Genomic DNA, 54,003 nt, shown 5'->3' with positions numbered 1-54,003 from the left:
TGACCAGGACCTGCGCCCTCGGGGACGGAACACGCCCCGCCCCGCCGGCACTCATGCCCGGTCCCGCACCGGCTCCCGCACCGCTGGTTCCCGCACCGGCGTCGGGTACGCCGCCGTCGGGCATTGCGGTGTTGGTGCCGGTGGTGTGGTTGGTGAGGAGCCAGGTGGCGGTGATGTCGGCGCGGAGCTGGGCGAGGGTCCGGGTTTCGTGGGGGCCTTGGAGGGCGCGGGCGGCGGCGGTGGTCCGTTCCCAGATCCCGGCCGCGGTGTCGGCGGGGAGGTGGGCGGAGAGCCAGGCCATGCCGTCGCGGTCCGGGAGGTATTCGACGCGCCGGTCCTGGGCGCGTTGGGTGTGGCGTTCTTCGATGCTGACGGGGTGGTGGCGTTCGCGCCAGGTGCGGGCTTTGGTCCGGAACCGGGACGGGACGAGGTCCCCGGCCGGGCAGCCGCGGGCGGGGTTGGGTGCGTCGGGGTCCAGGAAGTGCGCTTCCAGGGCCGCTGCCCCGGCGGGGTCCAGGCCGTCGGTTTCGTCGACGATGATCCGGGCGTGCTGCCAGGAGATCGTCCCGGACTGCAGCGCGGCCAGGGTCAGGGGCATGCCTGTGGCCAGCGCCTGGGATTCGGAGAGGAGGGCGCCGGCGGTGCGTTCGCTGACGGTCAGGACGCAGGCGACCTCGGCGATCAGGGCGAGCTCTTGGGCGGTGGATTCCTGCGGTGAGGCGGCCGGAGGCGCCAGGGCCCTGGCTGCCTGGACGTAGTCCGCGGCGAGCCTCGCTTTCAGCGCGGCGGTCCGGGCTTCCAGCCGGGCGATTTCGGCGAGGCCGTCCAGGCAACCGTCGGCCAGACTCCGCAGCGGGTCGGTGCTTTCCGCGCCGGAGCCGGCGGGGGAATCAAAGTCCTGCGTGGCGGCGGCAAGCGCGGCGACGGAGCCGGCAACGGCTTCCACGGCCGCCCTGCTGCCGGCACTCCAGGCTGTCCTTCGATCCATACCCTCAGCATCGCAGGAGGCACCGACAATTTAGTGCCGCTGCTTGAGTTGCTTGAGTTGGTGCGCGCCTCTGGGCAGACACCGGACCGGCGCCCGGAGAAGGCTTGGGCAGAGCCCCGCGCCCCTCCGGGCGGTGCCGTCCGGTTCCCGCCAGGGCAGCCTAGGGGAGGCGGATGGGCTTGAGTTCCTCGAAGCGGTCACCGGGGCCGGGGTTCTCCGCCGGGGATGAGCCGCCCAACTGATTCATTACCCCCCAGACGGCGTTGAGTCCCGTGGTCACGGCTCCGTCGGCCCACCCTCCGGTCCAGGAAACGTCGTCGCCTGCAAGGAAGATGCCGCGGTGTTCCGGCAGGTGACCTTCCTGCATGAAGTGGGTGTAGAGCCGTTCCTGGTAGCGGTAGTGGCCGGGGAGGTTGTCGCTGAAGGCGCCCATGAAGTTAGGATCGTCCTCCCATGAAACGGTGACGGGATCGCCGATGATGTGCGAGGCAATGTCCACCGTAGGGTAGATCTGTTTGAGGGAGTGGAGCATGAGCCGGACCCGCTCATCGGCGTCCAGGGGGAGCCACTTGAGGGCGTCGTCGTTCCAGGTGTAGGACAGGCAGATCAGCGCTGGCTCGTCCGGGCCGTTCTCCAGGAGGTAGGTTCCGCGGGTAAGTCTGTCCGTGAGTGTGGTGCTCATGACCTGGCGTCCGGATTCGGGGTCGATGTCCTTCCAGAACGGCCGGTCCACGACCACGAAGGTCTTGGACGACTGCATGTAGTGGCTGCGTTCGATCGCAGTCCAGAGCTTGTGGCTGAACAGCGATTCGTCGACGTCGATGCGCGCCGAGAGCAGCCAGCTTTGGCACGTGGCGATGACTGCCGGGTATTCGGTAGTTCGTCCCCATCGGTCCGTGACGGCGATGCCACCGGGGGCGCCGCCGTCGTTCTTCACGCGCGCGACGGCGGCAACGGCCCCACGGGGGTGGCCCCCGTGCAAGGACGCCAGGCTGGTGCCTGCCGGCCAACGTGCCAGGCTTTCGGGAGTGTGGTTCCATAGCCGCTCCGGGAGGAGCTGGGCGCCGCCGATGATCCGGTGCTGCTCGGCGTCGGCGTCCACGTAGACCACGCGGAGGATTTCGAGGAAGGAATCCGGGAAGTTGGTGTCCCAGCCGCCGGTGCCGAAGCCGACCTGGCCGAAGGCCTCGCGGTATTCGAACGGCAGCCTGGAGAATGCTTTGGAGGTGGCGAGGTAGCCGGAGAAGGAGACATCGTCGAACTTCGGGACCAACTCGTTCCAGAGCTTCTTGATGGTGGCCAGGTCGCGGTTCCGGATGGATTCCTGCATCGCCGTGAAATGGGCGCGTTCCTCGAGGCAGTCGTCCCAGGCCGCGGCGACGTCGCCGAAGAACTGCGGAAGATCCTCGGCGGTCTCGGCGTAGTGCGCCTGGCCGCCGAGTTCGATGACCGTGCTGCCCGCCGCAGGGGTGAGGGGATTGGGGAAAGGCTGGGTTTCGATCCCCACTTTATCGGCGTAGTGGAAGAAGGACCGTCCCGAGCGGGGGAAGCGCATGCCCCCGAGGTCCGCCACGGGGCCGGACTGCCCAGGCTGGGTCCCGCCGCGGAGGCGCCCGCCGATCCTGGAGGATTCGTAGATGACGGGTTTGAGGCCCATCTTCATGAGCTCGTAGGCGGCAACCAGTCCGGAAAGGCCCGCGCCGATGACGGCCACTTCGGTGCCGTGCATATGTTCCGGCACAGCCCCGAGGCCGGCCGGGTGCGCAAGGAAGTCATCGTAGGGGAACGGGAAATCCGGGTTGAGCATGGTGATGGGAGCGGCTGCGGTTGCGGTCGCGGGTGCAGTCGGAGTGCTTGTGGCTGCGATGGTCACTGGTGTCCTTAGTGGTTTGTTGCGGTGGGTTCGTTGGTCATGAAGCGGGCCAAGTAGTCTGTGTCCCGGCGAGCTTGGGCAAGGACCTCGAGGTCCACGTCGGCGAGGATCAGCTCGTCTTCACCGGACGCCGTCGCCAGGCGCCCCCCATACGGGTCGGCGATGGTGCTCAGCCCTGCGAAGTTTGGGCCGGCGTGGTTTGCGTAGGCGATGAAGAGCTGGCTTTCGAGCGCGCGGGTGGGGACCACCATGGCGGGGATCAGCCGCGTGTCGAACGGTTGCTCGCCGGAGTCGTCCGCGGCTCGCAGCGGGACCGCCGTCGGCACGCACAGCAGCTCGGCGCCCGCCAGGGCGGCGGACCGCACGAACTCCGGGAACTCGACGTCGAAGCAAATGCCCAGGGCGATCTTGACGCCGTTGAAGTGGACGACGCCGGGCGCCTCGCTTCCGGGCGTGAACACGGAGTTCTCGTCGCCGCCGAAGAGGTTCTGCTTGCGGTAGCGGGTCAGTTCCGTGCCGTCGGTGCCGAACAGGGAGGCGCTGATGTAGCGCCTGCCGTCCTCGTGTTCGACGGTAGAGGCCACCAGCGCGATGCCATGTTCGACGGCGATGGCAGCGAGTTTCTCCCGCTGCGCGGCACCGTCGGTGCCGTGGACCAGGGTTGGCGCGTACCCGCTCGTGAACAGCTCCGGGGTGACCAGCAGGTTTGCGCCGCGTTGCCGGGCTTCGTGCGCCCGGGCGGCGATTCGCCGGAGGTTTTCCGCAGCAGAGTTGACCAGGCCGGTGGCCTGCAGGACCGCGACACGCAGACCAGGCTGGCGCAGTTCAGGCTGGCGCGGTGCTGTCATTTTTCCCCGTCCAGGTCTCCACGGCAGAGGCGGGCGACGACTTCGGTGAGCATGTCCACTCCGGCGCAGGCGTCGTCGTCGTGCGTGAACTCGCGCTCATTGTGGGAGATGCCGTCCACGCTGGGGACGAACAGCATGACCGTGGGAACGATGTCCTTCATGTTGATCGAATCGTGGCCGGCCAGGGTGAACACCGGAGTGTTGCTCAGTTCGAGCTTTTCGGCGCATTCCCGGGCCAGTTCGACGCCGGCGGGCTGGTACGGGTTGATGCCCCAGGCATGGGATTCCTCGACGTCGATCGAGATGTTGGTTTCGGCCTCGATGCGGGAGATGCCGGCCCGGAGCAGCGTTTTGGCTGCGGCCAGCACGTCCTCGTCTGCGGTGCGCATGTCCATGACCAGTTCCACCTTGGACGGAACCACCACCGGGGAGTTCGGGTAGACGGTCAGTTGCCCCACTGAAGTGTGCAGCACGGCTCCCGGGAATTGGTCTGCGATCTCGCGCAGCAGGACGACAAGCCGGGATGCGCCAAGGAGGGCGTCCTTGCGGTCGGCGATGACGGCCGAACCGGTGTGTGCTTGCTCGCCATGGACGGTGGCGCTGTACTTGGCTGCGGCCCAGCAGGAGTGGACCAGTCCTATCGTGGTTCCGGAGTCCTCCAGGGAACGGCCTTGTTCGATGTGGATCTCGGCGTAGGCTGCGGCCTGGGGGCCGCTGCCGGTGCCGAGCTGGCCGATGGCGGACAGCGCCTGGCGTACTGTGACGCCATCGACGTCGGTGATGGCGAGGGCGGTCTCGGCCGGCAGCTTTCCGGTGTAGACGGAGCTTCCCATCATGGAAGGCGCGAAGCGGCATCCCTCTTCGTTGAACCAGTCGACGACGGCCAGGTTGTACTTGGGCTTCTCCCCGGGCACGGTGGACTCGGCCAGGCGCCGGCCGGCGTGCAGGGCGGCAGCCACCCCGTAAGCGCCGTCGTACTTGCCGGCTGTCGGCTGGCTGTCCAGGTGGGATCCAACCAGGACGTAGGGCGCGCCGGGCGTCCACTCCAGGAGCGCGTAGAGGTTGCCCACCTGGTCCGTTTCGGTGCGGAAGCCGTACTGGGCAGCCAAGGAGGTGAACCAGGTGCGGGCCTGTGCGTCCGCAGTGGTTGCTGCCTGCCGGTCCACGCCATGGCCCGGGGTCTCGCCAATGGCGGAAAGGCTGCGGAAGTCGCGGAGGAAGGCCTCGGTGGCGGTGACGCCGGCCTTTATGCCGATCGTGGGGATGCTCATGATGCGGAACCTTCAGTTTCGTTCTGGGGAGTTGACGGGATGACCGGAAGGACATGGCTTGCGGGATTGATGATCGCCAATTCGTGCACGCGTTTGCGGACAGCGAACCACCCGGCGATGAGCGCCGGGACAATGAAGGCGAGCGATGCGACCGTGCATGTCCCCACCGGAAAGTCGAAGACCATGAGGACCATGACGGCGGCAAGGAAGGCCAAAGTGAGGTACGACGTCCAGGGAGCGCCAAGCATGCGGAACGCGGGCCGGATCATGAGCCCCTTCTTGGACAGCTTGTAGAGCTTCAACTGGCACAGCACGATGGTTCCCCAGGTGCACAAGATGGCCAAGGCCGTCGCATTGAGGGCGATCTCGAATGCCATGGCCGGAACCACAGCGTTCAGTCCCACGCCCAGCAAGGTGATGGCCGCCGTGAAGAGGATCCCGCCGTAGGGAACCCCGCCGCGGCTCATCCGTTCCATGAACTTGGGCGCCGTGCCGGTCTGGGCCATGGATCGGTAGATGCGTCCGGTCGAGTACAGGCCCGCGTTCAGGCTGGACAACGCTGCGGTCAGGACCACGAAGTTCATGACATCGCCCGCACCAGGGACCCCGATGGCGGCAAAGAAGGTCACGAACGGTGATTCGCCGGCCTTGTACGCGTTGAAGGGAAGCAGCAGGGCCAGCAGCGCCGAAGACCCGACGTAGAAGATGGCGATCCGGAAAATCACCGCGTTGACGGCCTTGGGCATGACCTTCGCCGGGTTCTTTGTTTCACCGGCAGCAACACCGATCAGGTCGATCCCGGCATAGGCGAACACGATGCCCTGGGCGATGATGACTACCGGCAGGAGCCCGTGCGGCAAAAGGCCGCCGTTTTCGGCGATCAGGGAGAACCCGGGGCTGTGGCCTGCGACGGGGAAGTTGCCGCCGAAGAAGATGCCGCCCACGATCAGGAACGCCACCAAGGCGCCCACTTTGATGATGGCGAACCAGAACTCGAGTTCACCGAAGAGCTTGACCGAAATGAGGTTGACGCCGGTCACGACCGCCAGTGCGGCCAGGGCCAGGACCCACTGAGGGACGGAACTGAAGGCTGTCCAGTAGTGGAAGTAGACCGCGATTGCCGTGATGTCCACGATCGCGGTGAGCGCCCAGGAGATGGCGTAAACCCAGCCCGACACATAAGCAGCCTTTTCGCCAAAGAACTCCCTCGCGTACGAAACGAAGGAGCCCGACGACGGGCGGTGCAGGACGAGCTCGCCGAGGGCCCGCAGGACGAAGAAGGCGAAGACGCCGCAGATTGCATAGACGACGGGAAGGACGGGACCGGCCGAGGCAAGCCGGCCCCCGGCGCCAAGGAACAGCCCGGTGCCGATCGCACCGCCCATGCCGATCATCTGCACCTGCCTGTTGGACAGGCCCTTCTTGTATCCGGACTGTTCGTCGGAGCGGACAGCCGTTGGCCGCTCCTCGACAGGGATGTTGGTGGTCATCGAAAACTCCTGGCCTAAGAAATGTGACTGCCGCCATGAAAACGGCTGACATCGATCGTCCCAAGCAACCGTGGCGCGGCCAATGACAACATCACCTCGAATCGGGGCCAATAAATGTACGAAGGTACAAGCGGCTTTTCCTCTGCGGGAGGCATGATGAAAGAGGACAGTGGAGGTGCCATGACGGACGATGAGAAGTGGCGGGGAGTGGTTGCGGCATTGTCGGAACTGCTCCCTGGCATGGTGGATACATTCATCGCGAGAATCCTCCAGGATCCGGTGTACAGCGAGTCCGGGCTGACCATTGAGGACCTCCGCAGGAGCAGCCACGATTCCTTGGTGGCCATTCTCGGCGTGCTGCAGGACGGGGGAACCACTATGGACGCCCTCGAGTCCATCGCCGCGGAACTGGGCAAGCGTCGCGCAAGGCAAGGACTCCCCTTGGACAGCTTGGTGCGCGCGATCAGATTGGACTTTTCCGTGGTGTGGGATGCGTTGTCCGCGTCCGCGCTGGCCGTGGATCCGGCGCTGCTGGTCAGCAGGACCGAACTCGTCTGGCGCACCGTGGACACCTTTGCCTCACGGGTCCAGGCACGGTACGTGGCCGAACTGGAGGATATCGAGCGGGCCAACGCCGATCTGCAGCACCAGTACCTCTCGCAGCTATTCGCCCCAGCGGAACCGTCGGAATCGGATCTTGCCCGGATCGCTGGAGCCCTGCGCGTCGACGTCGGCGCACGGTTCCTTGTGGCAGCGGTCAGCAGGGAAGACAGCCTGACTGTGCAACGCCGCCTGCGTCACCGGGCCAAAAGGATAGAAGCCTTCTTTACTTTCGACCAAGAGCACCACACCCTGGTCATCCACAAGCGGGGCGGGCAGGGCCACGCGGAGCATAGCAACGCGCTCACGTACGACGAGTCAGTCCTCTTCGATGGGATGGCAGTTGCCGTGGCGCCACTGGCTGAAGGGCTCGGCAGTGTGAGAACCTCGGCTGCCGCGGCCCGGGAAATCATGCGCGATTTGCCCATGGGAAGCGCCGGCGTCTTCACTCTCAGGGACAGGTGGTTGTCCATCACCCGGCACAGATTGTCCCAGCTCGGTTGCGATCCGGGACAGCTCGTGTTTCCCAAGCTGCAGGACTGTGCACCGCAGGAACGGGCACGCATCCTCGAAGCGGCCACTACGTTCCTCGGGACAGGCAGCCTGGTGGAGACGGCCCGCAAGCTCTTTTGCCATCGGAACACGGTGGTGAACCGACTGGCGGCGTTCGAACGGTACACCGGGCTGGACCTCCAGAACCCCACCGATCTGGCATTGGCAGTGTTGGCGCTACACGCCTCTACAGCGGATCCGTGACCTCGATCCGCACGGCACAGGCATCCGCCGCAGCCCTGCGAAGCACGGTTGCGTTGGGGTCGGTAACTGCCAGGAACGCGAGCCTTGTCCGCGACGCGTATTCCTTCAAGGCCTTTTCTTCCAGGACCGCCGCGGACAGCGCGGCGTCTCCGCCCAGGACGAGATATTCAATGCTGTGTCCGGCGAACACAGCTGCGGCATAACCAGCCACGGCTTCCGTCAGCGCGTTGGCCTGATTCTCGCGACGCCGGGCGAAGCGCTGCTGCGAGGATCCACCTGCCGCCGAGCGAGACTGCACGTAACGGGAACCCGATTTGGACGCGGACACCTTGCCGCCGCTGACGACGCCTACCGCGTAGCCGCCCCGGCGCACCAGGATGATTCCGATCCGCCGTTCCTGCGAAGCAAGCGACGCCAAGCGCTCAACCGTGGTAGCGCCCCTGCCGGGCCTTCCATCGACGGGCCATGGGGCTCTCAATAGTGCCGTGGCGCCGTCAGCCCCCTTCAGGAGGGTGCCGCCGTCGTCGGGCTCCTCCTGAACGGAGCCATGGCTCGCGGCGAAGCGCTCCACCCAGCCGGTCAACCGCGGACCGGGGATGAAAGCGGTGCGCCCCGCCCCAGGCGGCCGCTTTTCGTTGGGGCCGGATGGCCGGGTCTCCACGTCGATGTCTCCTTAACTGGAATCATGAGTAGCCTATCCATGTGGAAGATCTCTTTGGTGCCGACGAGGACAACGACGACGACGCCGGCAGCCAGGCGGCGGATTCGGACCGTTCCGGAACGGGACGTGCGGGCACAGGACGTGCCGCGTCGCCACGGAGCCCTTTGGCTGTCCGCATGAGGCCCCGGACGCTCGACGACGTCGTGGGCCAGCAGCATTTGCTGGGCCAAGGATCTCCTTTGCGGCAGCTTGCCGCAGGGGCCGACGCCTCCGGTCCTGCCGGCCCGAGTTCGGTCATCTTGTGGGGACCCCCGGGCACGGGCAAGACGACGCTGGCACACGTCATCGCCCGCGGACCGGGCCGGAAGTTCGTTGAATTGTCCGCTATTACGGCGGGCGTCAAGGATGTCCGGCTTGTGATGGAAAACGCCTTGACCGCCCGGGATCTCTACCGGACCACAACCGTGCTGTTCCTGGACGAGATCCACCGCTTCAACAAAGCGCAACAGGACGCCCTGCTGCCCGGGGTCGAGAAGGGCTGGGTGGTCCTGGTCGCCGCGACCACCGAAAACCCTTCGTTCTCCGTGGTCTCGCCGCTGCTCTCCCGATCCCTGTTGCTCACCCTGAAGCCGCTCACCGACAGCGACATCGAGGCGCTCCTGCAACGGGCCGTTGCCGATGCGCGCGGCCTTGCCGGGGGAGTGGAGCTCACTCCCGAAGCCCTCGATCATTTGGTCCGCTTGTCCGGGGGAGATGCCCGCCGCGCGCTCACCGCGCTCGAGGCCGCGGCCGGCGTGGCCTACGGAGACCGGAACAACGACGGCGGCGACCCTTCCGAAGAGCCGGGGCTCGCGGGTGACGGCGCCCCGGACGCCCCGGTCGTCGTCGAACTCCGGCATACGGAGCGGGCCCTGGATGTCGCCGCGGTCCGATACGACCGCGCTGGAGACCAGCACTATGACGTCGCCAGTGCGTTCATCAAGTCGATCCGCGGCTCAGACGTCGACGCGGCCCTCCACTACCTGGCGCGCATGCTCGAAGCCGGAGAAGACCCGCGCTTCGTGGCCCGCCGGATCGTCATTTCGGCTGCCGAGGACATCGGCATGGCGGATCCGACCGCGCTGCAGACCGCCGTCGCCGCGGCCCAGGCAGTGCAGTTGATCGGCATGCCCGAGGGCCGCATCATCCTCGCCGAAGCCGTGGTGCATTTGGCGACGGCGCCCAAGTCCAACGCCGCCTATATGGGCATCAACAAGGCAATCGCCGATGTGCGTGCGGGGATGGGGAACGGGATTCCGGCGCACTTGCGGGATGCGCACTACCAAGGAGCGAAGGGCCTTGGCCACGGCCAAGGCTACAAGTACGCCCACGATGCCCCGCACGGCGTGGCCACCCAGCAGTACGCTCCGGATGACCTGGTCGGCAGGGACTACTACCAGCCGACGGCAAACGGAGCCGAACGGGATATTGCTCCCAGGCTCGAGCGGCTGCGCAGGATCATCCGGGGCGGGTAGGCGTCATGGTAGGCTAGATGTTTGTCTGGCAAGGCCTGGCGCACAATCCATCAAAATCCAGGTTTTGATGCTGTGCCCTGCGCCCCGTAGCAAAAGGCAGCGGTTGGCCGATGCTCTCCCTCATGGAGGCCAGTAACACTGACACTCCGCAGATATTGGAAGGACACAAGTGGCTAACAACACTCGTGCTCGCCGTACCGCACGCCTTTCGCGTGCACTCGGCATCGCTCTGACTCCTAAGGCCGCCAAGTACATGGAGCGCCGTCCGTACGGCCCCGGTGAGCATGGCCGTGCCCGCAAGAAGCAGGACTCTGACTACGCTGTACGTCTGCGCGAAAAGCAGCGTCTGCGCGCCCAGTACGGCATCCGCGAAGCCCAGATGACCCGTGCCTTCGAAGAAGCACGTCGCACCAAGGGCCTGACCGGTGAAAACCTGATCGAACTGCTCGAAATGCGTCTCGACGCCCTCGTGCTGCGTGCCGGCTTCGCCCGCACCATCGCCCAGGCCCGCCAGCTGGTTGTGCACCGCCACATCCTCGTTGACGGCATCCGCGTGGACCGCCCGTCGTTCCGCGTTGCGGAAGGCCAGCTCATCCACGTTCACAGCCGTAGCGAAGTCATGGCTCCGTTCCAGGTTGCAGCTGCCGGTGCACACGTTCTGAACGTCGTTCCGGCTTACCTGGACGTCAAGATCGACGCCCTGCAGGCACGCCTGGTTCGTCGCCCGAAGCGCTCCGAGGTCCCCGTGACCTGCGAAGAGCAGCTCGTGGTCGAATTCTACGCTCGCTAATTTCCAGCAAGCACATACAAAGAAGCCCGTGGCACGCGCCGCGGGCTTCTTTGTATGTAAGGTACTTGGGGAAGCCACGCCGAGGGTGCCTGTGTAGAGCCACACCGCACACCAATGGCAACGCAACAAATGCTAGGAGATGAGTGTCCATGACTGGTGGCGATATTGCAGGCCTGATCGCAGCCGGAGTTTTCGCGCTCCTTGTGGTGCTGTTGGCTGTGCCGATCCTCAAACTCGGGCGAGTCTTCGATGAAGTCCGCACCTCCATCCGCTCCTTGAGCGACGGAGCAACGCCCCTGATGGACGAAGTCACGGCGACGGTTTCCACCACAAACCAGCAGCTTAAAAAGGTGGATGGCATCACCTCCAACGTTTCCGACGCCTCCGCAAACATCTCTGCTTTGTCCTCACTGGTGGCCGCGACAGTCGGTTCGCCGCTCATCAAGGTGGCAGCGTTCAGCTATGGAGTGCGCTCGGCTTTTGCCGCCCGCCGCAAGCCGGGCAGTGGCCGCCGCAGCCGCTGAATCCGTTCGTAAGTCACGACCTTCGTATGTCAGGAAAACTGTGAAAAGAATTGTCTGGATGGGGATCGGCGTGGCAATCGGAGTCATCGCCTTCCGCAAGATCACCCAAGCGCAGGCCGCTATTGGCCCCGAAGGCCTGAACCGCGCCGTGGCACGACTGGCCGACGGCGTGTACGACTTCGCCGACGCCGTGCGCGCCGGAATGAATGAACGCGAAGTCGACCTCAGGGCCGCGCTCGGCATCTCAGAGTCCGACGCCGGCAGCCAGTAGCAGCCGCGGTACAACTTGCCGCGGTTCGCCCAAGCGGCCGTCAACAAGGCAGAATTAGAAGCTGCGGCAATGGCATATGCCAGAACCGCGCACAAACTCATGTGCAGTGAATTGAGAAGGGTAAGTAATCAGCTAATGAAGTCGCAGGAGATCACCAAACGCTGGGTGGACTTTTTTGTCAGCAAGGGCCATACCGCCGTCCCCTCAGCATCGCTCGTATCCAGCGACCCTTCCCTGCTCTTCACTGTGGCCGGCATGGTTCCGTTCATTCCTTACCTCACCGCCCGCGAGGAACCGCCCTTCGACCGCGCCACGAGCGTCCAGAAGTGCATCCGCACCGGCGACATCGAGGAAGTGGGCAAGACCGCCCGCCACGGGACGTTCTTCCAGATGTGCGGAAACTTCTCTTTCGGGGACTACTTCAAGGAAGACGCCATCAAGTTCGCTTTCGAGCTGCTGACCAAGAGCGTCGACGACGGCGGCTACGGACTGGACGTTGAGCGCCTTTGGGTGACCGTCTACGAAGAAGACGACGAAGCCCAGGACCTGTGGCTCAAGAACACCGGCATCCCGGCTTCGCGGATCCAGAGGATGGGGAAGGCGGACAACTACTGGTCCACCGGGCAGCCGGGTCCTGCCGGCCCGTGCTCGGAAATCTACTACGACCGCGGACCGGCCTATGGCGCCGAAGGCGGTCCCATCGCGGACGAAAACCGCTACGTCGAAATCTGGAACCTCGTGTTCATGCAGTACCAGATCGAGAACGTCCGCTCGAAGGTGGACTTCGACATCGCCGGCGAGCTGCCCAAGAAGAACATCGACACCGGCCTCGGCATGGAGCGCCTCGCGATGATCCTGCAGGGTGTCGAAAACATGTACGAAACGGACCAGGTCCGTCCCGTCATCGACAAGGCCGCAGCCCTGTCCGGCAAGGAGTACACCTCTGCCGAGTCCCCACAAGACCCGCACCACACGGACGACGTCCGGATGCGCGTCGTTGCCGACCACATCCGCTCTGCCCTCATGCTGATCTCCGACGGCGTGTCCCCGTCCAACGAAGGCCGCGGTTACGTCCTGCGTCGGCTCATCCGCCGTGCCGTCCGCGCCATGCGCCTCCTCGGAGTCGAAGAAGCTTGCCTCCCGCAATTGCTTCCGGCTTCCCGCGACGCCATGAAGGGCGTCTACCCCGTCGTTGAAACCGACTTCGACCGCATTAGCCGCATCGCTTATGCCGAAGAACGAGCCTTCCTGCGCACCATCGCTTCCGGCACGGCGCGCCTGGAAGAAGCCGTGGTGCTCTCCAAGGCTGCCGGCAAGCCGCTGTCCGGCGAAGATGCCTTCGCCCTGCACGACACCTACGGGTTCCCGATCGATCTCACCCTTGAAATGGCCGAGGAAGCCGGCTTGAAGGTTGACGAAGCCGAGTTCCGCAGCCTCATGCTCGAACAGCGTCAGCGTGCCCAGGCGGATGCCAAGTCCAAAAAGGGCGGACACGCCGATGTCTCAGCCTTCCAGGAACTCCTGGCCGAGGGCGAGACTGTCTTCACGGGCTACACCGAGCTGGAGGGCGAAGCCCGTGTCCGCGGCATCGTCAGCTCCGGCCGGCGCGTCGCCCACGCATCCACGGGCGACGAAATCGAGCTCGTGCTCAACGAGACGCCGTTTTACGCCGAGGCCGGCGGCCAGTCGGCCGACAAGGGCCTCATCACCGGTGACGGCTTCGTCGTCGAGGTCCTCGACGTCCAGCGCCCCGTGAAGGGCCTGAGCGTCCACAAGGCGATCGTCCGCGAAGGCGAGATCGCCTCGGACGCTTTGGTGCGCGCCGCCGTCGACCGCGAACGCCGCCACGCTGCAGAGCAGGCCCACACGGGCACGCACATCGTGCACGCTGCGCTGCACCAGATCCTCGGCCCGGAAGCCACCCAGCGTGGTTCCTTCAATAAGGCCGGCTACCTGCGCTTCGACTTCGCCTGGGGAGAAGGTCTGAGTGCCGCCACGAAGTCCGAGATCGAAGAGGTTTCGAACATCGCCATCCGCAACAACTTCCGGGTGGACACCAAGGTCATGGGCCTCGCTGAGGCGAAGGCCCTCGGCGCCATGGCCCTCTTCGGCGAGAACTACGGCAGCGAAGTCCGCGTTGTGGAGATCGACGGCGCGTGGTCCCGCGAACTCTGTGGTGGCACGCATGTGGCCAACACTTCCCTCATCGGGAGCCTGTCGCTCCTCGGCGAACAGTCCGTCGGTTCGGGAAACCGCCGCGTGGAAGCCTTCGTCGGCCTCGACGCCTTCCGACACCTCGCCGCCGAGCGCGCCTTGGTCACCGAGCTCACGGAAATGCTCAAAGTCCCGTCGGGCCAGTTGGCAGACCGGATCTCCAGCACCTTGGCCAAGCTCAAGGCTACGGAAAAGGAACTCGACCGCCTCCGCAAGGAGCAGCTGACGGCAGCCGCCGCTAGCCTCGTTGCCACGGCCCGGGATGCCGCAGGCGTCCGGGTAGTGGCGCACGACGCCGGCCAGGTTGGGGGAGCGGACGACCTCCGCAGCCTCGCAATGGACCTGAGGAACCGGCTCGGCTCCGACGCTTCCACTGTTGCCGTGGCCGGTGTCAACAACGACCGTCCCGTCATCATCGTGGCCACCAACGAGGCCGCGCGAGAAGCGGGCGTCAAGGCAGGCGCCCTCGTCCGCGTGGCTGCGGGAATACTCGGCGGTGGCGGCGGCGGCAAGGACGATGTCGCCCAAGGCGGCGGAACCGACGCCGCGAAGATCGCACCGGCCCTTGCGGCCGTTGTGGACGCGATCGCCAAGCGCTGATTTTGGAGGCCATTGCGAGCAACGACGACTACCCCCGGGGCATCAAACTGGGGGTGGACGTCGGCACCGTCCGTGTGGGAGTTGCCATCTGCGATCCGGACGGGATTCTGGCTACGCCGTTCAAGACGGTGAGCCGGGATGCCAAGAAGAATTCCGATATCGGGGTCATTGTCCGGCAGGTCGCGGAGCTCGGCGTCGTCCAGATTTTCGTCGGGCTGCCCCGTACGATGAGGGGCGAGGAACACGCTTCTGCCGTCATGGCCACCGACTACGCGGAGTTGCTCGCAGCCCACTTGCAACGCCGCGGACTCAACGTTCCAGTCAACATGGTGGACGAACGGCTCAGCACCGTGACGGCCCACCGCAATCTCCATGAAGCTGGCATGAGCAGCAAAGATCATCGTAAAGTGGTGGATCAGGTTGCCGCTGCCGGAATTCTGCAGCACGCGATCGACATGCAAAAAGCCAGAGGTGCGGATGTGGGCAGGCGCGTGCAGGCGCCGATGCCACCCCAACACATTGACGGTGCCAGTGCGCCGCTGCCGGCCTCCGGCATTGATCCACACTCTCCAACGAGGGGAAGACAATTGTGAGCCCGGTCAACAACGACCCCTCCAACGACGCATCAGAAGGCCGTACCCGGCCCCTGACTCGTCGTGAAGTCCGTGCCAGGGAACGCTTCCTGGAGACGCAGAACCAGGAGGTATTGCCACCACCTGTGCCTGTCCACTTTGAACCTGTCCCAGTCCCTAAGCCGCAGCCGGCATATGTCCCGGATTACGCACAGGAGGCCGCGGAAGCGACCACGCACGCCGCTGACCTCCACGACGACCGTATCGACGGCGAAACGGACCAGCCCGAAGAGGCTGTGCAGCAGCACGACGCTTCGCATGACTACCTTCTGCACCGCGATGACACAGGGCAACACCCGGACACGGTGCAGCACCCTGACTCAGTGCAACCAGACGTCGAGCACTACGACGTGGCGCACCCCCACGACCTCGTGCCTCCCGCCGTCGACCACGATGCTTTGCACGATGACGCTGTTCACGGCTTCGACGTCGCACACGCTGACGAGTTCCACGAGCTGCAGGCCCATGACGAAGGTTATGCGCACCACGATCCCCAGTTCGACTACGAAGTCCATGACGAGCACGCCGCCCATGACCTCATGGCAGCTGCGACTCCCGCGCCAAAGGTGCCCTCGAAGAAGGTCCGCAGGCGCCGCCGTTTTGTGGCGCTCCTCATCACCCTCACGGTGTTCGTCGCCGCGGTTGCAATTGGGGCACAGTTCCTGAAGCCGTTGCTCGGGATGGACAAGGTCAGCGACTACCCCGGCCCTGGTACCGGCTCGGTCACTGTCACTGTGGCCCCCGGCTCCGGCCCCAAGCTGGTTGCCACCAACCTTCAGAGCCAGCACGTCATTGCCGACGCCGATTCCTTCGTGGCGGCCTTCACTGCGGCCGGTGGTGAACTCTCACCCGGTGATTTCACCTTCAAGACGGAAATGAAGAACTCCGATGCGGTGAATGTGCTCCTCGGCAAGGATTCGTCCAAGGTCATGTATTTCGCTTTGAGTGCAGGATTGCGCATCGGTGAATCCCTTGACGCGATCTCCAAGGGTTCGGGCATACCTCTGTCCGAATTGAAGGCGCTCAGCGACTCACCGGCCCAGTTCGGCGTCCCTGCCCCGGCAAAGAACCTCGAAGGCTTCCTGGCACCGGGGGAGTACCGTTTCCCCCTTGGAACCTCCGCCAAGGACATCCTCCAGAAGCTCGTCACGGCCACCACCGACGAGCTCAAGGCCCAGGGGGTCACGGATCCCACCAAGCAGTACCAGGCCATCACGGTGGCAAGCATCGTGCAGGCTGAAGGTGGCCAGGCCGACTACGGCAACGTGGCCGGCGCCATCTACAACAGGCTCAAGCCGGGCAACACCGAGACGAACGGGCTCATCCAATCCGATGCCACGGTTACCTACGGCCTGGGTACCAAGACCTTCCACCTGACCGATGCCCAGAAGGCTGACAAGGGCAACCCCTACAACACCTACGCCAACGTAGGCCTTCCGGTCGGCCCCATCGGTTCACCCGGCAAGACGGCGATCGATGCCGCCGCGAAGCCGACGGCCAACAACTACCTTTACTGGGTGACCATCAACCTCGACACCAAGGAAACCAAGTTCTCCAGCACGCTGGCGGAACACCTCAAGTACGTTGACCAATACAACGCGTGGTGTGCAGCCAACGCCGGACGGTGCGTGTGAGTAGACGTGCTGCCGTCCTGGGGCACCCCATCAGCCACTCGAAGTCACCAGCGCTCCACCGCGCGGCTTACGCGAAGCTCGGACTCGACATTGAATACTCGGCAATCGATGTAACCGTTGAGCGGCTCCCGGCCTTCATGGCGGACCTTGAGGCTGGCGATGATTGGTGCGGTTTGTCCGTCACCATGCCCCTCAAGACCGCCATGGTGGACGAAGTCGACGAAGTCCGCGGGGCCGGCGCGTACTTGGGTGTCATCAACACGGTTGCATTTGAAGACACCGGGCACGGCGTGCGGCGGGTCGGCCACAACACTGATGTGGCCGGCATCGTTGAAGCCGTGAGGAACGCAGGGGTGACGGAACAGCCGAATTCCGCGGTTCTTGGCGGCGGCGGAACATCCGCGGCGGCTATCGCGGCACTGCGGGAGCTCGGCTCGAAACACGTTGACGTCTTTGTGCGCGACGTCGGACGCGCCGCCGAGGCGAAAGCCGCGGCAGCCGCCGTCGGGCTTTCCATCCACCTCCGGCCGCTGGCCGAAGCCGCTGGAGGCATGGCGGGAGCCGATCTAGTGATCTCGACGCTTCCGCCGCGGGCGGCGGACGGCATCGCGGCGCAGCTCGAGCAGCTTCCCGGCGGTGACAAGGCTTCCGACGGCGTCAAGCTTCCCGACGATGTCTGGGGTGTCCTGCTCGACGTCGCCTACGATCCTTGGCCCAGCCGCATTGCCGAAGCATGGCATTCGCGGGGCGGAGTAGTGGTTCCGGGGCTCGAGATGTTGCTCTATCAAGCCGTGGAGCAAATCCGTTTGTTTTCCGGAGCCGACGTCACCGCCGATGTCATAGATGTGATGTGCGACTCAGTCGGGCTTCCCCGACGGGTCTAGTAAGGGCCTTACATGGCAGGATTGGATATATGTTGCGTTGGTTGACTGCCGGTGAATCCCATGGCCCGGCACTGCTCGGAATTATTGAAGGCGTCCCTGCCGGTGTTGAACTCACCAGCGAGGAAATACGCGACGCCTTGGCGCGTCGCCGTCTCGGCTATGGCCGCGGCGCCCGGATGAAGTTCGAGCAGGACGAAGTGAGCATCCTTGGCGGCGTCAGGCACGGCGTGACGCAGGGCGGCCCCGTCGCGATCCAGATCGGCAACACCGAGTGGCCCAAATGGGAGCAGATCATGTCTGCCGACCCCGTGGACCCCTCGCTTCTCGCAGACCAGGCCCGCAACGCGCCCTTGACCCGTCCGCGGCCCGGCCATGCAGATTTCACTGGCATGCAGAAATACGGATTCCCTGAGGCCCGCCCTGTACTGGAACGCGCCAGCGCCCGGGAAACCGCCACGCGTGTCGCCTTGGGTACGGTGGCTTCGCAATTCCTGAAACAGCTTGGCATCGAGCTCGTGAGCCACACGGTTTCCATCGCGAGCGTGACCGTGCCCGAGGGCCGTCCGCTGCCCCTGCCGTCCGACGTTCTGGCCCTCGATGCCGATCCTTTGCGTTGCTTCGATCGGGAGACCTCGGACGCCATGGTGGCCGAGGTTGACGCAGCACACAAGGAAGGCGAGACCCTCGGCGGCGTCGTCGAAGTTCTGGCCTACGGCCTGCCGCCGGGACTCGGTAGCTACGTGCACTGGGACCGTCGCCTCGATTCCCGCCTGGCTGCTGCCCTGATGGGTATCCAGGCGATCAAGGGCGTCGAAGTCGGCGATGGTTTCCTGACCGCCGCCCGCCGTGGCTCCGCCGCGCACGATGAAATCGTTAAGGACGAGACCGGCCGGATCGTCCGCAAGACCAACCGTGCAGGTGGCATCGAAGGTGGCATGAGCATTGGCGAAGTGCTGCGCGTCCGCGCCGCGATGAAGCCCATCGCCACCGTCCCGCGCGCATTGAAGACCATTGACGTGAGCACGGGTGAGGCCGCCAAGGCGCACCACCAGCGCTCCGACGTCTGTGCCGTTCCGGCGGCGGGTGTCGTGGCCGAAGCCATGGTTGCACTGGTGTTGGCCGAGGCCGTTGCCGAGAAGTTCGGCGGTGACTCGGTCGCCGAGACCGCGCGGAACCTTCGGGGTTACCTGGACAGCATCCCGGCAACCCTGGACTCGGTCGGCCACTAGTGGGCCGCGGTACCCCGGGCGCCGGTTACGGGCCCGCGATCGCTTTGGTCGGGCCGATGGCCGTCGGCAAGTCGGTCATTGGCCAGCAGCTCGCCCAGCAATTGGGCGTGCCGTTCGTGGACACGGACGCAGTCATCGTTGAGCACCACGGCACGATCGCGGATATTTTTGCCGGTCGGGGAGAACATGCTTTCCGGGAGATCGAGGCCAGGACGGTGGCACGCGCCGTTGAAGCCGCGGACATCAACGGCGCGGTGGTTTCGCTGGGTGGTGGCGCAGTGCTCGATTCCGGCACGCAGCAGCTGCTGGGTGCCTGCACCGTGATCTACCTCGAGTGCGATGCGGAGACAGTCGCTGAGCGCATTGCCCGCAACACGGGCAGGCCGCTGCTGGCCGGCGACGCCATGGCCCGCTGGGAGACCCTTTTTGCCGCCCGGCGTCCTGTCTATGAACGCCTTGCAGACATCACCGTCGACGTCCGGTCCGGGACCGTGGCGGAAATCGCCCTCCACGTGGAGGAAAGACTGCGTGAATACGCGGCCTTGAAAGAGGAAGTGCAAAAGTGAGTAACGAAGCAACTGTCATCAAGGTCACTGGCCAGTCCGCCAACGAGAACTACGACGTCGTCGTCGGGCGCGGCCTCCTGGAGACCCTTCCCGCGAAGCTGGGGGAACGCGTCAGGCGGGTCCTCGTCGTCCACCCACGTGCCCTGCGACTCACGGGCGATACGGTCCGTGCTGAACTCGAGGCTGCCGGATTCACCGCCCTCACCGCCGAGATCCCTGACGCCGAAGAAGGCAAGCACATCCAGGTTGCCGCCTTCTGCTGGCAAGTGCTTGGCCAGAACGACTTCACCCGCTCCGACGCCATCGTGGCGGTCGGCGGCGGCGCGGTCACCGACCTCGCCGGCTTCGTCGCCGCCACCTGGCTTCGCGGCGTCAAGGTCATCCACATGCCCACGAGCCTCCTCGGCATGGTGGACGCGTCGGTGGGCGGAAAGACCGGCATCAATACCGCAGAAGGCAAGAACCTGGTGGGTTCCTTCCACCCGCCCGCGGCTGTCCTCGCGGACCTGGACACCCTCCAGACGCTGCCCAAGAATGAGCTGATCTCCGGAATGGCAGAGGTCATCAAATGCGGCTTCATTGCCGATCCCGCCATCCTGGAACTCGTCGAAAACAAGCCGGAGGAAGTCACCGATCCAGGTTCGGCGGTGCTCCGCGAGCTCATTGAACGTGCCATTGCCGTCAAAGCGAAAGTGGTTTCCGAGGACCTCAAGGAATCCGGTCTGCGTGAAATCCTCAACTACGGGCACACGCTCGGCCACGCGATCGAACTCGTGGAACGCTACTCGTGGCGGCACGGCGCAGCGGTTTCGGTCGGCATGATGTTTGCCGCGGAGCTCGCCCGCAGCGTCGGGCGGCTTTCCGACGTCGACGCCGACAGGCACCGCAGCATCCTTGAGGGACTCGGGCTGCCGGTCACCTACCGCCGGGACCGCTGGCAGGGCCTGCTCGACGGCATGCGCCGCGACAAGAAGTCCCGCGGCGACCTCTTGCGTTTCGTGGTGCTCGACGGCGTCGCGAAGCCCGGAATCCTCGACGTGCCGGACACTTCGCTGCTCTTCGCTGCCTACCAGGAGATCGCATCATGACCACCGAGACCTTCAGCAGCATCAGTGATTGGCCCACGGGCGGATTCCCCGGGGTGCGCACCAACCCCGACACGCTCCTGCCGGCCATCGTCAACGAGGAAGCCATGCAGTCGGCGCTGGCTGAGTCCAACGATCCCGCCGACCGCATCATGGCGCTCATGCTCGAAGGCCACCCGGCAGAAGCCGCCGAGTTGTTGGCCGAGGCGCGCTACAACGATCCCGAGTCGTTCAAATTGCGGATCTTCGAAGCCGAACTGCACCGTGCCACCAACCGCTTTGACCGGGCCGTGGAGCTCTTCCGCCGGCTCCTGGGCGAAGTCCACGGAACCGTCAAGGAGCCGGTCGTCCACCAGTATTTGGGCCGGGCCTATTTTGTGGCCGGCAACCACGTCGCCGCGGCGGAGTCGTTCACCAAGGCCTTGGACCTGCGCGTCGCCTTGGCAGCCGACGCTTCGCTGATCTATTCCTCTGCTGTGGCCCTGCAACGCGCCCGGAACGTCCTCGAGTTCGCCTCCTGAGGAACGCGCGGGCAGGCGCGCCGCATTTTGCCGGTAGAATGGACTTTGGATTTTTGATAAATACGCGCTGGCTGCCGTCACGGCATGCCTGCTTGGCATAGTCGGCTGGAGCCAGAAGGCGTAGCTAGAACCAGTGAGAGAAACCAGAGGATACTAGTGGCAACCACAAATGACATCAAGAACGGAACCGTGCTGAAGCTCGAGGGCCAGCTCTGGAACATCATTGAGTTCCAGCACGTCAAGCCGGGCAAGGGCGGCGCGTTCGTGCGCACGAAGATGCGCAACGTCATGTCGGGCAAGGTGGTCGACAAGACCTTCAACGCCGGCCTCAAGATCGAAACTGCCACGGTTGACCGCCGCGATTACCAGTACCTGTACCAGGACGGCGCGGACTTCGTATTCATGGACACCCAGGACTTCGACCAGATCACGGTTTCCGGTGCCACGGTAGGCGACGCCACCAACTTCATGCTGGAAAACCAGATGGTCAACATTGCCATCCACGAAGGCACCCCGCTCTACATCGAGCTGCCCCCGAGCGTTGTCCTTGAGATCACCTACACCGAGCCGGGCCTGCAGGGCGACCGCTCCTCGGCTGGAACCAAGCCGGCTACCCTTGAGACCGGTTACGAGATCCAGGTGCCCCTGTTCGTTGAGAACAACACCAAGGTCAAGGTAGACACTCGCGACGGCAGCTACCTGGGCCGGGTCAACGACTAGTGAGCGCCCGTGGTAAAGCCCGTAGCAGGGCCCTCGAGATACTGTTCGAGGCGGAGCAGCGTTCCGCCTCCGCGTTCGAGGTCTTGAAGGCCCGCCGGGAAATGACCGACCTCGTCATCAACCCGTACACGATGGACATCGTGGAGGGCGTGGTTGCCATGCAGCCCACCATCGACGAGTTCCTCCAGACCTACGCCCAGGGCTGGACCCTGGAGCGGATGCCGGCGGTCGACCGTATCATCCTCCGGATCGGCACCTGGGAACTCCTCTACAACGACGACGTCCCGGACGGCGTGGCCGTCAGCGAAGCGGTGGCACTGGCCAAGGTCATGTCCACCGACGAATCTCCCGCGTTCATCAACGGTCTCCTCGGACGGTTGCAGACGCTGAAGCCTTCCCTTCTCGCGTAAGCGGCATTGAAAGCATGCGAAGGGCCGGTGCCACAGGAAACTGGGCACTGGCCCTTCGTCGTCTCCGCGACTGTGAGCTAAAACGCATCGCCTTGCTTCGGAGCACGCCGGCCGGGCGTCGCCCCTGTGGTAATTTTGAAGAGCAAATGTTCCTTTTTTAATTCCGTCCCGTGAGGCGGGGAAAGGGGAGACGAGCGATGACTGAAGTCACTGCGCCAGTGCCGTCCCGGGTTGTTCTCAACCACGCGGACATCGACCGCGCACTCACTCGTATCGCCCATGAGATCCTCGAAGCCAACAAGGGTTCCCAGGATCTGGTTCTTTTGGGCATCCCACGCCGCGGTTATCCGCTGGCCGTGCGGCTGGCGGAAAAAATCGCCGCTGCTGATCCATCGGTCAATGCCTCGGCAATTGTCGGCCAGCTGGACGTCACCATGTTCCGTGACGATCTTTCCCACCAGCCCGCCAGGCCCCCTTACCCCACCAGGCTGCCGTTGTCCGGCATCGACAACAAGGTTGTTGTCCTTATCGATGACGTCCTGTACTCGGGACGCACCATCAGGGCAGCCCTCGACGCGATCATCGACCTCGGCAGGCCACGCATCGTCCGCCTGGCCGTCCTCGTGGACCGCGGGCACCGCGAACTGCCGATCCGCGCGGACCACGTCGGCAAGAACCTGCCTACGTCCTCCTCGGAAAAGGTCCGGGTCCACCTTGAAGAATTCGATTCCGTGGGCGGTCAGCCGATCAATGAAGTAGTGATCGAGGCAGGCGCATGAAACACCTGCTCTCCACCGAAAACCTCAGCGCCACGAACGCCATCCGGATCCTGGACACAGCCGAAGAGATGGCGGCGGTAGGGGACCGGGAGGTCAAGAAGCTGCCCGCCCTCCGCGGCCGCACCGTGGTCAACCTCTTCTTCGAAGACTCCACCCGCACCCGCATTTCCTTCGAGGCAGCAGCGAAGAGGCTCTCCGCCGACGTCATCAACTTCGCCGCCAAGGGTTCCTCGGTGTCGAAAGGCGAGTCCCTCAAGGACACCGCGCAGACCCTCGCAGCCATGGGGGCCGATGCCGTAGTCATCCGCCACTGGGCTTCCGGGGCGCCGCACCGCCTGGCCGCCACCGACTGGATCGACGCGGCCGTCATCAACGCCGGGGACGGCACCCACGAACACCCCACGCAGGCTCTCCTCGACGCGTTCACGATGCGCCGCCACTGGTCCAAGCTGCACGGCTCGGCCTCGACTGGCGCAGACCTCACGGGCATGCGCGTCGCTATCGCCGGCGACGTCCTGCACTCCCGCGTCGCGCGCTCCAACGTGTGGCTCCTGCGCACCCTGGGTGCGGAAGTAACGCTCGTGGCCCCGCCCACTTTGCTGCCGATCGGCGTCGAACAGTGGCCTTGCAAGGTCAGCTACAACCTCGACGAGACCCTCGAGGCCGGCGTGGACGCCATGATGATGCTGCGCGTCCAAGGTGAGCGCATGAACGCTTCATTCTTCCCGTCCACCCGCGAGTATTCGCGGCGCTGGGGCTTCGACGATGCCCGCCTCCGCGCCCTCGACGAACTCGGGCTCAAGGACACGATCATCATGCACCCCGGGCCCATGAACCGCGGACTTGAAATTTCTTCCGCCGCTGCCGATTCACCGCGTTCCACCGTCCTGGCCCAGGTCCGGAACGGCGTGTCGGTCCGGATGGCTGCCCTGTACCTGCTGCTCTCGGGGGATTCCCGTGAAGCCGCCCCCATGCCGGGCACCGCCCGTTCCGATAAGGAGAGCAACTGATGACCGAGACCGCAACAGGCACCTATTTGATCCGCGGCGCGGCCATCCTGGGTGGAGACGCCGAGGACCTGCTGATCTGCGACGGAATCATCGCTGAGCGCGGCATCGGCCTTTCCGCCGAAGGTGCCACCGTGATCGAGGCCGCCGGCCTCGTGGCACTTCCCGGCATGGTCGACATCCACACCCACTTGCGTGAACCGGGCCGCGAAGACGCGGAAACCGTTGAAACGGGTACCCGCGCCGCAGCCCTTGGCGGTTACACCGCGGTCCACGCCATGGCCAACAGCAACCCGGTGGCGGACACCGCCGGCGTCGTCGAGCAGGTCCACAGCCTGGGCCGTGCCGCCGGCTGGGTGGATGTCCGTCCCGTGGGTGCCGTCACGGTCGGACTCGCCGGCGAGCAGCTCGCCGAACTCGGCGCCATGGCAGACTCCCGCGCCCAGGTCCGGGTCTTCTCCGACGATGGGATCTGCGTCCACGATCCCGTCCTGATGCGCCGGGCCCTCGAGTACGTCAAAGCGTTCGACGGCGTCGTTGCCCAGCACGCGCAGGAACCCCGCCTCACCGCGGGTGCCCAGATGAACGAAGGCGCCGTCTCCGCGGTTCTCGGCCTCGCCGGGTGGCCTGCGGTTGCCGAGGAGAGCATCATCGCCCGGGACGTCCTCCTGGCCCAGCACGTCGGCTCCCGCCTGCACGTCTGCCACGTATCCACCGCCGGATCGGTGGAAATCGTCCGCTGGGCCAAGGAACGGGGGATTAACGTCACCGCCGAGGTCACCCCGCACCACTTGTTGCTCACCGACGAACTGGTCCGCAGCTACGACCCCGTCTACAAGGTCAACCCGCCACTGCGCACCGACGCCGATGTCCAGGCGCTCCGTGCCGGACTCGCCGACGGCACCATCGACGTCGTTGGCACGGACCATGCCCCGCATCCGAGCGAGCACAAAGAGTGCGAGTGGGCCCAGGCGGCCATGGGCATGACGGGACTGGAGACTGCCTTGTCGGTAGTCCAGGAGACCATGATCGAAACCGGGCTCATGACGTGGGCCGACTTCGCCCGAGTCACGTCCACCGTTCCCGCTGCCATCGGCCGCGTGGCGGATCAGGGACGGCCGCTCGAAGCCGGTGAGCCCGCGAACGTCATCCTCGTGGACCCGGCTGCCCGGTGGACGGTGGATCCGCATAAGATGGCGACCATGGGCCGGAACTCACCCTTTGCGGGCAAAGAGCTGCCTGGCGCTGTCGTCGCCACCTTCTTCAAGGGCCACCCGACCGTACTGGACGGCAAGCTCAACACGCCGTACCGCTACGCCGCGGAGCCCGCGGGCGCCGGCAGCAACTGATGGACAACAAACTTGCTTCCTTGCTCCTCGTTGTGGTTCTTGCCGCGGTCGCGGCCGGACTCATTGCGATAGGTTGGCGCGGCAGGCTCAAACGCCAGGCCGGCCTCGCGCAGCTTCCGGAAGTGCCCGAAAGGCTCAGCCCGGCCGGCATTGTGGCTGAAGGCCAGTACGTGGCCACGACGACGGCTGGAGACTGGCTTGACCGGGTCGCCGTTCATGGACTTGGTTTCCGCGGGAACGCGGAAATGAGCGTCCACCGGGAAGGCGTCCTCTTCGACCGGAAGGGGAGCGCGCCATTGTTTGTTCCGGCGGAAGCCGTGACCGATTGCGACAGCGCCGACGGCATGGCAGGCAAGTTCGTAGAGAAGGACGGACTCGTAGTCTTGAGCTGGATGCTCGGAGAACACGAGCTCGACACCGGATTCAGGACAAGGCACGCCGCCGACAAGCAACCGCTCCTCGAAGCACTTCAAGAATTGATCTCTGCAGCCCCCCAGGCAGATGCCGATAGTGGAAAGTAACAAAGTGACGGATAGCAATGCAGTAGCAGGCGCAGTGACAGGCAATACCAACCCAGCAGAGTCCTCCGCGGCGGTGCTGGTCCTCGAAGACGGCCGCACGTTCCGCGGCCGGAGCTACGGCGCCACAGGCGTGGCGCTGGGCGAGGCGGTCTTCGCCACCGGCATGACCGGCTACCAGGAGACCATCACGGACCCCTCGTATGCCCGGCAGCTGGTGGTCCAGACGGCTCCGCATATCGGTAACACCGGCGTGAACAAGGAAGACGCCGAGTCCCGCCGCATCTGGGTGGCCGGCTACGTGGTCCGCGACGCTGCGCGACGCCCCTCGAACTGGCGCTCGGAGCGCAGCCTCGACGCGGAACTCGTTGAACAGGGCATCGTCGGCATCCAGGCCGTGGACACCCGCGCCATCACCCGGCACCTGCGCGAGCACAAGACCATGCGTGCAGGAATCTTCTCCGGCGAGGCAGCCAAGGCCACCGACAAGGAGCTCCTGGACACTGTCCTCGCCAGCGCACCCATGGAAGGTGCCCGCTTGGCCGAAGAAGTGAGCATCGACGAGGCATACGTCGTCGAACCCGCCGACCATGGCTGGGACGGCGAGCCGAAATTCAGCATCGCCGCGATCGACCTAGGCATCAAGGCGATGACCCCGGTCCGCTTCGCCGAACGCGGCGTACGCGTCCACGTCCTGCCGGCCACCGCAACGCTGGATGACGTCAAGGCAGTCAACCCTGACGGTTTCTTCATGTCCAACGGCCCAGGCGACCCTGCCACCGCAGACGCGCAGGTGAAGCTGCTCCGCGCTGTTCTCGATGAGAGGATGCCGTACTTCGGAATCTGCTTCGGCAACCAGATCCTGGGCCGGGCCCTCGGATTCGGTACCTACAAGCTCAAGTACGGCCACCGCGGGATCAACCAGCCGGTAATGGACCGCCGTACGGGCAAAGTCGAGATCACCTCGCAGAACCACGGCTTCGCCGTCGACGCTCCCATGGACGGCGCCACCATGGCTCCGGAAGAGCGCTTTGGCCGCGTGGAGGTCAGCCACGTGAGCCTCAACGACGACGTCGTCGAAGGACTCGCGTGCCTCGACATCCCGGCTTTCTCGGTCCAATACCACCCCGAAGCCGCGGCCGGACCGCACGATGCCGCCTACCTCTTCGACCGCTTCATCGACCTGATGGAGAGCACGAAGAACGGCCAGGACGCCACACAGGCCGCCGACACTCAGACATCGAACTCCGCGAAGAACGAGGACACCAAGTAATGCCAAAGCGTACAGATCTCAAGAGCGTCCTCGTTATCGGTTCCGGCCCGATCGTCATCGGCCAGGCGGCCGAATTCGACTACTCCGGAACCCAGGCCCTGCGGGTGCTCAAAGAGGAGGGCCTGCGCGTCATCCTCGTCAACTCCAACCCGGCCACCATCATGACGGACCCCGAGTTCGCCGATGCCACCTACGTCGAGCCCATCACGCCCGAGGTAGTCGAAAAGATCATCGCCAAGGAGCGCCCGGACGCCATCCTGCCCACCCTGGGCGGACAGACGGCCCTCAACACGGCCATCGCCCTCGACAAGAACGGCGTGCTCGAGAAGTACAACGTCGAACTCATCGGTGCCAACATTGCCGCGATCGAACTCGGCGAGGACCGCGAAAAGTTCAAGGGTGTCGTGGAACGCTGCGGCGCCGAGTCGGCCCGCAGTCACATCATCCACACCATGGACGAAGCACTGACCGCGGCCGAAGACCTCGGCTACCCGATGGTTGTCCGTCCGTCCTTCACCATGGGCGGCCTGGGCTCCGGCCTAGCGTACAACGAGGACGACCTGCGCCGCATCGTAGGCCAGGGCCTGCAGTACAGCCCCACCTCCGAGGTCCTGCTGGAAGAGAGCATCCTCGGCTGGAAAGAGTACGAGCTGGAGATGATGCGCGACAAGAACGACAACGTCGTTGTTGTCTGCTCCATCGAGAACTTCGATCCGGTAGGTGTCCACACGGGCGACTCCATCACCGTTGCACCGGCCCTGACCCTGACTGACCGCGAGTACCAGCGGCTGCGCGATATCTCCATCGCCGTCATCCGCGAAGTCGGCGTCGACACCGGTGGCTGCAACATTCAGTTCGCCATCGAACCGGACACGGGACGCGTCGTCGTCATCGAAATGAACCCGCGTGTTTCGCGTTCCTCTGCGCTGGCCTCCAAGGCCACCGGCTTCGCGATCGCGAAGATCGCCACCAAGCTCTCCCTGGGCTACACCCTGGACGAGATCCCCAACGACATCACGCAGCAAACGCCGGCTTCGTTCGAGCCGACGCTCGACTACGTCGTCGTCAAGGTTCCCCGCTTCGCGTTCGAGAAGTTCCCCGCAGCGGACAACACGCTGACCACCACCATGAAGTCCGTGGGTGAAGCCATGGCCATGGGCCGCAACTTCACGGAGGCCTTGCAGAAGGCCCTTCGCTCCCTCGAGCAGAAGGGCTCGCAGCTGGACTTCAGCCATGTGCCCGAATGGGAAGTTCCGGAGCTCATCGAGAAGTCCAAGCGCCCGACGACGGACCGCCTCCACCAGGTCCAGCGCGCCCTGCTCGGCGGAGCTTCGCTCGAGGACCTCTACGCCGCCACCAAGATCGATCCGTGGTTCCTGGACCAGCTGCAGCTGCTCAACGAGATGTCCCACGAGATCCGCAAGGCCGGCGCCCTGACGGAAGACATGCTCCGCAACGCCAAGCGCCACGGCTTCTCGGATGAGCAGATCGGCTCGTTGACCCACAACCCGGAGGCCGTTGTCCGCGGCGTGCGGCAGGCCCTGGGCATCCGTCCGGTCTACAAGACGGTGGACACCTGCGCCGCCGAATTCGCCGCGTACACCCCGTACCACTACTCGTCATATGACGAAGAGGACGAGGTCGGCTTGCACTCCAAGCCGTCCGTCATCATCCTGGGTTCCGGCCCCAACCGCATCGGCCAGGGCATCGAGTTCGACTACTCCTGCGTCCACGCCTCCATGGCGTTGCGCAAGGCCGGCTACGAAACCGTCATGGTCAACTGCAACCCCGAAACCGTCTCCACGGATTACGACGTCTCCACGCGCCTCTACTTTGAACCGTTGACACTCGAGGACGTCCTCGAAGTCATCGCGGCAGAGGAACGCACGGGCGGCGTCATGGGCGTGTTCGTGCAGCTCGGCGGCCAGACCCCGCTCAAACTCGCACAGCAGCTGGCAGACGCCGGCGTGCCGATCCTTGGCACCTCGCCGGAGGCGATCGACCTCGCCGAGCACCGCGGCATGTTCTCCCGTGTGCTCGACCAAGCTGGACTGATCGCCCCGAAGAACGGCACCGCGGTGTCCTTCGAAGACGCCAAGAAGATCGCCGACGAAATCGGCTACCCGGTCCTCGTCCGTCCGTCCTACGTGCTTGGCGGCCGCGGCATGGAAATCGTCTACGACGAAGCCAACCTCTCGCGCTACATCGCCAACGCCACGGAAATCACCCCGGACCACCCGGTGCTGATCGACCGCTTCCTCGAGGACGCCGTCGAGATCGACGTCGACGCGCTCTTCGACGGCACGGACATGTACCTCGGCGGCATCATGGAGCACATCGAGGAAGCCGGCATCCACTCCGGTGACTCCGCTTGCGTCCTGCCGCCGATCACCCTCGGCAGCAACGTGATCGAACGCGTCCGCACGGCCACCCGGGCCATCGCTGAAGGCGTAGGCGTCCGAGGCCTGATCAACATCCAGTTCGCTCTGGCTTCCGACGTGCTCTACGTGCTGGAAGCCAACCCGCGCGCTTCCCGCACGGTTCCGTTCGTCTCCAAGGCAACGGGCGTGCAAATGGCCAAGGCCGCGGCCCTCATCGGTACGGGCGTCACCATCAACCAGCTCCGCAGCGCCTACAAGATGCTGCCGGAAACGGGCGACGGTTCAACCCTGCCGCTCGACGCTCCCGTCGCGGTGAAGGAAGCCGTGCTGCCGTTCAGCCGCTTCCGGACACCGGAAGGCAAGGTAGTGGACTCGCTGCTCGGCCCTGAGATGCGCTCCACCGGCGAAGTCATGGGCATCGACAAGCACTTCGACACCGCTTTCGCCAAGAGCCAGGCCGCGGCCAACAACGCCCTGCCCACCGAAGGCAAGATCTTCGTTTCTGTCGCCAACCGCGACAAGCGTTCGGTGATCATGGGCGTCAAGCGCCTGTCCGATCTCGGTTTCGAGATCGTCTCCACGGGCGGTACCGCGGATGTCCTGCGCCGCAACGGCATCCAGGCCACCCCGGTCCGCAAGGTTGCCGAAGGCAGCAGCGCCGAAGGCGAAGGCACCATCGCGGACCTCATCATCGCCGGCGAGATCGACATGGTCTTCAACACGCCTTCCGGCGGCGAAGCCCGCAGCGACGGCTACGAACTCCGTGCGGCCGCTACGTCCATAGGCATTCCCTGCATCACCACGGTTGCGGAGTTCAACGCCGCCGTGCAGGCAATCGAGGCGCTGCGCACTTACGAGTGGTCGGTGACGAGCCTGCAGGAGCACGCCGCTGCGCTGTCAGCTTCCCAGGCCGCGGCAGCCGAGGCCGTCAATGCCTGAGTCTGCCGCAGCCGGGGAGCAGCCGGTTCTTAGCTCGGGGCCCCGACAGCCGTTCGGTTCCCGCCTGGCTGCCGCGATGGCCGCCCGCGGCCCCTTGTGCGTCGGCATTGACCCGCACCCGGGGCTCTTGGCGGACTGGGGATTGAACGACGACGTCGCCAGCCTGGAGCGCTTTTCGCTTACTGTCGTGGAGGCTGTGGCGAAGCTCGCTGCCGCGGTCAAGCCGCAGGTGGCGCTCTATGAGCGTCACGGCTCAGCAGGCATGGCGGTCTTGGAACGGACCCTTGCGGCCGCATCCGATGCCGGAGTGTTGAGTATCGCCGACGCCAAACGCGGAGACATCGGCTCCACGATGGCTGCGTACGCCGACGCCTGGCTACGGGATGGCTCCGCCTTGGCAGCAGACTCGGTCACGCTGAGCCCGTACCTTGGCTTCGAGTCGCTGCGACCGGCTCTCGACCTCGCGGCCGAGTCCGGCCGGGGTGTTTTTGTGCTCGCCCTGACCTCCAACCCGGAGGGCAAGTCCGTGCAGCATGTTGGGGGTTCGCAATCGGTGGCCCGGCGGATCGCCGAGGCCGCGGCCGAGGAGAACCGCCGTTATTCCGGCACTCTGGGTTCGGGGGGCAGCGGGTCTGCGGGTCTGGGCTCAGTCGGTCTCGTGGTGGGTGCCACGATCGGCGGGGCACTCGTGGAACTCGGGCTGGACCTCGACGCCGTTCACGGGCCCATCCTGGCGCCCGGGCTGGGCGCGCAAGGAGCCACGCCGGCTGATCTGCGTGCCACTTTCGGCGCGGCCTACCCGGCGGTCCTGGCGACGTCGAGCCGCGGAATCCTCGCAGCTGGTCCAACGATTGCCGGACTGCGTTCCGCCACTGAGGCCACCCGCGACGGCTTGCTGGAAGGTTGAGCCCGATCTTGGTGGGTCCAATGCATTGCGCTCCGCACTGACCACACGATAGCTTCGGGATCAGTCCAATCCGCTACGCACTCGATGCCGGCCAAAGGGGGATGTCAGTGACCTTAAAGGCTCTGTCGCCAGAGGAACGTTCCGATGCCTTGGAAAAGGCAGCGAGAGCCCGGGCACGACGGGCTCTCGCGAAGGAACAGCTCAGGTCGGGCGAACTCAGCATTGCCCGGCTGATCAAGTCGGCGCAGACTGACGAGGCCATCGCGCGCATGCGTGTTTCCGAGCTGATCGAGGCTGTCCCCGGCATTGGCCCGGTCCGGGCAGCGGCCATCATGGCGGAGATTGGGATCGCCGCTTCACGCAGGCTCAGGGGCTTGGGAATTCACCAGTGCCGGTCGCTGATAGATTTTATGGAAGACAAATACGGCGTCTAAACGAATGCAGCGTTTAACAGATGCAGCGTTTAACATATGCAGCGTTTAAGAAGATATGCAGCATATATAGAATCTCCACGAAGGACGATGTGAGCAAGAATCCGGGACTGACCGTCCTCGCAGGCCCCACTGCCGTTGGCAAGGGAACAGTATCCACGTATATCCGGGACAATTACCCCGAGGTCTGGCTGTCAGTTTCAGCCACCACACGCGCGCCGCGGCCGGGGGAGAAGGACGGCGTCCACTACTACTTCAAGTCCGCCGAAGAATTCGACGCACTTGTTGCGGACGGCCAGTTGCTTGAGTGGGCCGTGGTCCACGGAAAGAACCGCTACGGCACGCTGCGCAGCACCGTGGACGCTGCCATCGCCGAAGGCAGGTCCGTTCTGCTGGAGATCGATTTGCAGGGCGCCCGCCAGGTCAAGGCGGCAGTTCCGGACGCCAACTTCGTCTTCCTCGCTCCGCCCAGCTGGGACGAAATGGTCCGCCGCCTGGTGGGGCGCGGCACCGAAACCCCGGAGGAACAGCAGCGACGGCTGGAAACCGCTAAACTGGAACTTGCCGCTGAACCGGAGTTTGACCACACCGTCATCAATGACGACGTACGACGGGCAGCGGCCGAGCTTGTTTCACTCATGGGGCTTACCCCGCATCAGCGCTAAGCGCTAGCACTTGTCAGCCCGTTAGAATTTGGAGAATTCGTGTCCACGAACCTTGAAGGCATCATCAACCCGCCGATCGACGAGCTGCTTGCTGCTGCCGATTCAAAGTACGGCCTGGTGATTTTCGGCGCCAAGCGCGCGCGCCAGATCAACGCGTACTACGCCCAGCTGCATGAGGGCCTCTTCGAGTACGTTGGCCCGCTGGTCGACACCAAGCTGAACGAGAAGTCGCTTTCCATCGCCCTGCGCGAGATCAACGAAGGCCTGCTGGTTTCCACTCCCATCGAGCCCGCAGAGTAAAACAGACTGCCTGTTGACGGAGGTCACGTGCGCATAGTCCTCGGAGTCGGGGGAGGGATCGCAGCCTACAAGGTTGCATCGCTCCTCCGGCTTTTTACTGAGGCCGGACACAAGGTCACGGTCATTCCCACGGAGGCAGCCACCCGGTTTGTCGGCGTGGCTACGTGGGAGGCCCTCTCGGGCAATCCGGTGAGCAACAGCGTCTTTGACGACGTCGAGAAGGTCAATCATGTCCGTCTCGGTCATGAGGCGGATCTCATCGTGGTCGCCCCGGCGACTGCCGACCTGCTGGCCAAGGCAGCAACCGGCCAAGCGGGGGATTTGCTGACCAATACACTCCTCATGGCCCACGGTCCAGTGCTTTTCGCTCCCGCAATGCACACCGAAATGTGGCACAACAAAGCCACCCAGGCGAATGTGGAGACACTGCGCAGCCGGGGCATCACCGTCCTGGAACCCGCGGTGGGCCGGTTGACGGGCGCGGACTCCGGGCCAGGCAGGCTGCCCGAGCCGGAAGCGATCTTCGCAGCCGCTATGGCTTTGGTCGACGCGTCAGCGCCCTCAACCCGGCTTCCAGGCCCGAAACCCCTGGCCGGGCGGACCATCACGATTTCCGCCGGCGGCACCCGGGAAGCCCTGGATCCAGTCCGGTTCCTGGGGAACAGGTCCTCCGGCAAGCAGGGTGTTGCGCTGGCCGCAGCGGCCCTTGACGCAGGCGCCCAGGTCAGGTTCCTCGCTGCCCACATGGAAGTACAGGCGCCCGCGGGCGTCGAACTGATCCAGGTTGAATCCGCATTGGAGCTCCGTGACGCCGCGCTGGAAGCCGCCGTCGGCTCCGACGTCGTGATCATGGCAGCGGCCGTCGCAGATTTCCGCCCCGCCGAAGTTTCAGACACGAAAATCAAGAAGGTCAACGGCAACGATGCCCCCGTGGTGCGCCTCGTGCAGAACCCGGACATCCTGCATGAGCTGGTGGTGCGCCGCGACGCTGAGGCATCCACGCAGTTGATCATCGGGTTTGCAGCCGAAACCGGGGACGAGGACGGCAACGTCCTGGAGCACGCCACCGCCAAGCTCAAACGCAAAGGCTGCGACCTTTTGGTGGTCAACCAGGTCGGCGTCGGGCGCGTGTTCGGCCAGGACCAGAATTCTGTGATCATTCTCTCCGGCCATGGCGCGGCGCCGCAGTCGGCGGCAGGTTCCAAATCCGACGTCGCCGCCGCTGTTATTGACCGCATCAGCACGGAACTGAGCCGCGTACACCCGGCAACGTAGGCCCCGGGTGAGGCTCATTCGTTAGCTGGTCCATCCTTAGCATAGGGACATACGGCGGAAGCCGGCCGCCCCCAACCGAGTAAGGTAGTCGAGTGACTTTACCGCTGCACCATGAATCCCACGGCATCCCGTCCAAGCTCCGGCTCTTCACCTCGGAGTCTGTTACGGAAGGGCACCCGGACAAGATCTGCGACCAGATCAGCGATGCCATCCTCGATGCGCTCCTGGCGGCAGACCCTGAGTCGCGCGTGGCTGTTGAAACCATGGCCACCACCGGCTTGGTGCACGTAGCCGGCGAAGTCACCACTGATGCCTATGTCGAAATCCCGCAGATCGTCCGCGAGACCATCCTCGGCATCGGTTACGACTCGTCCGCCAACGGCTTCGACGGTGCCCGTTGCGGCGTATCTGTCTCCATCGGACAGCAGTCCAACGACATCGCCGGCGGCGTCTTCAATTCGCTCGAAGCCCGCGAAGGGCGCCAGGAGGACGACTACGACCTCCAGGGCGCCGGTGACCAGGGCATCATGTTCGGCTACGCGAGCGATGAGACTCCGTCCTACATGCCGACGCCGATTTGGCTCGCCCATCGGCTCTCCGAGCGTCTCACCGAAGTCCGCAAGAGCGGCGAACTGGCCTACTTGCGCCCTGACGGCAAGACCCAGGTCACGGTCGGGTACGACCGCGACCGTCCGGTTTCCGTTGAAACGGTGGTCATCTCCAGCCAGCACGCCGAAGGGACCCACCTCGATCGCCTGCGCGCCGATCTTGCCTCCCACGTGATCGAGCCCGTCCTGGCCGTGTCCAACCTGGACATCTCCCACGTCGCGAACATCCTGAACCCGGCCGGTGCCTTCGTCATCGGCGGTCCCGTCGGGGACGCCGGGCTGACAGGCCGAAAGATCATCGTTGACACGTACGGCGGCATGGCCCGCCACGGCGGCGGTGCCTTCTCCGGCAAGGATCCGTCGAAGGTGGACCGTTCGGCGGCCTACGCGATGCGTTGGGTAGCGAAGAACGTCGTAGCCGCAGGTTTGGCCAAGCGGGCCGAAATCCAGATCGCCTACGCGATCGGCCAGGCGCGTCCGGTGGGCACCTACGTGGAAACCTTTGGCACCGAGACTGTTGACCCGGCCAAGATCAGCGAAGCGATTGCGGAGATCTTCGACCTCCGTCCGCGCGCCATCATCGACGCCCTCGACCTCAAGCGCCCCATCTACGCAAAGACGGCGGCGCATGGCCACTTCGGCCGCGACGAGCCGGACTTCACGTGGGAACGATTGGACCGCGTGGACGAACTGAAGGAATTCTTCAACGCCTGAACCGGCTCGCCCGTGACAGTCGGTGCCAGCCGGAATCCGATGGGCCAGGGCCGGAATTGTCGGTGGTGCCTGCTTGGATTGCCCCAAGGCATCCGGCACTCCAGGGAGGTGACAAGCATGAGCGATGGTTCGCTGCTTCCGTTTGCCATGGCGTCGTCTTCGCCATCCCATCAGCCGTCCTTGTTGCAAGGGTTCCCTTCTCGCGGGACCGACGTCGGGGGACCACCGCTCGCGGCGAGCGATCCAGTGGCACGGGTCCTGATCGAATCGTCCTTGCCGCACCTGGACAGGCCCTTCGATTACAGCGTCCCGGCCGAGTTGGATGGAACGGCTCTGGCAGGCGTCCGGGTCAAAGTCCGCTTCAGCGGTCAGGAACTCAATGGCTATGTCCTGGAGCGCATGGAATCGTCGGAGGCCGGACATGCCCTGACTCCGCTCCTCAAGGTGGTTTCGGCCGTTCCGGTACTGACTCCGGCGTTGCTGGAGCTTGCCTCCAGCGTCGCGGCCCGCTACGCCGGGACGCTCAGCGATGTCCTCCGCACCGCCATTCCGCCCCGCGTCGCGCGCCTGGAGAAGCAGCTCCTCTCCGGCGAATCCCTCTTGGAGGAGCCAGGGGAAGGCAGCGAGGAGCGCAGCGGGTCCGTAAGGGGCTCCGCTACGCGGGCGCAAGCGGCGTGGGCTTCCTACGCCAACGGGGCGCCTTACCTGCAACACCTCGCCGGGGGTGGCTCACCCCGTGCCGTCTTGACTGCGACACAGGGTTTTGGAGCCGCCGGCTGGCCCGAGCTTGTGGCGTCTGCGGTGGCGGCAGTCCGCTCCTCAGGGCGGGGCGCCGTCATCGTCGTTCCCGACTACCGCGATCTCGACCGGATGGAAGCGGCGCTGCGCACTGTCCTGCCACCAGGAGACCTCGCGCGGTTGACGGCGGACGACGGCCAGACACCGCGGTACCGGAGCTACCTTCGGCTCCTCAGCGGCGCCGCGAAGGTGGCAGTGGGCACCCGCTCCGCTGCGTACGCTCCGGTACAGGACCTGGGGCTGGTGGTGTGCTGGGACGACGGCGACGACCTCCACATCGACCAGCGCGCTCCCTACGCCCACACCCGGGAAATTCTGCTCTTGCGTTCCGAACAGGAATCAGCGGCGTGCCTCATGGCCGCGCATAGCCGCAGCACCGAGCTTCAGCGGCTTGTCGAGGGCGGCTGGGCTGTGCCCGTGGAAGCTCCCCGGCAAGTGGTCCGAGCCAGGACGCCCCGGGTGCTCAACACGGCTGACAGCTTCGAGCAGGAACGCGACCCGCTGGCGAAGATCGCACGATTGCCCGGCGCCGCCTGGCGGGCCGCCAAAGAGGGACTGGAACGCGGACCCGTCCTGGTGCAGGTGGCCCGGGCCGGCTACGCCCCGTCCCTTGTCTGCGAGGATTGCCGCGAAACCGCCAAGTGCAACAACTGCCAGGGACCCCTCGCAATCGCCGGTCAATCGGCCCTTCCGCAGTGCCGCTGGTGCTCCACCCCGGCCCCGGAATGGCGTTGCCGGCATTGCGGCGGAGGCCGACTCCGCAGGGGGGCGGCCGGTGTGCTGAGGACCGCGGAAGAACTGGGCAGGGCTTTTCCAGGCAAGGCAGTCGTGACGTCTTCGGGGGACCAGGTCAAAGCCACGGTATCCGATGCGCGTGCCCTCGTGGTCGCGACTGTGGGCGCTGAACCGGTAGCCAGCGGGGGCTACGCGGCGGCGCTGCTCCTGGACGGCAATTCGCTTCTGCGCAGGGAAAACCTGCGCGCCGGTGAGGACACCGTGCGGCGATGGTTCAACGCGGCGGCCCTCGTACGGCCCGCGAACGAAGGCGGACTCGTAGTCATCACTGCCGACGACACCACCGCGACGGGCGCGTTGTTGCGCTGGGACCCTGCGGGATATGCCTCCCGGGAGCTGGCACTCCGGCAGGAACTCCAGTTGCCGCCAGCAGTCCGGATCGCGTCGGTGACGGGCAAGCGGGCCGACGTCGTGCACTTCACCGAAAGCCTGGCCGAAACCATCCAGCTCCGCACCGCGGGCCCCGCGCCGCTCTCCCTCACTCTGTCTGCGCAGCGTGCAGTAGAACAGGAGCGCGATCCGGACGTCCGGACGCTGCTCTTCATTCCTTATGCCCAAGCGGCTGAGGCCACGCGTTCCATGCGGGCCGTCAAGGCTGCCAGAGCGGCGAAGCGCACCTCAGGGCCGGTGCAACTACGGCTCGACGGCGTCGACGTCCTCTAGCGCCGCTTGCGGCTGCGCATCGCAACGATCTCCTCGGTCACGGCCAGGAGTTGCCTCGCCGATTCGTCCCAATTGAAGTCGGCCGCACGTTGCACAGAGCGGCGCGAGCGCGCCTGCCACAATTCCGCATCTTCAAGGGCCCCGACTGCCGCGGCAAATTCACCCGGCGAATCGGAGTGCACGTAGCTCACGGCGTCCCCGCCGACCTCACGGAAGATGGGAGTGTCGCTGGCGATCACGGGAGTGCCAAGTGCCATCGCTTCGACCAGGGGCAGCCCGTAGCCTTCCGCCTTGGACAAGCTGACCAGGGCCGTGGCCCGGAGCAGGAGGGAATCGTACTCGGCATCCGTGACGCCGTTGTGGAACTCGACCTTCGCGCCCGGCGGGACCAGGGGCTCCAGTTCGGCACGGCGCTGGGGGGTGATCCGGCTGAGCAGATGCAGGGTGAATCCGGGCAATTCGGCCATTCCCTGGATCATGGTCTCCACATTTTTGTAGGGCATGAACGAGCCCATGTAGAGCAGGGACTTCTCGGCTCCGGCTGTGGGATCGCGCGGCGTCTGGCCTGGCTGAGGTGCGTTGCCCACGATCCGGACCGGGCGGTGGGTCAAGTTGAACTTCGCCATGAGCGACTCGGTGGTGTGGCTGATGGTGGCAACAATGTCTGCCCGGTTGAGAAGCAAGCGCTGCGGCCAGTAGGCCTTGTGGTAAAGCCGCCAGAGCAACCGCACCGGTGTGGGCAGGAAGCCCGGAGGGGCTGGGTGCTCATAGTAGATGAGGTCGTGCAGGGTCAGGACCAGCCCGTACTTGCGGCCCCAGGTACCCATGGTCTGCATCGGGCAAACCACGACGTCGGCCCCGAGCTTGTTGACTTCGCGCGCCACGAACAGTTCACGGGGGGACAGCGGGCTGCTGATGTGGACGTAGGGGACATCCGGAAGCAACGCCAACTGACGCTTGTCGCTGATGAGCATGGTGACGTCCGCGATCTTGGATGTCGCCGCTATGAGGCTCGATCCGTAGCGGCTGATCCCGTCATGATGGTCCGTGCGGGTGAAGCGGGCATCTATGACGATTTTCACGCGGGGTGTTCCTCCAGGAAGCTGCGGATGGCGGCGGCGGCCGGAGCCGGCGTCTCGTAGTGGATCAAATGCCCGACGTCGGGAATCACTTCCAGCGCCCCGTCCGGCAGCAGCTCCAACAGCTTGTGCTGGTCCCGGAGCAGGGCGATCTCGTCTTTCTCGCCGGCCAGCAACAACACCGGAAGGTCCAATTGCGCGGCGACCTCGGCCACATGGCTGGACACCGAAGCCCGGAAAGACTCCAGAAGGCTCGCACGGTCGGCGAACGCCGAGAAGTACGCATCGTGCTGGCCATGGACGAAGGCCCGCAGTTCCTTGTCCCGGGTCTTGGCCATCGCGGCGCTCATGACGCGGACAATGAGGCGGCTGCGCAGGACGGCGAGCCCCAGCCGGCGCGGGAGCTTGGCCGAGACCTGATAGTACAGGACTGCCAGCTTGGCCATGAGCCCTTTGGGGCCCTCAAGGGCGGGAGCGGCGATGGGATTGACCAGTATCAGCGGACGGATGGCGCCCGGATTCGCGGCGGCGAAATGGCTGGCGACAATGGATCCGAAGGAGTGCCCCAAGAGAACCGTGTCCGCTCCAAGACCCACGGCCGCCATGAAACCGGTGATGAACTTCCCATAGCGTTCCACGGTGTGGGGGTCTCCGGCGAAAGGCTCCGAGCTGCCAAAACCGGGAAGGTCGGGCATGATGACCCGCATTTCCGGCAGGTGGTCTACGACGCGGAGCAGGCCGTGGTGATCGCCGCGGAAACCGTGGATGACCAGTATGGTCCGGGTATCCGCGGTCACCGTGACCGGTTCGTAGCACCAATACGCGACGTTGCTGCCGTCGAGGTCGATGTCCGAGGCACTCGTCCGGGCGGCCAAGGCCTTGCTGAAGAACTCCCGTGGGGAGGTTGGTGCGGGTTCGGGGGAGTGGTTGGTGTCCACTTGTTCCATTCGGCAGGTCCTAGTTGACGTTGTCCGGGTGTGACCCGGTGCGGTGGTGGCGTTCGAGGGCGGCCAAGCCATCCATGTCATCGGCGTCCAGCTCGAAGCCGAAGACATCGAAGTTCTCCTGGATGCGTGCCGCTGTGCTCGCTTTCGGGATGACGATATTTCCCAGTTGGAGGTGCCAGCGGATGATGATTTGCGCAGTCGTCTTTCCATATTTGTCCGCGAGGGCCCGAACTGCCGGATCCTGAAGGACCTGGCCGCGGCCCAAGGGGCTCCACGCTTCCGTGCGAATGCGCAACTGCTCGTGGAGGGTGCGGAGCCGGGTCTGCTGCAACCAAGGGTGCAGTTCAATCTGGTTCACCGCCGGAACCACTTCGGCTTTTTGCATGAGCGCGTCGAGATGGTCCGGCTGGAAGTTGGAGACGCCGATCGCACGCACCCGGCCTTCGCGGTACAGGGTTTCCATTGCCCGGTAGCTTTCCTGGAACAAACCGCGCCCTGCGCAGGGCCAGTGGATCAGGTACAGATCGACGTAGTCTAGGCCGAGACTGGCCATCGAGGAATCGAAGGCGCGGAGCGTGGAGTCGTAGCCCTGGTCGTCGTTCCAGAGCTTCGTGGTGACAAAGACGTCTTCGCGGGACAGCCCGTGTGTGCCCTCCCCGGAGCCTCCCGTGTTGCTGTCCACGCCGGGCGGGGGAATGACCGCACTGCCGATGCCGCGGCCGACCCCGGTCTCATTTCCATACATGGCGGCTGTATCGAAGTGCCTGTAGCCGGCGCCAAGCGCAGTGGCGACCAAAGACGTGGCATCTGCCGGTGGCACCTTGTAAAGTCCGAACCCCAACTGGTCAATCAAGACACCGTTGTTGAGACTGAGCCTAGGCGAGGGTTTCATAGCCAAGACTCTACCTACCTCGATGCCGGGAATGTTTCAGGGTCGTTCAATTATTCAGGAAGGGCTGCCGAAACTGACCAGACGCTTCGCCGTGGCTTCGTCCAGGATCAGATCGGTCGCCAGCCTCGCTTCCAGCGCTCCGCGCAGCCCGTTGATCTTGGATGCACCCGAGACGACGCAGATGCGGCGGCGGACCTGCCTTAGTTGCTCGTGGCTTGGGCCGGTGGACCGCTCGTTGAGGGTGATGCCGTCGGAAGAGCCGTCGGCGCGGAAGAAGACGGTGGCAACATCGCCGACGACGTCCGAGCCGGCAAGCAGATTCAGGTCTGTTTCGTCGAGGTAGCCGCCGGCGTAGACGTGGCTGGGATAGTCCGAATGCACCGAGCCGACACCGAAGATGGCGATGCTCATCCTGGCTTGGAGATCGAGCACGCGCTGGACGCTGCGCTCATTCCACATGGCGGTCTTCGTGGAAGCGTGGTCGAAGAAAGCGGGTACGGGGAACTGTTCCACCCGCGCACCATAGGCGATGCCGAAACGGCGCATGATGTCGCTCGCGTAGGTGATGCCGGTCGTCTGCATGTTGCCGGCGCCGTTGAGCTGCACGATAGTGCTGCCGTGCGTGATCTTGCGCGTCAGGTGCCTGCTGACCGCGCTGATGGTGGCACCCCAGGCCACTCCGATAATGGCGTTGGAATCGACCAGGGGACCGATGGTCCGTGCGGCCTGCGTCGCCACCCGGTCAAGGGTTTCCGCCTCGTTCAAGGTGTCCAGGACGGGCACCACATGCACATCGACGCCGTAGTGGTTGCGGATCATTCGTTCCAGTTCGGGGGCGGAATCCAGGGGACTGCGGATCTGGATCTGGACCAGTCCCGACTCGCGGGCCGAGGACAGCAACCGGGAGACCGTTGAACGCGAGGTCCGAAGTTCGCGGGCAATGGCGTCCATGGTGAGGTCCTGGAGGTAGTACATCTGTGCTGCCCTGAGGGCCTCTGAATGTCGTGATGGTGGCATCTCAGTTCCGTTCTGCACGTTTGTGCAAATAGCTTGATTTCATTTTCCACTCTTTCGAAGAATAGTTGTGCAAGGTGCGACGTCAAGTGATGCAGCGCACACACCAAAGCCCAAGGGAGCAGTTTTGGGATACACCAGCAATTCCGGTTCCGCAGCAGGATCACCCCGTCGGACCTCGGTTTCGGCACTTCGCGAACGGCCGCAAGCCCAGGTGCTGATCATCGGAGGCGGCATCAACGGCGTCGGCACCTTCCGTGATTTGGCACTGCAGGGCGTGGATGTCGCGCTCGTGGAACGCGGCGATTACTGCCAGGGCGCCAGCGGAGCCTCATCCCACATGATCCACGGCGGCATCCGCTACCTCGAGAACGGGGAATTCCGCCTCGTCCAGGAATCCGTGGTCGAGCGCAACCGGCTTTTGAAGATCGCTCCCCATTACGTCAAGCCCCTGCAGACAACCATCCCCATCTTCAGCACCTTCTCCGGGATACTTTCCGCCCCCACACGCTTCCTCACGCACAAGCAAGGCAAGCCGAAAGAACGCGGTGCCTTCCTCATCAAGCTCGGCTTGAGCATGTACGACTTCTTCTCCCGCGACGGCGGCAGCGTCCCCCGCCATCAGTTCCGTGGCAAGGAGAAGGCCTTGGCTGAGCTGCCGCGATTGCACCCCGGCATCAAATACGCAGCCACCTACTTTGACGCGTCCGTGCACAACCCGGAGCGACTGACCCTCGATGTGCTGCAGGACGGCGAAAAGGCAGGGATTGGGAGCGGCTTGCCGGGCGGCAGCGCCCGTGCCAGCAACTACGTCACCCTTCTCTCGACGGACGCCGAATCAGCCGGCACAGCCGGCGCTGTTTTGCTGCGCGATGAACTCACGGGCGAGGAATTCAGCTTCCAGGCCGACGTGATCGTCAACACCACCGGCGCCTGGGTCGACCTCACCAATGAGGCAATGGGTGCCGTGAGCCGTTTCATGGGAGGAACCAAGGGTTCCCACATTGTCCTGGACCATCCGGAATTGCTCGCAGCATGCGGCGGCCGCGAGATCTTCTTCGAACACACGGACGGGCGGATCGTGCTGATCTACCCGATGGGCGACCGTGTCCTGGTGGGCACCACCGACGTCGAGGCCGACATGGCCCAGGATGCCGTGTGCACCGAAGCCGAGATCGACTACTTCTTCGACCTGGTCGGCCACGTCTTCCCCTCCATCAAGGTCGAGCGCAGCCATATCGTCTACAGCTTCGCCGGCGTCCGGCCGCTTCCGCGCCACGACGACACCCAGCCGGGCTTCGTATCCCGTGACTACCGCATCGAGCGAAGCGAGCGGAAAGCCTCCGGTGCTGCGGCCGCCGGTGACTTGACCGCCGGGGGCGGGAAGGCCGCCGTCGTACTCTCATTGATCGGCGGAAAGTGGACCACTTTCCGGGCCCTCGCCGAACACCTGAGCAACGACGTCCTCCGCGAGCTGGGCATGGAGCGGAAGACCTCGACGGCGAAGCTCGCCATCGGAGGCGGCCTGGGCTTCCCGGACAGCGAAGACGGAGTCCAGGACTGGGTCAAGAAGCACATGGCTCCCGGTCTCAGTGCCGATCGGGTCAGTGGCCTGCTGACCCGCTACGGCACCCGCGCCGAGGACGTCGTCGCCTACCTCGAGGCAGGCGAGGATCGGAAGCTGCGCTCCACGAACGAACTCAGCGTCCGGGAGCTCGAGTTCATGGCCGTCAACGAACAGGTGGGGCACCTTGTGGATGTCCTCATCCGCCGCACCTCGCTGGCCTTCCGGGGCCTCGTGACCGGGGAGCTCCTGAACGAAATCGCCGAGGTCCTCACTGCGCAGCTCGGCTGGGATGCAACGAGGCGTGAAGCCGAAATCCAGCATGCACAGGAGGTGCTTCTGCGTTTTCATGGCGTTACTGTTCACAGCCTCGTCGCATGAACGTAATGTACGTCACATCAGCTTGATTGTTCCGGCCCAGAAGCCCGGACACAAGGGTTGCGGTGTTCCGCTCCGTAAGGGAAGACCGCAACCGGGACGGCGCTAACAGACGCCGGCCCAACGGCCCCAACAAAACCTGCAGGGCTGACAACAGAAGAAAATGAGGAGTCAAAGATGTCTCTCGGAATTGTTTTCCTTTCCGAAGTGTTCGGAACCGGAATGCTTACCCTGCTTGGTTGCGGCGTTGTCGCAAACGTCGCGCTGAAAGGCACGAAGGGTAACAACGGCGGGTTCCTGATGGTGAATTTTGGCTGGGGCATCGCTGTTTTTGCCGGCGTATACGTGGCGGCTATGTCCGGCGCGCACCTGAACCCGGCAGTGACGCTTGGTCTCTTGGTTGACGGCAAGGCCGAGTTCGCCCCAGGGGTGGCCGTGAGCGCGGCATCCACGTTCACCTACTTCGGTGGAGAACTGACCGGCGCCTTCCTCGGCGCCGTCTTCGCGTGGCTCGCCCACAAGCAGCACTTCGACGCCGAGCCGCTGGCAGCCAGCAAACTCGCCGTGTTCTCCACGGGACCGGCTATCCGCTCATACCCTTGGAACCTTGTCACCGAAATCATCGGCACGTTTGTGCTGGTGTTCGTGATCCTGACCTTCGGCGGAACTCCCTCCGGCCTGGGACCGCTCGCGGTGGCATTACTCGTCGTCGGCATCGGCGCTTCCCTTGGCGGCCCGACGGGCTACGCGATCAACCCCGCCCGTGACCTCGGTCCGCGTATCGCGCACGCTATTCTGCCGATCAAGGGCAAGGGCTCCAGCGACTGGGCCTACTCCTGGGTTCCGATTGTCGGCCCGCTCCTGGGTGGAACCATCGCCGGACTCGTCGCCCACTCTGTGCCGATCATGGCAACCATCGCCAAGTAGTACACCGCCCCACACACAGCTCGCATCCGCACATAAGCAACCAGACAAGGACGTCACACAATGTCGCAATACGTCATCGCCATTGACCAGGGAACCACCAGCTCGCGTGCCATCGTGTTCGATCACACGGGCAACATAGTCTCCTCGGGCCAGATGGAGCACGAGCAAATCTTCCCTCAAGCCGGCTGGGTAGAACACAACCCGGTGGAGATCTGGGACAACGTCCGTGAGGTCATTGGCTCGGCGCTCTCCAAAGCGAACCTGACCCGGCACGACATCGCCGCTGTCGGCATCACGAACCAGCGCGAAACCACCGTCGTGTGGGACAAGAACACGGGCGAACCCGTCTACAACGCCATCGTGTGGCAGGACACCCGCACGCAGCCCATCGTCGACGAGCTTGCCAGCGACGGCGGACCGGAACGCTTCAAGCAGAAGGTCGGCCTGCCCTTGGCGACCTACTTCTCCGGTACCAAGATCAAGTGGATCCTGGACAACGTAGAAGGCGCCCGCGCACGGGCCGAGGCGGGGGACCTGCTGTTCGGCAACACTGACTGCTGGGTTCTGTGGAACCTGACAGGCGGTGTGGACGGCGGCGTACACGCCACGGACGTCACCAACGCCTCACGCACCATGTTCATGGACCTGGACACCTTGCAATGGGACCAGGAAATTCTGGACGCGTTCGGTGTTCCGCTGTCGATGATGCCCGCCATCAAGTCCTCCTCCGAGGTCTACGGCACGGTCCACACCTCGCAGCTGCTGCGCGAAGTGCCCGTCGCAGGCATCCTGGGCGACCAGCAGGCGGCAACCTTCGGCCAGGCGGCGTTCCAGGCGGGCGAAGCCAAGAACACCTACGGCACCGGTTGCTTCCTGATCTTCAACACGGGCGAAGAAATCGTCCACTCGAAGAACGGCCTGCTGACCACGCTCGGCTACAAGCTGGGCGACGCCAAACCGCACTACGCACTGGAAGGTTCCATCGCTGTCACGGGCTCACTGATCCAGTGGCTCCGCGACAACCTCGGCCTGATCAGCTCCGCTCCCGAAGTGGAGACACTGGCGGCCGGCGTCGAGGACAACGGCGGCGTCTACATCGTCCCCGCGTTCTCCGGCCTGTTCGCCCCGTACTGGCGCGCAGACGCCCGCGGTGCCATCGTTGGCCTGACCCGTTTTGCCAACAAGGGCCACATCGCCCGCGCGGCCCTGGAGGCCACCGCCTTCCAGACGCGCGAAGTGCTCGACGCCGTCAATGCGGACTCGGGCGTTCCTCTGACCGAGTTGAAGGTCGACGGCGGCATGGTCGCCAATGAGGCGCTCATGCAGTTCCAGGCCGACATCCTGGGCGTGCCCGTGGTCCGTCCGAAGGTCGTGGAGACCACGGCCCTGGGTGCAGCCTACGCGGCCGGACTCGCCGTCGGCTTCTGGAAGGACCTCGGCGAACTCAGCTCAAACTGGGGCGAAGACAAGCGCTGGGAGCCACAGCTTCCGGCCGAAGAGCAGGAGCGGCAGATGCGCCTGTGGAAGAAGGCAGTGACCAAGTCCATGGATTGGGTGGACGAGGACGTTAAGTAGGCCTCGCGTTTACTGTTCGCGCCGCACCTAAGTTAGGGGCCGCCTCGCCTGTTTCGAGGGGGCGGCCCCTGCCCCGCCCGCTTCGCGGTGCCCACCACACCCGGGCGAGGGGCCGCCCCATCGAAACGCGGGTCACTCACCGCGGCGACAGGGCCACCTTCCTCGAAACACGGTCCGCTCACTGTGGTGCGCTAGAGTAGGTTTATGCGTGCGATCCTTCTGCTTAGCTAGCCGCCCGGTATACGTCGATTTAGACCATCGCGAACCGAGCGGCCGCCCCTCCTTGCCGAGGGGCTTTTGTGTGTCCGGGACCTTCCGGGGCCCGGAGCAGGAGGCAAAACCGTCATGGAAGAACAGAAGAGGGCAGCAGTGAGCGTTCAGCCGGAGACAGAAACCGGAGCACAGTCAACAGTGGCAGGCGAGACGCCCGAGGAGGGTGTCTACAGCTTCGCCTCGATGGAGGCCAAGTGGCCGCAGGTCTGGGAAGACCTCAAAGTCTTCACTCCTGTCGACGACGGCTCCCGCGAGCGGCGCTATGTCCTGGACATGTTCCCCTACCCTTCGGGTGACCTCCACATGGGCCACGCCGAGGCTTTCGCAATGGGCGACGTCGTGGCGCGGTACCTCCGTCAGAAGGGTTTCGACGTCCTGCACCCTATCGGCTGGGACTCCTTCGGCCTGCCTGCCGAGAATGCCGCCATTAAGCGCAACGCCCACCCCAGCGAGTGGACCTACGCCAACATCGATACGCAGGCTGCATCGTTCAAGCGTTATGCGATATCTGCAGATTGGTCCCGCCGGCTGCACACTTCGGACCCGGAGTACTACCGCTGGACGCAGTGGCTGTTCAAGCGCTTCTACGAGCGCGGACTGGCCTACCGCAAGGATTCCCCGGTCAACTGGTGCCCGAAGGACCTGACCGTCCTCGCGAACGAACAGGTAGTCAACGGCGCGTGCGAACGCTGCGGGACCCCTGTCACGAAGAAGTCCCTGAACCAGTGGTACTTCAAGATCACCGATTATGCCGACCGTTTGCTCGACGACATGTCCGAGCTCCAGGGACACTGGCCCGAGCGCGTCCTGGCGATGCAGCGCAACTGGATCGGCCGCTCCGAGGGCGCACACGTCCGCTTCGCGATCGAAGCCACCGACGGCCGCGCCGAGCGCGAAGTCACGGTCTTCACCACCCGCCCGGACACCTTGTACGGAGCAACGTTCTTCGTCGTCGCCGCGGATGCGCACCTGGCCTTGGACCTGGTCACGCCCGAACAGCACGACGCACTCATGGCCTACCGCGAAAAGGTCAAGGCCCTGTCGGACATCGAGCGCCAGTCCACTGAGCGCGAGAAGACCGGCGTGTTCACCGGCCGCTACGCCGTCAACCCGCTCAACGGCGAAAAACTGCCTGTGTGGGCAGCCGACTACGTGCTCGCCGACTACGGCACGGGCGCCATTATGGCAGTGCCCGCACACGACCAGCGCGACCTCGACTTCGCCCGCGCGTTTGACCTGCCGGTGCGTCCGGTCCTGAACACCGGCGGGGAAGACCCGGCGGAAACCGGCATCGCGACCGCCGGCGAGGGCACCCTGATGAACTCCGGCGAACTGGACGGTTTGTCCAAGGCCGATGCCATCCCCGCAGCCATCGACATCCTGGAGAAGCTGGGCACGGGGGAGAAGTTCGTCAACTTCCGCCTGCGCGACTGGCTCCTGAGCCGCCAGCGTTTCTGGGGTACTCCGATCCCCATCATCCACTGCGCCGAATGCGGCGAAGTGCCGGTACCGGACGATCAACTGCCCGTCAGGCTGCCAGAAAACCTGCGAGGCGAAGCGCTGTCGCCGAGGGGCACGTCTCCTCTCGCCGCAGCACTGGAATGGGTCAACGTCGAGTGCCCGAACTGCGGACGGGCCGCCCAGCGCGACACGGACACGATGGATACGTTCGTGGACTCGTCCTGGTACTTCCTGCGCTTCGTTTCCCCGCACTACACCGAGGGACCGTTCGATCCTGCCAAGATCAACGACTGGATGCCGGTCGGCCAGTACGTGGGCGGCGTCGAGCACGCCATCCTGCACTTGCTCTACGCCCGCTTCTTCACCAAGGTCATCCACGATATGGGCATGCTCGCCGCGGACGAACCCTTCAGTGCGCTGCTCAACCAGGGGCAGGTCCTCAACGGCGGCAAGGCCATGAGCAAGTCCCTCGGCAACGGCGTGGACCTTGGCGAGCAACTGGACAAGTTCGGTGTCGACGCCGTCCGCCTGACCATGGTCTTCGCGTCCCCGCCAGAGGACGACGTCGACTGGGCAGACGTCTCGCCGTCGGGCTCGGCAAAGTTCCTTGCCCGCGCCTGGCGCCTTGGCCAGGATGTCGCGAGCGAGCCCGGCGTTGATGTCTCCGCTGGTGACCGCAACCTGCGCACCGTCACTCACAGGACCATCACCGACGCCGCCGAGCTGTTGGACAACAACAAGTTCAACGTCGTGGTGGCCAAGCTGATGGAACTGGTCAACGCGACCCGTAAGACCATCGACTCCGGTGCCGGTGGAGCAGACCCTGCCGTCCGTGAAGCGGCCGAAGCCGTGGCAGTCATCCTGAGCCTCTTCGCGCCATACACGGCCGAGGACCTGTGGAACCAGTTGGGGCACCCGGCCTCCGTCGCGAACGCCGGCTGGCCCTCCCACGATCCTTCGCTTCTTGTCCAGGACACCGTGACAGCTGTCGTGCAGGTCCAGGGCAAGGTCCGTGACCGTTTGGACGTCTCGCCGGACATCAGTGAGGACGAGCTGCGGGAGCTCGCCCTCGCCAGCGAAAACGTACAGCGGGCACTCGATGGCCGCGGCATCCGCACGGTGATCGTGCGCGCGCCTAAACTGGTGAACATCGTCCCGGCATAGCCGGGAAACGGCCGTCGGCGCCTGCCGGCGGCCAGCCACCAGCTCCAGGAGGCTCCCTTGACGGACCGCGAACCACCCGCATGGTTGTGGCTCAAGGAACGTTTGGCCCGCCTTCGTCAGTCCACGACGCCGGGGCGCGCCGGAACTGAGCCGGCGCCCGTCGTCGTGCGCACCGCCGTCGTCACCGACTCGGCAGCCGCACTCCCGGCCGAATGGGTCAAGGCGTTCGTTGCCGACGGACGCCTCGCCGTCGTGCCGATGCCCGTCATGGTGGGCGAAGAGATCTACGGCGAGGGGGAAGACGACATCACCCAGACCCTCGCGCTGGCCCTGGCGGCGGGATCGTCCGTAAAGACCTCCCGACCCTCACCCGGTCAGTTCGAACAGGCCTACCTTGCCGCCCGGGACCGCGGTTTCGAAGCCGTCGTCTCCATCCACATTTCCGCAGGGCTGTCCGGCACCACCGATGCCGCCCGGATGGCCGCGCAACGCGTCTCCATCCCCGTCGAAGTCATTGACTCCCGCACCGTGGGAATGGCGCAAGGCATGGGCGTCCAAAGCGCCCTGGTTGCAGCGGCAGACGGCCGTTCAGCCGCCGAAGTCCGTCGCTTTGCCGAGGAGCGATTGAGCCGCACCAAGGTCTACTTCTACGTGCCGAGCCTTGAGCAGCTCCGGCGCGGCGGACGAATCGGCACTGCTGCGTCGTGGCTCGGAACAATGCTGTCTATCAAGCCGATCCTCGCAGTCGACGACGGCAAGATCGTACCGCTCGAGAAGGTGCGCTCGGCTGCCAAGGCCGTTGCCCGGCTTGAAGAAATCGTTGCCGCCGACGTCAATTCCCGGCCCGCAGGACAATCGCGGCTCGCCGTGCATCACTTTGGAAACCTGGCAGAGGCAGAGCGGCTCGCAGCCCGGCTCGGTGAGAACTGCCCCGATTGCCCGCCAGCCCAGATTAGTGCCCTGCCAGCCGTGCTGGCGGCGCACGCCGGACTCGGCGTTTTGGCCGTCGTTGTCGGCGAAAGCAGTACCCCCGGCGCCACGACGCTCCCTGCGCCGAGCCACCCGTAGCCTCGGGCTAGGTGCGCGGGCATACGCCCTGAACGACGGCCTTATTTTGTCGTGGCCTCCTGGCAGAGTGTTTCCATGGAAGCGATCGGATACTTCGACACCCGGCGGGGCCTTGCGTCCCGGGGGCTTTTCGGAGTGTCCCGTCATACCGGTGGTTCGCGTCTTGCCGGTGGTCCGCGTCTTGCCGGGGTTCCGGGCGGGCTGGCGTTGGTGGATCCGCGCGATGGGCGCGGTCGGCAGGCGGCTTTGGACGGGGTCGTGGCGGCACTGAGGTCGCTGGCCGAAGAAGCGGCCGACGACGTCGGAGTCCTGGGTTTCCAGGAGGCTGTCGCGTTCGCGTCAGGGGTGGAGGAACTCTCCCGGACCCTGGATTATCTCCAACTGGCCGCCGCAGCCGGGCTGGACCGGGCCCGGAATGAAGAACCCGCCACCCGGCCGGGCTGGACAACAGGATGGACAACGGGCTGGGCCGCTGATGCGGATGCCGGCCCCGGCGCGGGCTGGACCTCCGGGACCGCGGCGGGCCCCGCGGACGCGCAGGGTGGCGCCTCCGGTTCGGTGCAGGCCGGTGCGGCTTCTTCCATGGGAACGGGAAGCGCCCGGGGCGGGGAGTTCAGGTCCACGGCCGAGCATCTGCGGTCGTTGCTGCGCATCAGTGCCGCCGAGGCCAGACGCCGGCTCGCCCTGGCGAGCGAGCTGCTGCCGGGCCGCGGCCTCACCGGAGAAACGGTCCCTGCCCGGCACGGGGAAACCGCCGCGGCGCTGGCCTCCGGGGTGATCGGGTCCGGTGCGGCCGGGATCATCACGATGGCCGTGGCGAAGGTGCGTCCGCTGTGCAGCCCGGAGAAAGCCGCGGAAATGGAACACGCCCTGGCCCGCACCGCGGAGGAAAACGACCAGGACTTCCTGGCCAGGGTGGCCCGTCGCTGGGTCGAGGCGATCGACCAGGACGGCCCGGAACCGTCCGAGGAATCCCTGCGTCACCACCAGGGAGCGTTTCTGCGCCGCCCCAAGCACGGGCTCCAACACGTGGAGATCTTCGCCACCACCGAGCAATACGAACACCTGCTCACGGTCATGAACACCGCCACCAACCCCCGCACCCGCACACCCCAAGGGACAGCTCAGGCCTGCGCGGATCCGTCCGGCGGTTCGTCCGCCGATCCGTCCGGCGGCTCCTGCGCCGATTCGACCGCCGGGTCCTGCGGCGAGGCACCTGAGAATGCCGGGTCGGACAATCCTGCACCGCTGGACCGGCGTTCGAGGGCGCAGAAGCTCCTGGACGGCCTGGTGGGCGCCTGCCGGCTCGCCCTGGCCAGGGGCTCCCTGCCCGCCGCGGGCGGCCACCGCCCGCAGATCCTGGCCACCATCGACCACCGCGACCTCTTCCCCCAAGACCACGGGCAGGGCGGCGGCACCGGGTCCTTCACGTTTACCGGGCCCGTCCCGGCGGCAACGTTGCGCACACTCGCCTGCGACGCGGACATCATCCCCGTGGTCCTGGGGGGCGAGGGCCAGGTCCTGGACATCGGACGGGCCTCCAGGATCTTCCCGCCGCAGATCCGCAAAGCCATCACCGCGCGGGACAAGGGCTGCGCTTTCCCCGGATGCACCATGCCGGCACCGTGGTGCGAGGCCCACCACATCGAGTACTGGTCCCGGGGCGGAGCCACCAGCACCGCCAATAGCACGCTGCTCTGCAGCCACCACCACCGCCTGATCCACAAGGAAGACTGGCACATCCAAGTCCAAATAGGCGTGCCCTGGTTCATCCCGCCACCCCACACCGACCCGCACCGGACACCCCGGAGAAACCACTACTTCCAGATATGAGCTCAGCACCGGGCCGTCCTGCACCCTGGGCGTGCGCAATTCCGGAGGCACGTGCGCCCACTGATCCTCCACAGGCACTCTGCGGCGGCCCTGTCCACATAGCGCCCTTCCGGGCTGCTGCTGCGGGCTCGGCCGTTCTAGGCTCGTGGATATGCCACGTAGGAACCGAGCCTCACCCGCGGACGATGCTGCGAGTGCCGCCCGGCTCCGATTCGCTGTTCGTCTTGCACCGCTGTCGGACCAGGAGGCCGTCGCGCAGCCGGGCCACGACAACACAACGGAACCTCTGCTTCCATTGGAAACCTTGATGACACCCGGCTCGGTTGTGGCCGTTGCGGGAGAGCAGTCCGGCCCCGATCACTCGTCCGAAGAGGCAGCCCATCCATCGATGCTCCGGTGGCGCACACCATGGCGCGTAGCCGTGTTGTTGGCGGTGCCTTGTTTGTTGCTGGTCTCGTGGTTCTTCTGGCAGTCCTGGTCCGGGCAGCCGACGATTGAGCCGCTCGTGCGAAGTTCACATGCGGGGGCGACTCCGGAAGTGGGTACTGGAAGTGGAAGAGGCGGTGTCAACGACGCTCCGGAACCACAGAATGGAGCCCGACTGCTTACAGTCCACGTTGCAGGTGCGGTGAAAAGTCCCGGGATCGTCAGGGTGCCCGCCGGAGCACGGGTGTTTGACGCAATCGCTGCTGCCGGTGGTGCGGATCCTGCAGCCGAGCTGAACAGCCTTAACCTTGCGGCGGTGGTGCAGGACGCCGCGAAGATCCACGTTCCGCGGACAGGGGAGGCTGCTCCTCCACCAAGCCAGGGCGCTTCTGGCGGGACGGTGGCCGGCGGAGCTCCAACAGCCGGCAGCACAGGAGCAGGGACTTCTGCCGGCGGAAAAGTGAATCTCAACACCGCAACGGCCGAGGAACTCGATGCCTTGCCGAAAGTAGGTCCTGTGCTCGCCAAGCGCATCGTCGAATGGCCAACTGTGTGCCTACTGCGCCTAGCGTTCGACGTAAGTTACCGGAGAGTAGTGACCCCGCGGTCGAGACCCCTCCCGCGAAGGTACTGGCTTGCGGGCCTCTGAGACACGTCCAGGGATTAATCGGGAAATGTAATCCCCAAACTCGTCGTTAACCCTACACATGGCAGAAAGCCAGGAGAAGCCGGGCTCAACCGGGGGCTGGGGTGGGATGGATAAATGAACATCGACCCATGACCCCCAGCCGCGCCACCAGCCGGCCCCCTTCTCTTTTAGAGGACAGACCGATGACCGACATCATCAATACAGCAGTAACCTTCGCCATCAGATTGGCTCGCCTTACCGACGAGCTCAAGAGGTTGATTGGCTGCGGTGCCTTGCCTGAGCACTTGGCAGGGTTTGAACCGCTCAAGAAGGACGAAGAAGGCAAGCCGATTCAGCCCATCGGGCCCCGGCCTCTCAAGTTCCCTTTCTTGTGGAGCTTGTACGCACCCGCCGACACAACCGGTCTGAGCCGGCAAGCTATCGGCGAAATAATGCAGGCGCATCTGCTGGATGCTCTCATGCAGATTCCTGAGCCATGGAACTTCCGGCCAGGACTCTTTATTCCAGAAAAGCCGAGCTCACTGTTTCTGGCCTTTCTGTTCGGGATCAGCTCCTACCGCGACAACGCGCTTGAGCGTCGTCGCAACGCCATTGAGGCATTGGGTGGAGGCTGGGAGGTTGATGGTTGGCGTAAGCCATGCGGCGATGAACGCGCGCTCTGCCGCAATGTGGCAGTCTACCTGCTGGAGATTGCAGACAACGAAGGTGATGTTGACGATTCGTTAGCAGGTTAGACCCCTCCCCCCCTATAGAACCCCGGTAGCAAGCCGCTACCGGGGTTCTTGATTTAAACGCCTTTCCAGATCACGCCCAAATCTAGATCAGATTCAAAGCAAATGATGGCACTTCTTTTTGCCGAAACCGAACCTGAAACCAGGCGTCGAAACACATACGCTAAATAGTGAGGAAAACACCCCCCTCCTCACGAAAATAGGAAGGTCGAAGCAATGAACATGAAAGACTATATGGCAGAAAAATCCACGGAGATGGCGGTGGATGAAGCCATAAGCGGCCGGGTGGTGGACTATCCGAACTATGTACCGGCGAACGCATCGACGATGCAAAGTGAGGCCAACTCCCTATTCGTAAGGGCCTCTCGCATTCACAACGGCATGAAGGTGCTGGCCCCGGGACTAATCCACGGAGCTATGCACATCAGCACCATGGACTTGGGCGAGAGGCCGCACCCATTCGTGGTGGGTTTCGCATATAAGGGGCCCTTCGCAGATGAGCGTGGTTAGGGCCGTCTGACGCCTAGGGCAGGAGCGTG

Annotated in this window: 47 protein-coding genes; 37 read left to right on the top strand and 10 right to left on the bottom strand. The window is 64.9% G+C overall.

Features of this window, described 5'->3' with window-relative positions; all coding sequences use genetic code 11:
- The 5 genes from AC4CS3_RS21695 to AC4CS3_RS21675 all read right to left on the bottom strand — a co-directional run.
- The coding region (locus AC4CS3_RS21695) for a DUF222 domain-containing protein (RefSeq protein ID WP_490785171.1) at positions 1 to 988 on the bottom strand (988 nt) is incomplete at its 3' end.
- Between the two features lie 160 nt (positions 989 to 1,148).
- Positions 1,149 to 2,861: a flavin monoamine oxidase family protein gene (locus tag AC4CS3_RS21690; RefSeq protein WP_490785170.1), complete on the bottom strand. Its 1,713-nt coding sequence runs from the start codon at positions 2,859 to 2,861 to the stop codon at positions 1,149 to 1,151.
- A gap of 8 nt (positions 2,862 to 2,869) precedes the next feature.
- Positions 2,870 to 3,709: a nitrilase-related carbon-nitrogen hydrolase gene (locus tag AC4CS3_RS21685; protein WP_490785169.1), complete on the bottom strand. Its 840-nt coding sequence runs from the start codon at positions 3,707 to 3,709 to the stop codon at positions 2,870 to 2,872.
- Complete coding sequence (locus AC4CS3_RS21680) at positions 3,706 to 4,980, bottom strand: M20 family metallo-hydrolase (RefSeq protein ID WP_490785168.1); 1,275 nt, start codon at positions 4,978 to 4,980, stop codon at positions 3,706 to 3,708. Before AC4CS3_RS21680 ends, AC4CS3_RS21685 begins: the two co-directional genes overlap by 4 nt.
- The gene (locus AC4CS3_RS21675) at positions 4,977 to 6,470 is read right to left on the bottom strand and encodes an amino acid permease (RefSeq protein ID WP_490785167.1); all 1,494 of its coding nucleotides are present in this window, start codon (positions 6,468 to 6,470) and stop codon (positions 4,977 to 4,979) included. The genes AC4CS3_RS21680 and AC4CS3_RS21675 overlap by 4 nt, the downstream gene beginning before the upstream one ends.
- A gap of 180 nt (positions 6,471 to 6,650) precedes the next feature.
- Here AC4CS3_RS21675 and AC4CS3_RS21670 point away from each other — a divergent pair, with 180 nt between their 5' ends.
- Entirely contained in the window at positions 6,651 to 7,826 is a 1,176-nt protein-coding gene (locus tag AC4CS3_RS21670) for an RsbRD N-terminal domain-containing protein (RefSeq protein WP_490785166.1), read from the top strand.
- Here AC4CS3_RS21670 and AC4CS3_RS21665 read toward each other — a convergent pair.
- The gene (locus AC4CS3_RS21665; protein WP_490785165.1) at positions 7,810 to 8,487 is read right to left on the bottom strand and encodes an acVLRF1 family peptidyl-tRNA hydrolase; all 678 of its coding nucleotides are present in this window, start codon (positions 8,485 to 8,487) and stop codon (positions 7,810 to 7,812) included. The genes AC4CS3_RS21670 and AC4CS3_RS21665 overlap by 17 nt on opposite strands.
- A 41-nt stretch (positions 8,488 to 8,528) precedes the next feature.
- Here AC4CS3_RS21665 and AC4CS3_RS21660 point away from each other — a divergent pair, with 41 nt between their 5' ends.
- From AC4CS3_RS21660 to AC4CS3_RS21530, 27 genes are all read left to right on the top strand, one after another.
- On the top strand, positions 8,529 to 10,001 hold the full coding sequence (locus tag AC4CS3_RS21660; RefSeq protein WP_490785164.1) for a replication-associated recombination protein A: 1,473 nt from the start codon (positions 8,529 to 8,531) through the stop codon (positions 9,999 to 10,001).
- Between the two features lie 169 nt (positions 10,002 to 10,170).
- Positions 10,171 to 10,791 (top strand): 30S ribosomal protein S4, encoded by a 621-nt coding sequence (gene rpsD / locus AC4CS3_RS21655; RefSeq protein ID WP_028267147.1) that lies wholly within the window; start codon positions 10,171 to 10,173, stop codon positions 10,789 to 10,791.
- A gap of 149 nt (positions 10,792 to 10,940) precedes the next feature.
- Entirely contained in the window at positions 10,941 to 11,315 is a 375-nt protein-coding gene (locus AC4CS3_RS21650; RefSeq protein ID WP_059389201.1) for a DUF948 domain-containing protein, read from the top strand.
- A gap of 58 nt (positions 11,316 to 11,373) precedes the next feature.
- Positions 11,374 to 11,586: a hypothetical protein gene (locus AC4CS3_RS21645; protein WP_441414917.1), complete on the top strand. Its 213-nt coding sequence runs from the start codon at positions 11,374 to 11,376 to the stop codon at positions 11,584 to 11,586.
- Between the two features lie 135 nt (positions 11,587 to 11,721).
- Positions 11,722 to 14,400: an alanine--tRNA ligase gene (alaS, locus tag AC4CS3_RS21640; protein WP_490785163.1), complete on the top strand. Its 2,679-nt coding sequence runs from the start codon at positions 11,722 to 11,724 to the stop codon at positions 14,398 to 14,400.
- A 2-nt stretch (positions 14,401 to 14,402) separates the two neighbouring features.
- Entirely contained in the window at positions 14,403 to 14,993 is a 591-nt protein-coding gene (gene ruvX / locus AC4CS3_RS21635) for a Holliday junction resolvase RuvX (protein WP_490785162.1), read from the top strand.
- Positions 14,990 to 16,666: an endolytic transglycosylase MltG gene (gene mltG / locus AC4CS3_RS21630; RefSeq protein WP_490785161.1), complete on the top strand. Its 1,677-nt coding sequence runs from the start codon at positions 14,990 to 14,992 to the stop codon at positions 16,664 to 16,666. Before ruvX ends, mltG begins: the two co-directional genes overlap by 4 nt.
- The gene (locus tag AC4CS3_RS21625) at positions 16,663 to 17,550 is read left to right on the top strand and encodes a shikimate dehydrogenase (protein ID WP_490785160.1); all 888 of its coding nucleotides are present in this window, start codon (positions 16,663 to 16,665) and stop codon (positions 17,548 to 17,550) included. The genes mltG and AC4CS3_RS21625 overlap by 4 nt, the downstream gene beginning before the upstream one ends.
- Before the next feature lie 29 nt (positions 17,551 to 17,579).
- Positions 17,580 to 18,779 (top strand): chorismate synthase, encoded by a 1,200-nt coding sequence (aroC, locus tag AC4CS3_RS21620; protein WP_490785159.1) that lies wholly within the window; start codon positions 17,580 to 17,582, stop codon positions 18,777 to 18,779.
- Positions 18,780 to 18,835: 56 nt separating this feature from the next.
- Complete coding sequence (locus AC4CS3_RS21615; RefSeq protein WP_441414918.1) at positions 18,836 to 19,345, top strand: shikimate kinase; 510 nt, start codon at positions 18,836 to 18,838, stop codon at positions 19,343 to 19,345.
- Positions 19,342 to 20,433, top strand: coding sequence for a 3-dehydroquinate synthase (gene aroB, locus AC4CS3_RS21610; RefSeq protein ID WP_490785158.1), 1,092 nt, complete (start codon positions 19,342 to 19,344; stop codon positions 20,431 to 20,433). Before AC4CS3_RS21615 ends, aroB begins: the two co-directional genes overlap by 4 nt.
- Positions 20,430 to 20,951, top strand: a complete 522-nt coding sequence (locus AC4CS3_RS21605) for a tetratricopeptide repeat protein (RefSeq protein ID WP_441414897.1) — start codon at positions 20,430 to 20,432, stop codon at positions 20,949 to 20,951. The genes aroB and AC4CS3_RS21605 overlap by 4 nt, the downstream gene beginning before the upstream one ends.
- A gap of 156 nt (positions 20,952 to 21,107) precedes the next feature.
- A complete protein-coding gene (gene efp / locus AC4CS3_RS21600; RefSeq protein ID WP_028267136.1) occupies positions 21,108 to 21,671 on the top strand; it encodes an elongation factor P in 564 nt (187 codons plus the stop codon).
- Positions 21,671 to 22,081, top strand: coding sequence for a transcription antitermination factor NusB (gene nusB / locus AC4CS3_RS21595; protein WP_490785157.1), 411 nt, complete (start codon positions 21,671 to 21,673; stop codon positions 22,079 to 22,081). The genes efp and nusB overlap by 1 nt, the downstream gene beginning before the upstream one ends.
- Positions 22,082 to 22,278: 197 nt before the next feature.
- Positions 22,279 to 22,860 (top strand): bifunctional pyr operon transcriptional regulator/uracil phosphoribosyltransferase PyrR, encoded by a 582-nt coding sequence (gene pyrR / locus AC4CS3_RS21590; protein ID WP_490785156.1) that lies wholly within the window; start codon positions 22,279 to 22,281, stop codon positions 22,858 to 22,860.
- On the top strand, positions 22,857 to 23,870 hold the full coding sequence (locus AC4CS3_RS21585) for an aspartate carbamoyltransferase catalytic subunit (RefSeq protein ID WP_437770083.1): 1,014 nt from the start codon (positions 22,857 to 22,859) through the stop codon (positions 23,868 to 23,870). Before pyrR ends, AC4CS3_RS21585 begins: the two co-directional genes overlap by 4 nt.
- A complete protein-coding gene (locus tag AC4CS3_RS21580; RefSeq protein WP_490785155.1) occupies positions 23,870 to 25,216 on the top strand; it encodes a dihydroorotase in 1,347 nt (448 codons plus the stop codon). The genes AC4CS3_RS21585 and AC4CS3_RS21580 overlap by 1 nt, the downstream gene beginning before the upstream one ends.
- Positions 25,216 to 25,737, top strand: a complete 522-nt coding sequence (locus AC4CS3_RS21575; RefSeq protein ID WP_490785154.1) for a PH-like domain-containing protein — start codon at positions 25,216 to 25,218, stop codon at positions 25,735 to 25,737. Before AC4CS3_RS21580 ends, AC4CS3_RS21575 begins: the two co-directional genes overlap by 1 nt.
- On the top strand, positions 25,718 to 27,007 hold the full coding sequence (carA, locus tag AC4CS3_RS21570) for a glutamine-hydrolyzing carbamoyl-phosphate synthase small subunit (protein ID WP_490785153.1): 1,290 nt from the start codon (positions 25,718 to 25,720) through the stop codon (positions 27,005 to 27,007). Before AC4CS3_RS21575 ends, carA begins: the two co-directional genes overlap by 20 nt.
- A complete protein-coding gene (carB, locus tag AC4CS3_RS21565) occupies positions 27,007 to 30,327 on the top strand; it encodes a carbamoyl-phosphate synthase large subunit (protein ID WP_236810731.1) in 3,321 nt (1,106 codons plus the stop codon). The genes carA and carB overlap by 1 nt, the downstream gene beginning before the upstream one ends.
- Positions 30,320 to 31,234 carry an orotidine-5'-phosphate decarboxylase gene (gene pyrF / locus AC4CS3_RS21560; RefSeq protein ID WP_490785152.1) on the top strand — a complete coding sequence of 305 codons (915 nt, stop codon included), beginning with the start codon at positions 30,320 to 30,322 and terminating at the stop codon, positions 31,232 to 31,234. Before carB ends, pyrF begins: the two co-directional genes overlap by 8 nt.
- Before the next feature lie 101 nt (positions 31,235 to 31,335).
- Entirely contained in the window at positions 31,336 to 31,668 is a 333-nt protein-coding gene (mihF, locus tag AC4CS3_RS21555) for an integration host factor, actinobacterial type (RefSeq protein ID WP_490785151.1), read from the top strand.
- 89 nt (positions 31,669 to 31,757) lie between these two features.
- Positions 31,758 to 32,330: a guanylate kinase gene (gene gmk, locus AC4CS3_RS21550; protein ID WP_490785150.1), complete on the top strand. Its 573-nt coding sequence runs from the start codon at positions 31,758 to 31,760 to the stop codon at positions 32,328 to 32,330.
- A gap of 39 nt (positions 32,331 to 32,369) precedes the next feature.
- Positions 32,370 to 32,630 (top strand): DNA-directed RNA polymerase subunit omega, encoded by a 261-nt coding sequence (rpoZ, locus tag AC4CS3_RS21545; protein WP_028267125.1) that lies wholly within the window; start codon positions 32,370 to 32,372, stop codon positions 32,628 to 32,630.
- A gap of 27 nt (positions 32,631 to 32,657) precedes the next feature.
- Positions 32,658 to 33,905 carry a bifunctional phosphopantothenoylcysteine decarboxylase/phosphopantothenate--cysteine ligase CoaBC gene (coaBC, locus tag AC4CS3_RS21540; RefSeq protein WP_490785149.1) on the top strand — a complete coding sequence of 416 codons (1,248 nt, stop codon included), beginning with the start codon at positions 32,658 to 32,660 and terminating at the stop codon, positions 33,903 to 33,905.
- Positions 33,906 to 33,997: 92 nt separating this feature from the next.
- Positions 33,998 to 35,227 carry a methionine adenosyltransferase gene (gene metK / locus AC4CS3_RS21535; RefSeq protein ID WP_234754218.1) on the top strand — a complete coding sequence of 410 codons (1,230 nt, stop codon included), beginning with the start codon at positions 33,998 to 34,000 and terminating at the stop codon, positions 35,225 to 35,227.
- 147 nt (positions 35,228 to 35,374) lie between these two features.
- Positions 35,375 to 37,483: a primosomal protein N' gene (locus AC4CS3_RS21530; protein WP_490785173.1), complete on the top strand. Its 2,109-nt coding sequence runs from the start codon at positions 35,375 to 35,377 to the stop codon at positions 37,481 to 37,483.
- Here AC4CS3_RS21530 and AC4CS3_RS21525 read toward each other — a convergent pair.
- Genes AC4CS3_RS21525 through AC4CS3_RS21510 form a run of 4 tightly spaced genes read right to left on the bottom strand, consistent with a single transcriptional unit; the run spans position 37,480 to position 41,418 of the window.
- Positions 37,480 to 38,565, bottom strand: coding sequence for a glycosyltransferase family 4 protein (locus AC4CS3_RS21525; RefSeq protein WP_490785148.1), 1,086 nt, complete (start codon positions 38,563 to 38,565; stop codon positions 37,480 to 37,482). The genes AC4CS3_RS21530 and AC4CS3_RS21525 overlap by 4 nt on opposite strands.
- Positions 38,562 to 39,509: an alpha/beta fold hydrolase gene (locus tag AC4CS3_RS21520; protein WP_490785147.1), complete on the bottom strand. Its 948-nt coding sequence runs from the start codon at positions 39,507 to 39,509 to the stop codon at positions 38,562 to 38,564. The genes AC4CS3_RS21525 and AC4CS3_RS21520 overlap by 4 nt, the downstream gene beginning before the upstream one ends.
- Before the next feature lie 10 nt (positions 39,510 to 39,519).
- A complete protein-coding gene (locus AC4CS3_RS21515; protein ID WP_490785146.1) occupies positions 39,520 to 40,401 on the bottom strand; it encodes an aldo/keto reductase in 882 nt (293 codons plus the stop codon).
- 54 nt (positions 40,402 to 40,455) lie between these two features.
- Positions 40,456 to 41,418 carry a sugar-binding transcriptional regulator gene (locus AC4CS3_RS21510; RefSeq protein WP_490785145.1) on the bottom strand — a complete coding sequence of 321 codons (963 nt, stop codon included), beginning with the start codon at positions 41,416 to 41,418 and terminating at the stop codon, positions 40,456 to 40,458.
- Positions 41,419 to 41,542: 124 nt separating this feature from the next.
- On the opposite strand from AC4CS3_RS21510, the gene AC4CS3_RS21505 reads away from it, so the two are divergent.
- The 9 genes from AC4CS3_RS21505 to AC4CS3_RS21465 all read left to right on the top strand — a co-directional run bounded on the left by AC4CS3_RS21505 (position 41,543) and on the right by AC4CS3_RS21465 (position 53,974).
- Positions 41,543 to 43,360, top strand: coding sequence for a glycerol-3-phosphate dehydrogenase/oxidase (locus AC4CS3_RS21505; RefSeq protein WP_490785144.1), 1,818 nt, complete (start codon positions 41,543 to 41,545; stop codon positions 43,358 to 43,360).
- A gap of 174 nt (positions 43,361 to 43,534) precedes the next feature.
- The gene (locus tag AC4CS3_RS21500) at positions 43,535 to 44,284 is read left to right on the top strand and encodes an MIP/aquaporin family protein (RefSeq protein WP_490785143.1); all 750 of its coding nucleotides are present in this window, start codon (positions 43,535 to 43,537) and stop codon (positions 44,282 to 44,284) included.
- A 60-nt stretch (positions 44,285 to 44,344) separates the two neighbouring features.
- Positions 44,345 to 45,859, top strand: a complete 1,515-nt coding sequence (glpK, locus tag AC4CS3_RS21495) for a glycerol kinase GlpK (protein WP_490785142.1) — start codon at positions 44,345 to 44,347, stop codon at positions 45,857 to 45,859.
- Between the two features lie 369 nt (positions 45,860 to 46,228).
- The gene (gene leuS / locus AC4CS3_RS21490) at positions 46,229 to 48,757 is read left to right on the top strand and encodes a leucine--tRNA ligase (RefSeq protein ID WP_490785172.1); all 2,529 of its coding nucleotides are present in this window, start codon (positions 46,229 to 46,231) and stop codon (positions 48,755 to 48,757) included.
- A 57-nt stretch (positions 48,758 to 48,814) separates the two neighbouring features.
- On the top strand, positions 48,815 to 49,825 hold the full coding sequence (locus AC4CS3_RS21485; protein WP_490785141.1) for a DegV family protein: 1,011 nt from the start codon (positions 48,815 to 48,817) through the stop codon (positions 49,823 to 49,825).
- A gap of 75 nt (positions 49,826 to 49,900) precedes the next feature.
- On the top strand, positions 49,901 to 51,658 hold the full coding sequence (locus AC4CS3_RS21480; protein ID WP_490785140.1) for an HNH endonuclease signature motif containing protein: 1,758 nt from the start codon (positions 49,901 to 49,903) through the stop codon (positions 51,656 to 51,658).
- Between the two features lie 307 nt (positions 51,659 to 51,965).
- Positions 51,966 to 52,733 carry a ComEA family DNA-binding protein gene (locus tag AC4CS3_RS21475; protein ID WP_490785139.1) on the top strand — a complete coding sequence of 256 codons (768 nt, stop codon included), beginning with the start codon at positions 51,966 to 51,968 and terminating at the stop codon, positions 52,731 to 52,733.
- A 182-nt stretch (positions 52,734 to 52,915) separates the two neighbouring features.
- Positions 52,916 to 53,467 carry a hypothetical protein gene (locus AC4CS3_RS21470; protein WP_490785138.1) on the top strand — a complete coding sequence of 184 codons (552 nt, stop codon included), beginning with the start codon at positions 52,916 to 52,918 and terminating at the stop codon, positions 53,465 to 53,467.
- 213 nt (positions 53,468 to 53,680) lie between these two features.
- Entirely contained in the window at positions 53,681 to 53,974 is a 294-nt protein-coding gene (locus AC4CS3_RS21465; protein WP_490785137.1) for a hypothetical protein, read from the top strand.
- Positions 53,975 to 54,003 lie beyond the last annotated feature (29 nt).

It is taken from the genome of Arthrobacter sp. SE2, from assembly GCF_058244265.1.
Note: the sequence above shows the minus strand (reverse complement) of the source record. Positions and strands in the feature narration are given on the sequence as shown.

Excerpts from the sequence above, each read along its gene's own strand:
- AC4CS3_RS21685 (WP_490785169.1), bottom strand. The coding sequence starts at position 3,709 with ATGACAGCACCGCGCCAGCCTGAACTGCGCCAGCCTGGTCTGCGTGTC.
- AC4CS3_RS21680 (WP_490785168.1), bottom strand. The coding sequence starts at position 4,980 with ATGAGCATCCCCACGATCGGCATAAAGGCCGGCGTCACCGCCACCGAG.
- AC4CS3_RS21675 (WP_490785167.1), bottom strand. The coding sequence starts at position 6,470 with ATGACCACCAACATCCCTGTCGAGGAGCGGCCAACGGCTGTCCGCTCC.
- AC4CS3_RS21670 (WP_490785166.1), top strand. The coding sequence starts at position 6,651 with ATGACGGACGATGAGAAGTGGCGGGGAGTGGTTGCGGCATTGTCGGAA.
- AC4CS3_RS21650 (WP_059389201.1), top strand. The coding sequence starts at position 10,941 with ATGACTGGTGGCGATATTGCAGGCCTGATCGCAGCCGGAGTTTTCGCG.
- AC4CS3_RS21645 (WP_441414917.1), top strand. The coding sequence starts at position 11,374 with ATGGGGATCGGCGTGGCAATCGGAGTCATCGCCTTCCGCAAGATCACC.
- alaS (WP_490785163.1), top strand. The coding sequence starts at position 11,722 with ATGAAGTCGCAGGAGATCACCAAACGCTGGGTGGACTTTTTTGTCAGC.
- aroC (WP_490785159.1), top strand. The coding sequence starts at position 17,580 with ATGTTGCGTTGGTTGACTGCCGGTGAATCCCATGGCCCGGCACTGCTC.
- AC4CS3_RS21615 (WP_441414918.1), top strand. The coding sequence starts at position 18,836 with ATGGCCGTCGGCAAGTCGGTCATTGGCCAGCAGCTCGCCCAGCAATTG.
- AC4CS3_RS21605 (WP_441414897.1), top strand. The coding sequence starts at position 20,430 with ATGACCACCGAGACCTTCAGCAGCATCAGTGATTGGCCCACGGGCGGA.
- pyrR (WP_490785156.1), top strand. The coding sequence starts at position 22,279 with ATGACTGAAGTCACTGCGCCAGTGCCGTCCCGGGTTGTTCTCAACCAC.
- AC4CS3_RS21585 (WP_437770083.1), top strand. The coding sequence starts at position 22,857 with ATGAAACACCTGCTCTCCACCGAAAACCTCAGCGCCACGAACGCCATC.
- AC4CS3_RS21580 (WP_490785155.1), top strand. The coding sequence starts at position 23,870 with ATGACCGAGACCGCAACAGGCACCTATTTGATCCGCGGCGCGGCCATC.
- AC4CS3_RS21575 (WP_490785154.1), top strand. The coding sequence starts at position 25,216 with ATGGACAACAAACTTGCTTCCTTGCTCCTCGTTGTGGTTCTTGCCGCG.
- carA (WP_490785153.1), top strand. The coding sequence starts at position 25,718 with ATGCCGATAGTGGAAAGTAACAAAGTGACGGATAGCAATGCAGTAGCA.
- carB (WP_236810731.1), top strand. The coding sequence starts at position 27,007 with ATGCCAAAGCGTACAGATCTCAAGAGCGTCCTCGTTATCGGTTCCGGC.
- pyrF (WP_490785152.1), top strand. The coding sequence starts at position 30,320 with ATGCCTGAGTCTGCCGCAGCCGGGGAGCAGCCGGTTCTTAGCTCGGGG.
- mihF (WP_490785151.1), top strand. The coding sequence starts at position 31,336 with ATGTCAGTGACCTTAAAGGCTCTGTCGCCAGAGGAACGTTCCGATGCC.
- AC4CS3_RS21530 (WP_490785173.1), top strand. The coding sequence starts at position 35,375 with ATGGCGTCGTCTTCGCCATCCCATCAGCCGTCCTTGTTGCAAGGGTTC.
- AC4CS3_RS21520 (WP_490785147.1), bottom strand. The coding sequence starts at position 39,509 with ATGGAACAAGTGGACACCAACCACTCCCCCGAACCCGCACCAACCTCC.
- AC4CS3_RS21515 (WP_490785146.1), bottom strand. The coding sequence starts at position 40,401 with ATGAAACCCTCGCCTAGGCTCAGTCTCAACAACGGTGTCTTGATTGAC.
- AC4CS3_RS21510 (WP_490785145.1), bottom strand. The coding sequence starts at position 41,418 with ATGCCACCATCACGACATTCAGAGGCCCTCAGGGCAGCACAGATGTAC.
- AC4CS3_RS21500 (WP_490785143.1), top strand. The coding sequence starts at position 43,535 with ATGTCTCTCGGAATTGTTTTCCTTTCCGAAGTGTTCGGAACCGGAATG.
- glpK (WP_490785142.1), top strand. The coding sequence starts at position 44,345 with ATGTCGCAATACGTCATCGCCATTGACCAGGGAACCACCAGCTCGCGT.
- AC4CS3_RS21480 (WP_490785140.1), top strand. The coding sequence starts at position 49,901 with ATGGAAGCGATCGGATACTTCGACACCCGGCGGGGCCTTGCGTCCCGG.
- AC4CS3_RS21475 (WP_490785139.1), top strand. The coding sequence starts at position 51,966 with ATGACACCCGGCTCGGTTGTGGCCGTTGCGGGAGAGCAGTCCGGCCCC.
- AC4CS3_RS21470 (WP_490785138.1), top strand. The coding sequence starts at position 52,916 with ATGACCGACATCATCAATACAGCAGTAACCTTCGCCATCAGATTGGCT.
- AC4CS3_RS21465 (WP_490785137.1), top strand. The coding sequence starts at position 53,681 with ATGAACATGAAAGACTATATGGCAGAAAAATCCACGGAGATGGCGGTG.